The 55,308-nt window shown below is 61.7% G+C and carries 60 protein-coding genes, 1 tRNA gene and 1 pseudogene (1 of these 62 only partly in view); 47 read left to right on the top strand and 15 right to left on the bottom strand.

Annotated elements, in window-relative coordinates:
• On the bottom strand, positions 1-279 hold a 279-nt coding region (gene tnpB / locus IVA91_RS30095), incomplete at its 3' end, for an IS66 family insertion sequence element accessory protein TnpB (RefSeq protein WP_247459922.1).
• Positions 276-698, bottom strand: a complete 423-nt coding sequence (locus IVA91_RS30100) for a transposase (RefSeq protein ID WP_247459923.1) — start codon at positions 696-698, stop codon at positions 276-278. The genes IVA91_RS30100 and tnpB, both read right to left, overlap by 4 nt.
• A 242-nt stretch (positions 699-940) precedes the next feature.
• On the opposite strand from IVA91_RS30100, the gene IVA91_RS30105 reads away from it, so the two are divergent.
• Together IVA91_RS30105 and IVA91_RS30110 are read left to right on the top strand one after the other, a co-directional pair.
• The gene (locus IVA91_RS30105; protein ID WP_247459924.1) at positions 941-1,732 is read left to right on the top strand and encodes a hypothetical protein; all 792 of its coding nucleotides are present in this window, start codon (positions 941-943) and stop codon (positions 1,730-1,732) included.
• Between the two features lie 271 nt (positions 1,733-2,003).
• On the top strand, positions 2,004-2,711 hold the full coding sequence (locus tag IVA91_RS30110; protein ID WP_247277138.1) for a hypothetical protein: 708 nt from the start codon (positions 2,004-2,006) through the stop codon (positions 2,709-2,711).
• Between the two features lie 7 nt (positions 2,712-2,718).
• On the opposite strand, the gene IVA91_RS30115 is transcribed toward IVA91_RS30110, so the two are convergent.
• Positions 2,719-3,114, bottom strand: a complete 396-nt coding sequence (locus tag IVA91_RS30115) for a response regulator (protein WP_247277139.1) — start codon at positions 3,112-3,114, stop codon at positions 2,719-2,721.
• Between the two features lie 387 nt (positions 3,115-3,501).
• On the opposite strand from IVA91_RS30115, the gene IVA91_RS30120 reads away from it, so the two are divergent.
• The 6 genes from IVA91_RS30120 to IVA91_RS30140 all read left to right on the top strand — a co-directional run bounded on the left by IVA91_RS30120 (position 3,502) and on the right by IVA91_RS30140 (position 6,482).
• Entirely contained in the window at positions 3,502-4,038 is a 537-nt protein-coding gene (locus IVA91_RS30120) for a hypothetical protein (RefSeq protein WP_247277140.1), read from the top strand.
• A complete protein-coding gene (locus IVA91_RS30125; RefSeq protein ID WP_247277141.1) occupies positions 4,038-4,622 on the top strand; it encodes a hypothetical protein in 585 nt (194 codons plus the stop codon). The genes IVA91_RS30120 and IVA91_RS30125 overlap by 1 nt, the downstream gene beginning before the upstream one ends.
• 164 nt (positions 4,623-4,786) lie before the next feature.
• Complete coding sequence (locus IVA91_RS30130) at positions 4,787-5,293, top strand: HK97 family phage prohead protease (RefSeq protein WP_247277142.1); 507 nt, start codon at positions 4,787-4,789, stop codon at positions 5,291-5,293.
• Positions 5,294-5,452: 159 nt separating this feature from the next.
• Positions 5,453-5,581 (top strand): hypothetical protein, encoded by a 129-nt coding sequence (locus IVA91_RS36890; protein WP_256464556.1) that lies wholly within the window; start codon positions 5,453-5,455, stop codon positions 5,579-5,581.
• Positions 5,578-6,201: a hypothetical protein gene (locus IVA91_RS30135; protein WP_247277143.1), complete on the top strand. Its 624-nt coding sequence runs from the start codon at positions 5,578-5,580 to the stop codon at positions 6,199-6,201. Before IVA91_RS36890 ends, IVA91_RS30135 begins: the two co-directional genes overlap by 4 nt.
• Positions 6,198-6,482, top strand: coding sequence for a hypothetical protein (locus tag IVA91_RS30140; RefSeq protein ID WP_247277144.1), 285 nt, complete (start codon positions 6,198-6,200; stop codon positions 6,480-6,482). Before IVA91_RS30135 ends, IVA91_RS30140 begins: the two co-directional genes overlap by 4 nt.
• Before the next feature lie 1,365 nt (positions 6,483-7,847).
• Here the strand turns inward: IVA91_RS30140 and IVA91_RS30145 are convergent.
• Together IVA91_RS30145 and IVA91_RS30150 are read right to left on the bottom strand one after the other, a co-directional pair.
• Entirely contained in the window at positions 7,848-8,045 is a 198-nt protein-coding gene (locus IVA91_RS30145) for a hypothetical protein (RefSeq protein ID WP_247277145.1), read from the bottom strand.
• Between the two features lie 142 nt (positions 8,046-8,187).
• Positions 8,188-8,364, bottom strand: coding sequence for a hypothetical protein (locus tag IVA91_RS30150; protein ID WP_247277146.1), 177 nt, complete (start codon positions 8,362-8,364; stop codon positions 8,188-8,190).
• 126 nt (positions 8,365-8,490) lie between these two features.
• Between IVA91_RS30150 and IVA91_RS30155 the strand changes: the two genes are divergently transcribed.
• Both IVA91_RS30155 and IVA91_RS30160 read left to right on the top strand, forming a co-directional pair.
• Positions 8,491-9,762, top strand: coding sequence for a hypothetical protein (locus tag IVA91_RS30155; protein ID WP_247277147.1), 1,272 nt, complete (start codon positions 8,491-8,493; stop codon positions 9,760-9,762).
• A complete protein-coding gene (locus IVA91_RS30160) occupies positions 9,759-10,532 on the top strand; it encodes a hypothetical protein (protein WP_247459925.1) in 774 nt (257 codons plus the stop codon). Before IVA91_RS30155 ends, IVA91_RS30160 begins: the two co-directional genes overlap by 4 nt.
• A 99-nt stretch (positions 10,533-10,631) precedes the next feature.
• Here IVA91_RS30160 and IVA91_RS30165 read toward each other — a convergent pair whose 3' ends face one another.
• The 3 genes from IVA91_RS30165 to IVA91_RS30175 all read right to left on the bottom strand — a co-directional run bounded on the left by IVA91_RS30165 (position 10,632) and on the right by IVA91_RS30175 (position 12,557).
• A complete protein-coding gene (locus tag IVA91_RS30165) occupies positions 10,632-10,994 on the bottom strand; it encodes a hypothetical protein (RefSeq protein ID WP_247277149.1) in 363 nt (120 codons plus the stop codon).
• 44 nt (positions 10,995-11,038) lie between these two features.
• Positions 11,039-11,995: a hypothetical protein gene (locus tag IVA91_RS30170; protein ID WP_247277150.1), complete on the bottom strand. Its 957-nt coding sequence runs from the start codon at positions 11,993-11,995 to the stop codon at positions 11,039-11,041.
• A 127-nt stretch (positions 11,996-12,122) separates the two neighbouring features.
• Complete coding sequence (locus IVA91_RS30175) at positions 12,123-12,557, bottom strand: hypothetical protein (RefSeq protein ID WP_247459926.1); 435 nt, start codon at positions 12,555-12,557, stop codon at positions 12,123-12,125.
• A gap of 327 nt (positions 12,558-12,884) precedes the next feature.
• Between IVA91_RS30175 and IVA91_RS30180 the strand changes: the two genes are divergently transcribed.
• The 3 genes from IVA91_RS30180 to IVA91_RS30190 all read left to right on the top strand — a co-directional run bounded on the left by IVA91_RS30180 (position 12,885) and on the right by IVA91_RS30190 (position 15,942).
• Positions 12,885-13,367, top strand: a complete 483-nt coding sequence (locus tag IVA91_RS30180; RefSeq protein ID WP_247459927.1) for a hypothetical protein — start codon at positions 12,885-12,887, stop codon at positions 13,365-13,367.
• 68 nt (positions 13,368-13,435) lie between these two features.
• The gene (locus IVA91_RS30185) at positions 13,436-13,621 is read left to right on the top strand and encodes a hypothetical protein (protein ID WP_247277153.1); all 186 of its coding nucleotides are present in this window, start codon (positions 13,436-13,438) and stop codon (positions 13,619-13,621) included.
• Positions 13,622-14,676: 1,055 nt separating this feature from the next.
• Positions 14,677-15,942 (top strand): hypothetical protein, encoded by a 1,266-nt coding sequence (locus IVA91_RS30190; RefSeq protein ID WP_247448799.1) that lies wholly within the window; start codon positions 14,677-14,679, stop codon positions 15,940-15,942.
• A 38-nt stretch (positions 15,943-15,980) separates the two neighbouring features.
• On the opposite strand, the gene IVA91_RS30195 is transcribed toward IVA91_RS30190, so the two are convergent.
• Positions 15,981-16,057 (bottom strand) — tRNA-Asp (locus IVA91_RS30195).
• A 160-nt stretch (positions 16,058-16,217) separates the two neighbouring features.
• Positions 16,218-16,421 (bottom strand): hypothetical protein, encoded by a 204-nt coding sequence (locus tag IVA91_RS30200; RefSeq protein ID WP_247459928.1) that lies wholly within the window; start codon positions 16,419-16,421, stop codon positions 16,218-16,220.
• 427 nt (positions 16,422-16,848) lie between these two features.
• On the opposite strand from IVA91_RS30200, the gene IVA91_RS30205 reads away from it, so the two are divergent.
• The 32 genes from IVA91_RS30205 (at position 16,849) to IVA91_RS37235 (ending at position 48,320) form a co-directional block, all read left to right on the top strand.
• Positions 16,849-19,089 (top strand): TonB-dependent siderophore receptor, encoded by a 2,241-nt coding sequence (locus IVA91_RS30205; protein WP_247459929.1) that lies wholly within the window; start codon positions 16,849-16,851, stop codon positions 19,087-19,089.
• Positions 19,090-19,174: 85 nt separating this feature from the next.
• Positions 19,175-19,603, top strand: coding sequence for a hypothetical protein (locus IVA91_RS37230; protein ID WP_346015542.1), 429 nt, complete (start codon positions 19,175-19,177; stop codon positions 19,601-19,603).
• Between the two features lie 249 nt (positions 19,604-19,852).
• A complete protein-coding gene (locus IVA91_RS30215; protein WP_247459930.1) occupies positions 19,853-20,218 on the top strand; it encodes an NADH-quinone oxidoreductase subunit A in 366 nt (121 codons plus the stop codon).
• Positions 20,209-20,796, top strand: a complete 588-nt coding sequence (locus tag IVA91_RS30220) for an NADH-quinone oxidoreductase subunit B (RefSeq protein WP_247277156.1) — start codon at positions 20,209-20,211, stop codon at positions 20,794-20,796. The genes IVA91_RS30215 and IVA91_RS30220 overlap by 10 nt, the downstream gene beginning before the upstream one ends.
• An 11-nt stretch (positions 20,797-20,807) precedes the next feature.
• The gene (locus tag IVA91_RS30225; RefSeq protein WP_247459931.1) at positions 20,808-21,422 is read left to right on the top strand and encodes an NADH-quinone oxidoreductase subunit C; all 615 of its coding nucleotides are present in this window, start codon (positions 20,808-20,810) and stop codon (positions 21,420-21,422) included.
• Between the two features lie 2 nt (positions 21,423-21,424).
• On the top strand, positions 21,425-22,621 hold the full coding sequence (locus IVA91_RS30230) for an NADH-quinone oxidoreductase subunit D (RefSeq protein WP_247277158.1): 1,197 nt from the start codon (positions 21,425-21,427) through the stop codon (positions 22,619-22,621).
• The gene (locus IVA91_RS30235) at positions 22,621-23,613 is read left to right on the top strand and encodes an FkbM family methyltransferase (RefSeq protein WP_247277159.1); all 993 of its coding nucleotides are present in this window, start codon (positions 22,621-22,623) and stop codon (positions 23,611-23,613) included. Before IVA91_RS30230 ends, IVA91_RS30235 begins: the two co-directional genes overlap by 1 nt.
• 12 nt (positions 23,614-23,625) lie before the next feature.
• A complete protein-coding gene (gene nuoE / locus IVA91_RS30240) occupies positions 23,626-24,237 on the top strand; it encodes an NADH-quinone oxidoreductase subunit NuoE (protein ID WP_247277160.1) in 612 nt (203 codons plus the stop codon).
• Positions 24,237-24,443 (top strand): hypothetical protein, encoded by a 207-nt coding sequence (locus IVA91_RS30245; RefSeq protein ID WP_247277161.1) that lies wholly within the window; start codon positions 24,237-24,239, stop codon positions 24,441-24,443. The genes nuoE and IVA91_RS30245 overlap by 1 nt, the downstream gene beginning before the upstream one ends.
• 15 nt (positions 24,444-24,458) lie before the next feature.
• Complete coding sequence (gene nuoF, locus IVA91_RS30250) at positions 24,459-25,784, top strand: NADH-quinone oxidoreductase subunit NuoF (protein ID WP_247459932.1); 1,326 nt, start codon at positions 24,459-24,461, stop codon at positions 25,782-25,784.
• A gap of 4 nt (positions 25,785-25,788) precedes the next feature.
• Positions 25,789-26,040, top strand: coding sequence for a hypothetical protein (locus IVA91_RS30255; protein ID WP_247459933.1), 252 nt, complete (start codon positions 25,789-25,791; stop codon positions 26,038-26,040).
• A gap of 14 nt (positions 26,041-26,054) precedes the next feature.
• The gene (nuoG, locus tag IVA91_RS30260; RefSeq protein WP_247459934.1) at positions 26,055-28,130 is read left to right on the top strand and encodes an NADH-quinone oxidoreductase subunit NuoG; all 2,076 of its coding nucleotides are present in this window, start codon (positions 26,055-26,057) and stop codon (positions 28,128-28,130) included.
• Positions 28,131-28,140: 10 nt separating this feature from the next.
• Positions 28,141-29,208: an NADH-quinone oxidoreductase subunit NuoH gene (gene nuoH, locus IVA91_RS30265; protein ID WP_247277165.1), complete on the top strand. Its 1,068-nt coding sequence runs from the start codon at positions 28,141-28,143 to the stop codon at positions 29,206-29,208.
• A 14-nt stretch (positions 29,209-29,222) separates the two neighbouring features.
• Positions 29,223-29,711, top strand: coding sequence for an NADH-quinone oxidoreductase subunit NuoI (gene nuoI / locus IVA91_RS30270; protein WP_026202312.1), 489 nt, complete (start codon positions 29,223-29,225; stop codon positions 29,709-29,711).
• Positions 29,712-29,720: 9 nt separating this feature from the next.
• The gene (locus IVA91_RS30275; protein WP_247459935.1) at positions 29,721-30,359 is read left to right on the top strand and encodes an NADH-quinone oxidoreductase subunit J; all 639 of its coding nucleotides are present in this window, start codon (positions 29,721-29,723) and stop codon (positions 30,357-30,359) included.
• On the top strand, positions 30,356-30,664 hold the full coding sequence (nuoK, locus tag IVA91_RS30280) for an NADH-quinone oxidoreductase subunit NuoK (protein ID WP_008547737.1): 309 nt from the start codon (positions 30,356-30,358) through the stop codon (positions 30,662-30,664). The genes IVA91_RS30275 and nuoK overlap by 4 nt, the downstream gene beginning before the upstream one ends.
• An 8-nt stretch (positions 30,665-30,672) precedes the next feature.
• Entirely contained in the window at positions 30,673-32,778 is a 2,106-nt protein-coding gene (gene nuoL, locus IVA91_RS30285; protein WP_247277167.1) for an NADH-quinone oxidoreductase subunit L, read from the top strand.
• On the top strand, positions 32,779-34,287 hold the full coding sequence (locus IVA91_RS30290; protein WP_247277168.1) for an NADH-quinone oxidoreductase subunit M: 1,509 nt from the start codon (positions 32,779-32,781) through the stop codon (positions 34,285-34,287).
• Between the two features lie 22 nt (positions 34,288-34,309).
• Positions 34,310-35,746: an NADH-quinone oxidoreductase subunit NuoN gene (nuoN, locus tag IVA91_RS30295; protein WP_247459936.1), complete on the top strand. Its 1,437-nt coding sequence runs from the start codon at positions 34,310-34,312 to the stop codon at positions 35,744-35,746.
• A gap of 1 nt (position 35,747) precedes the next feature.
• Positions 35,748-36,554: a biotin--[acetyl-CoA-carboxylase] ligase gene (locus tag IVA91_RS30300; RefSeq protein WP_247459937.1), complete on the top strand. Its 807-nt coding sequence runs from the start codon at positions 35,748-35,750 to the stop codon at positions 36,552-36,554.
• Positions 36,554-38,224, top strand: a complete 1,671-nt coding sequence (locus tag IVA91_RS30305) for a ribonuclease J (RefSeq protein WP_247459938.1) — start codon at positions 36,554-36,556, stop codon at positions 38,222-38,224. The genes IVA91_RS30300 and IVA91_RS30305 overlap by 1 nt, the downstream gene beginning before the upstream one ends.
• A gap of 10 nt (positions 38,225-38,234) precedes the next feature.
• The gene (gene mce / locus IVA91_RS30310) at positions 38,235-38,639 is read left to right on the top strand and encodes a methylmalonyl-CoA epimerase (protein WP_247294709.1); all 405 of its coding nucleotides are present in this window, start codon (positions 38,235-38,237) and stop codon (positions 38,637-38,639) included.
• 9 nt (positions 38,640-38,648) lie between these two features.
• Entirely contained in the window at positions 38,649-38,924 is a 276-nt protein-coding gene (locus IVA91_RS30315) for a DUF1467 family protein (RefSeq protein WP_247277173.1), read from the top strand.
• A gap of 240 nt (positions 38,925-39,164) precedes the next feature.
• Positions 39,165-39,512, top strand: coding sequence for a hypothetical protein (locus IVA91_RS30320; protein ID WP_247277174.1), 348 nt, complete (start codon positions 39,165-39,167; stop codon positions 39,510-39,512).
• 35 nt (positions 39,513-39,547) lie between these two features.
• Complete coding sequence (gene mtnK, locus IVA91_RS30325; protein WP_247277175.1) at positions 39,548-40,846, top strand: S-methyl-5-thioribose kinase; 1,299 nt, start codon at positions 39,548-39,550, stop codon at positions 40,844-40,846.
• A gap of 156 nt (positions 40,847-41,002) precedes the next feature.
• Positions 41,003-42,589 carry an ABC transporter substrate-binding protein gene (locus IVA91_RS30330; RefSeq protein ID WP_247277191.1) on the top strand — a complete coding sequence of 529 codons (1,587 nt, stop codon included), beginning with the start codon at positions 41,003-41,005 and terminating at the stop codon, positions 42,587-42,589.
• A gap of 60 nt (positions 42,590-42,649) precedes the next feature.
• Entirely contained in the window at positions 42,650-43,585 is a 936-nt protein-coding gene (locus IVA91_RS30335) for an ABC transporter permease (RefSeq protein WP_247277176.1), read from the top strand.
• Positions 43,582-44,403, top strand: a complete 822-nt coding sequence (locus tag IVA91_RS30340) for an ABC transporter permease (protein WP_247277177.1) — start codon at positions 43,582-43,584, stop codon at positions 44,401-44,403. The genes IVA91_RS30335 and IVA91_RS30340 overlap by 4 nt, the downstream gene beginning before the upstream one ends.
• Positions 44,400-45,380: an ABC transporter ATP-binding protein gene (locus IVA91_RS30345; RefSeq protein WP_247418450.1), complete on the top strand. Its 981-nt coding sequence runs from the start codon at positions 44,400-44,402 to the stop codon at positions 45,378-45,380. Before IVA91_RS30340 ends, IVA91_RS30345 begins: the two co-directional genes overlap by 4 nt.
• Positions 45,373-46,389, top strand: a complete 1,017-nt coding sequence (locus tag IVA91_RS30350; RefSeq protein WP_247459939.1) for an oligopeptide/dipeptide ABC transporter ATP-binding protein — start codon at positions 45,373-45,375, stop codon at positions 46,387-46,389. The genes IVA91_RS30345 and IVA91_RS30350 overlap by 8 nt, the downstream gene beginning before the upstream one ends.
• A gap of 146 nt (positions 46,390-46,535) precedes the next feature.
• On the top strand, positions 46,536-47,852 hold the full coding sequence (locus IVA91_RS30355; RefSeq protein WP_346015543.1) for an adenylate/guanylate cyclase domain-containing protein: 1,317 nt from the start codon (positions 46,536-46,538) through the stop codon (positions 47,850-47,852).
• Positions 47,853-47,876: 24 nt separating this feature from the next.
• Positions 47,877-48,320 (top strand): hypothetical protein, encoded by a 444-nt coding sequence (locus tag IVA91_RS37235; protein ID WP_346015544.1) that lies wholly within the window; start codon positions 47,877-47,879, stop codon positions 48,318-48,320.
• 454 nt (positions 48,321-48,774) lie between these two features.
• Here IVA91_RS37235 and IVA91_RS30360 read toward each other — a convergent pair whose 3' ends face one another.
• Positions 48,775-49,401 (bottom strand): LysR family transcriptional regulator, encoded by a 627-nt coding sequence (locus IVA91_RS30360; protein ID WP_247459940.1) that lies wholly within the window; start codon positions 49,399-49,401, stop codon positions 48,775-48,777.
• A 238-nt stretch (positions 49,402-49,639) separates the two neighbouring features.
• On the opposite strand from IVA91_RS30360, the pseudogene IVA91_RS30365 reads away from it, so the two are divergent.
• Positions 49,640-50,161, top strand: a pseudogene (locus IVA91_RS30365) (L-2-amino-thiazoline-4-carboxylic acid hydrolase); the annotation flags it as partial.
• A gap of 320 nt (positions 50,162-50,481) precedes the next feature.
• Here IVA91_RS30365 and IVA91_RS30370 read toward each other — a convergent pair.
• From IVA91_RS30370 to IVA91_RS30385, 4 genes are all read right to left on the bottom strand, one after another.
• Positions 50,482-51,510: an ABC transporter permease gene (locus IVA91_RS30370; protein WP_247459941.1), complete on the bottom strand. Its 1,029-nt coding sequence runs from the start codon at positions 51,508-51,510 to the stop codon at positions 50,482-50,484.
• A gap of 12 nt (positions 51,511-51,522) precedes the next feature.
• Entirely contained in the window at positions 51,523-53,025 is a 1,503-nt protein-coding gene (locus IVA91_RS30375) for a sugar ABC transporter ATP-binding protein (RefSeq protein WP_247459942.1), read from the bottom strand.
• A 6-nt stretch (positions 53,026-53,031) separates the two neighbouring features.
• The gene (locus IVA91_RS30380) at positions 53,032-54,054 is read right to left on the bottom strand and encodes a sugar ABC transporter substrate-binding protein (RefSeq protein ID WP_247459943.1); all 1,023 of its coding nucleotides are present in this window, start codon (positions 54,052-54,054) and stop codon (positions 53,032-53,034) included.
• Positions 54,055-54,196: 142 nt separating this feature from the next.
• Positions 54,197-54,601, bottom strand: coding sequence for a globin (locus IVA91_RS30385; RefSeq protein ID WP_247459944.1), 405 nt, complete (start codon positions 54,599-54,601; stop codon positions 54,197-54,199).
• A gap of 480 nt (positions 54,602-55,081) precedes the next feature.
• Between IVA91_RS30385 and IVA91_RS30390 the strand changes: the two genes are divergently transcribed.
• Positions 55,082-55,308 carry the 5' portion of a DUF2946 family protein gene (locus IVA91_RS30390; protein ID WP_247459955.1) on the top strand. The gene runs 148 nt beyond the window's last position, so only the first 227 of its 375 coding nucleotides appear in the window; its start codon is at positions 55,082-55,084; its stop codon lies beyond the right edge, outside the window.

Below are 55,308 nucleotides of genomic sequence, written 5' to 3' on the forward strand. Positions count from 1 at the left end.
GAACATCGCCGGCGACATCCGCATCACGCCGTCCGCGATCGTTGGCCAAACGAACTTGCAACCTTCGAGGCGCTTGTGAACCAACACCAGGCCCGTTCGGTCCCACACCAAAATCTTGATTCGGTCCGCTCGTTTCGATCGGAACACGAAGGCTGCCCCGCTGAACGGATCGAGACGAAGCATCTCCTGCACCTTCGCCGCAAGCCCATCGTGGCCACAGCGGAAGTCGATCGGCCGCGTTGCAACGTAAATCTTCAGATCTGCACCGACCGCGATCATCGTGACGCTCGCACCGCGCGGATCACCCGGGACAGCTGCTCGCCATCTATGGCCGTATCCGTCCGCAGAACGACATCACCGATCGCAATCTCAAGCTTGATCGCCGGAACCTGACGCTCCTCCAACGCACCTTCCACGACCAGCGGCGCGAATGTCGGATGCGACGCCTCGCACGGCGGCAACACGCCTCGTTGCCGAAGCCGCCGTCGCCAATCGTAGATCTGCCAGCGCGTCGCTCCGTGCTTGCACGCCACCTCGGCCACCTGGGCACCGGGCAACAGACTCTCGGCGACGATCCGAGCTCTCTCCGCTTCCGAACGCACGCGGCGCCCCGACGGTCCTTCAAGAACTTCCAACCGGCTCACCGACCCCGCCGACGGGCCGTCTAAATGGACGTCCTTTTTGCTGTCCAATCCCATCTCAAACCTCCGTCCAACCCGGAGGCTTCTTCGCACAGCTATCCCGATCCCGAACCAAGGGCTCCGGCTAAGCGCTTACCTCAATCAAGCGCGCTCGCAAACTGCTGTGCACGCTTGAACGAATTTGGATTATACGGCGCGGCGGTCGAAGGGGTGTAGTCAATCTGCCGACGCGCTATGGCATCGCGCTCTATTACCGAGGTTCAGATCGCTTCCGTGAACTCAGCGGCGGCGAGCACGCGGTGGACTTTCGCACCAGCACGGTCACCATGCCGAACGACTATCATTTGGCCGGCCGGCTAGCAGGTCCGCCCCAAGGGGCAAATGACGACCTTCCCAAGGTATCAAAAGTGCGCTCCCAAGGTATCAAAAGCGCACACCCAAGGTGTCATGGTGACCCCCAAACCCATCCTCTTACAGAGGATAATATAGGCGCCCCTAAAGGAGCGCGCCCTGTTGAGGGCGCGCAGGGTGGCGCCAAGAAAGAGGAAAGTGCGGCGCGCTGGCATGCCTCTGAGGGAGGTCGGTTTGCGAAGTGGCGCATCGTCCACGCTGAATATGTCGGCAAGAAGGGCGCAGACGATGACGAGAAAGACGTCTTGCTTGCCCACCTTCGGAGCGCACGTGGTGCCAAGTTTACATTGCGCTGCCATATCGACAGCGACGAATACGCAAGCCTTGACGATGCTTTAGGCGTGGATGGCGAACCTGAGAGGTTGGCAAACCAAGAAGTGATGATGTCAACCGGAAATGCTGCAAAGACTTTCCGTAGATCTGCACCACTCCCATGGTGCGAGGTGACAATCCTGTCTGGTGAGTCTGATGAAGACGGTAGCGCACGTGTTCGGGTGGAGTTTCACGACAATCACGGGGGCGAGTCGACGATGAACCTGTCAGCAGAAGCAGCAGCGGCGCTTGCGGCCGAATGCGGCGGGGAAGATCGGTCAGTCGGATCTCGCGTCCGGTACCGGATCATGCCGGACGATTCATACGAGTGGAGGCTTGTCGTCGCGGCCAGCCGAACGGCGGCCTGACCGGGGGGCCATCCTGATCCCTTTCGCAAGCCGCCCCGCTTACCGGCCGCCCACTCGCGCGCTAAATCCCGCAGATATCGAGGAAAATTTTCACCGGTGACGCGAACTGAAAACCTGCGGCGTCGCGTCCGCAAGTGCACATACCGGTAGGAGGCGTGGTGGGCTGAGAGTGTCAATCCACCCCCGTTCAGCATTCGATCCGGCGGCAACAGCCGGACGAAACCAAGAGCCGATAACGGCCAAGCAATATGCACTGTTACGTCGAGACCTTATGAAACACGCAAACGATAACGGCCCCATTCAGGCCGACGACTTCACCGACCTTGCAGCCCGCCGTGCCTGGCTGGAGACTGCACCAGCTACGCACGCTGCACACCGTGAGCAGTCCCCCTGCGCAACGTGGGCGAAGCGGGAGAAAGACGAGGTCACGTTCATGGGCCTCAGACTATGGCGCGCCTTGAACGAGCCGCCGCGCCTTGCCGCCAATGATAACGATGCGCCGGACGAGGAGGGTGCGGATGCCGGCGGGCAGCCCGTACTGCTCAACATGGATAGAGAGCTGGTCGACGTCAGCGCCAAGCAGCTCAAATACGCGGCGGAGCATGGCATGGTTCGCTGGCAGGGCGCCAAGCTCGTGAAGGTCTGGAGCGGACGCAAATGGGTTAGCCCGGACGCCAAGTTCGGCAAGGTGCGCACGCGCAAAATCGAGAAAGCCGACACCGAGCATTTTGACGCCGAAATGCCCGACGCTCAGACGGAGTTGGCTCGGGCGCAGGATACTGAGAGGTTGCGCAGCCGGCTGGGGCACAAGGTGTGCACTGTGCTGGATATGGCCTCAGGCGACAGCACGCTTGCGGAGATAGGCGAGTATCTGGGCTTTGCTGGCCAATACGCGCAGCGATCGGCCTCCAAGGAAGTGCGGGCGGCTGTCGCTGCGCTGAACGTGGCCATGGCTGAGGGTGAGCGCGCCGCAGCTTGACGGGGCCTTACTCTGCCGGGGGAATGGGGGTTGCATTCAGCAGATTGGAAATGGCTGTAACCAACTGCGCCGGCGCAAATGGTTTGGCGAGGAGAAGGCTATTTGGAACGCCGTGTATCGGCCATTTGTCGGCGCTAGCGCCTGACATGTAGACGACGGGGAAATTAGGGTCGATGGCTCTTGCACATCTTGCTACCTCCCAGCCGTCCACGGTGCCGGCGAGGTTGATATCCGTGACTAGCGCGCGATATTTGCTGTTGGTCCCCTGCAGCAGTGTAACCGCTTCCTCACCCGTGGCTGCGACCTCCGCTTCATAGCCGCCGTCAACAAGAGCGTCTTCAACAAGCGCCCAAATTAGCTGCTCGTCTTCCACGACCAGAATGGCAAGCGATAGCTCTGACACAGACGCGCTCCCCGACAGCCCTCAACATGACGCGCAGCAAGTAGAAAAGTTCCAATGCGCAAAAGTGAACTTAGGCCATTTTTGGCCACTGTGGTCGGCGCGGGTCCGCATCTAGACCTCCGGGGGAAGAGACGTGGGCCGGCAATGGGAAACACCACCTCAAATTTCCAATGGTTGAGTGCTAGCGTCCCATTCCGACCGGACGTGTACGCTCGCAATCGCTCCAAGCTCTATAGTCCTTATAGGCAGAGTTTCTGCCCTTACGTGACGTGCACCACTGTGCCGGTTTCGGCCGGCGTCCTTTTTTCCGGCCTAGAGCCGTGAAGCCGCTAGTCGGCCAATTCCAACAACCGTCTATTCGACATTTTTCATTGAGGAGAAGAAAACGTGGCGAAACTCGCCGACGTCCTCGCCGCAGTTGACTCCCTCGGATTCGACGCTGCGCGAGTCAAACACGTGGCACGCCGTCTTAGTGAGGCGGGAAAGATCCCGGCTGGTGGCCCAGCAAGATCACCAGAGTTGAGTGAAGATGACGTCTTGCGGCTCGTCATGGCTGTGGCCACCTCGCCGAAACTTCGGCAAGCAGAAATGTCTGTCGATACCTACGGAGCGTTGACGCCGGTCGGCACGTGTCTTGCTGGCGATGCACCGGATTCTATTCCGCGAAATGCCGCCGATGCAATCGCAGTCGAAGTCGAGATGGCCCGTAGGGGCGATACGAAGGCGCGGCATTCCTTCCTCAGCTTCGTCCGATCGTGGCCGGAAATCGTGATCGAACGCCGTGGCGATCCCGTTGTGCGGTTCCGCCAGCCGGGTACGAACGCTGCCCATTGGGCACACGACGGCCACAGGACAGCCACCACGATTCCGGTCGCTGCTGTCGCCGACATTCTTGATCTGTTGTTTGGAAAGGTTGCTGCCTGATGGCTCTCCTAAAGAAGAAACCCGCCGACGAATTCATTGTTCCGAGCCTAGCTGACTCTAGCCCTGAATTCGCCGCCCTGATCGCAAAGAGGCAGGAGCTGGAGCAGAATTACGCGAAGCTCAACACCGAGCGCTCTAAACTTCTTGAAGAGATCAAGGCCGCTAAAGCGGCTGGAGGGGAGCACCTGAATAGTAGTGTCGCCCGAATTCTTGGTGATGCCGCGAAAGGCAGCATCGGAGAGCTGTCGAAGCGACTTCGCGACATCGTAACTGAGATGAGCAACATTGAAGATGCTCGGGAGGTGTTGTACCGCCGCACCGGCGAGGCGCGAGACAAAGCCAGCAAGATTGTCTGCAGCGCGGTACGACATGAATATAAGCGCCGTCTCGCTGCGCTGTGTGACGCCGCGCGCGCATTGGAAGCGGCTCGCGAAGACCATGATGCGCTAATTGATGACCTAGAGCGTGAAGACGTGCGCCTCGGCTATCTGGCGCCGATTACGCCACACTTCATGGGCGATCGCCGCGAGGGCAGGATTTTCCATTTTCTGAAGGAAGTGAGAGAGAAGGGTTACAATGTCTAACGGATCAGAGCGCACCTCCGACGCTGGCGATCGAAAGCCTGTGCGTCGCAGCGTCAAGTTGCCCGGCGAAAAACGACACTCCGAATGCTCGGACTCGCCGGCCGTGATCGCGCGTAAACTAATGCAGGAAAAGCGCGAGAAGAGATTGCGAGCGATGCAGCGCAATGGCTGAAACTATTTCAGGATTCGCCATTTCATGGAACAGACCCGCGATCATCGCCGGGCTCTTCGAGGAAAGGTTCGCGCGTGGTGCATTCGATAGGCACCTCGCGCAGAACCCAGACGTCGCCGCGCTCTGGAGTCACGATCAAAGCAGGCCACTGGGGCGCATCAGTAACGGCGCCCTCAAATTGCGTTCAGACAATGTGGGTTTATATTTTGCGCTAACACCTGATCCCAATGCACCGCTAGGACAAGAGGCATTGGCGACTGTCGGCAACGGCACGGTCAATGAAGTCAGCGTCTCATTTACTCCGGTTGTTGAGGAGTGGACCGACGACGGCGACATGCCGAAACGACTGATTACCGAGGCTAGGTTGTTTGAGATCAGCCTCGTCCTTTGGGGCGCTTACGGCAAGGACACCTCGGCTCAGATCAGCCGAGCATCAAGCAACAGCATCGCAGCCAAGCGGCGCATTGAAGCGAAGATGCGAGCGCGCGGCATTCTTTAGCACCGGGGTGGGGAGGGGTGTAGCAACTCCCTCGGCCGTTTGCCCGCGGAGACCGGCGCCCTCCCATTTCACGCGCATCTGCAATTGAAAAGATGGGGTATCAGAGGTTGCATTGGTTAATCATGCAGCCGACCACAAAATCCCAGAACGGAGATCTCAATGCCAATTTTTACGGCTATCGCGACCGCAGTTCTCGCGACTTTCAGCATCACTAGCACCTTCATCGACGAAGCTGAAATCGTGGTGATTGACGAAGGGTCTGATGATGACGAGGGCGTGGACAAATGACTGCGATTTCGGCTTTCAAGTCTTCAGACTCGATTCACGTCTTTTCCGATGGCGCCTGGCACGACCCGATGTCTGCTAAACTTTGCGGCGTGGGAACCAAAGTCCACACGATTCCGGAGCACAACGCAATTTTTGCGGTCACCGGAATGTCGACGGTGCCGCATCTGCTTTCGGGACTTCTGATGGAAAATCACTTCGCCGATTTTCGTTCGCTTGCAGATGCAATGCCGGATCTGGTTAAGGCGTGCTCCACTCGGGCGAAGGCAGTCGGCCTTAACATGACCGGCCGGTGCGACGTCGTCCTGGCGGGTTGGTCCGAAAATGTCGGTCCATCGATCTTCGTCACGGAATGCCATTTTGACCACGGCTTTTTCAAAGGAGCCGCAGTCGAGCTGTACATCAGGCCTAGCGTAGATGGTTCATCGGGAATGCATTTTCCTGATGATGGACTGCGGTTGCTAGAGAAGCAGCATGCCGCAAGATTTAACCGAGCCGCCGAAGGTACATTCGGCAGCGCGACGGTTGGCGGACTTGTCGGCGGCTTCGCGCAGCATACGCAAATCGATGCTGATGGTATCCAAATCAAAGTGCTGAAGCGGTGGCCGGATGAGATCAAATGATTGCATCAAAGCAGAGACGAGCACTCACCATGTGCGCATTGGCAGATGGACATCAACAACATCTTTCCGTCGATGAAGCCGTCGCGCCGACGCATGACCAACGCCACCACGCCGTTCTACCTCAATGCGCAATCCGTCTTTACCGGTACGGCGCCAACGGCCACTTGGTCGATCCGAGCAAGACGGATGTGCTAGCTAACGAGGCGCTTTCCACTCCTGATCGTCTGGGAATGAACGTGATTGCCGCGCCTTTGCTAGTATTTCGCCAGCGGCCGACTTGACCGTCACCTCATACTGGTAGACGCCGGGATTGCAAGGCGCGAACGTGCGAAGAGCGCCAGCGGGAAGGATGCCATTCTTAGGCAAGGGAACTTCCTGGCCGCCATATTCTCGATCGGCCTGGGAAAAGAGCACAAGGATTGAAGCCGCTCCTTGCGGAACATCTTTAAGCCGGAGTTCTGGATTGTCGAAGAGGCTAATGCAGCGCTCTGATCTGAGAAACGAGAAGCTCATTGTCATTCGTGCAGCAGCCGGCGGTGAGATCACCTCGTGCTGGACCTGTTGTCGCGCGGTTGTTTGGGCTGCGGCCGACGTGGCCCAGATCAGGACCAAACCCGTGACTACAATTGCTCTCATTGGCTTCGATAGCATAAACCGCGAGACGAGTCTGATCTATTCTCGATCGGTCGCTCCCTCAGGGACGGTCAGTGCGGCCGTCTGCTCTTCTTTTTGCGTTTCGCGATCGCCTTCTTGATCTGCTCTCGCAAGCGAAGGATTTCTGCCCATCGAGCCGCAATCTTCGGATCGAACGGCGCCGGTGCCGGCTTGCTTTTCTGACGGTTGCGTTTCGCCATGCTTGCAGCCCAGCGGCTACAACCTGCGCTCGCGCGATCATTCCGCCGTTAAGCTTGATGGGCGCGGTCCGAGTTAATTCTGGAACTACACACGCGGACTTGCCGGGCGCGGTCAAGCGGCGAAAAGCAAGTAATAAAGAAGCGCGGCGGCGACCATGGCCAGCCAGACTAACGACGCTAAGAAATACGCCCTGTGCCAATTCATGGGCTGGAAGCGTAGCACCGGCGCGGCCAACCGGGAATCTCTTCCACTTGCTCAGGGCTTTGAAGCACCCGTCCAGAGGATTCGCGGCGTTTTCCATGTCAGTGATGGGTAAACGCTGCCGCGGCACAGCCTCTATGCATCAAGGCGCTCGCTATCGTCGGAGCAGAGGCGCGGCACGCGCGCTGACCAAATTGCACTGAGCCGGCCGGGATACGGGAGAACTGCGGACGCGTCTCTCGGCTTCTTTGATCTGAAGCCGAAGGCTCTCCAATTCCGAAAGTTCAGAACAGAGTTCGCTAAGACGTTGGGCGAGAAGGGTCGCGCGAGAAATAAGCATGAGCACCCCGACACAAAAGCCACTGTGAAAACGCTTTAGAAAGAAATGCGCACCTTATCGAAGAATAACAACATGACCGGAACGGCATAGGAGCCGGGCAGTTTAGACTATGAACAGAGCAGTCGTCACAATCAGCAACGCAACAAGCAGCACGTTTTCCAGTTTGTGATTGTAGGAGCCGAAAGATCTTCTAATCGATCGCATGTCAGCGCCTGCTAGCGGTTTCAATCCGGTGGCTTGAGCCTGGAAATTACGTTGGCGCTTGCAGACCAGGAGAGGTCACCCACGCGTTGATTTCAATGGCAACATCGATCTGCCGCGCCTTCCGCAGTAGCTCGTCGCGCCGAACGCTGGTGGGCATTCCTTCAGCCTGCTTGCGCAAGCTGGTCGCCTCTCGATCTAGACGGTATTCAAATGATGTAGATGATGGCTTGAAATGATGTCGCATCACAATGCTCCCTGCTCGATTGGGCGGGAGCGCAATTGGCGGTCTCGTCACCGATAGAAGCCGTGGGCCGAGCGGTGATGAAGCGACTAGACACCCTTTTCAGTAGGGAGTCGACCTAATTCGGTTGAGGCGCTTCGAATTGTCAGTTCGGTGAGCGAAGTAGGTAAAACAGGGCGCTATTTCCCTCGATCTGGGCTGTTTCGCGCGAAGTCTCGTGGCCGCTCATCAGCAGTGTGTCGTCCTTCCACACTTGCCATTCCCACTTCTGCGGGAGAAGGGCGATCAGCCTCACTTCAAGCATCGCGGTAAATTTGGCCATCTACGCTATATGCGCTCCTGATCGTCAATATTCCAGTGGTCAATATCCGTCCGAGGGACGGCACAGAATTGCGCTCGTAGTGCGCAACCCCGCGCGAGCATGCGCGTACTCACCGACAGGATACCAATGGCAAACGATTTAGTCGTCCAACTCGGCGCGAAGTTGGATCAATTCCAAAGCGACCTGAACCAAGCCGGCGATATGGCGGATAGCGCCGTAAATCGGATTGAGCAGTCGTTTGCGAGCATCAACCCAACTGCCGGAGGGTTTGCGTCGCTCGGAGTTGCCGCTGCTGGCGTTACTGGCCTTGTGGGTGGGCTGCTCGCTGCGCTCACCAAGGTCAACAGCGAGCTGGCCGACCTACAGAAGAACGCAGAGTTTACCGGCCTGACTGCCGAGCGATTCCAGCAGATCCATTTCGCGGCTGGGCAGGGCGGCGTCTCTTCGGCGGACGCGGTCACCGACTTGCGCAAGGTTGCTTCGTTACTCGCAGATGCCAAGGAAAACGAAAACTCTCTGACGAAACTGCTTGATGCCAACAACATCAAGTACAAGGACCGCAACGGGCAAGTTATCAGCCTCAACCAGCTTTTGGTGGTGGCTGGCGATCTGATTAACAAGTTCGGCTCAATGCCGGAAAAAACGAAGGCCGCGCAGATGCTCGGCCTTTCAGAAAGCTGGGTTGAGGCGCTTCGCAACGGCAGTAAGTCGTTTGAGGATATTGCGCAGGGGGCAGAGGCGGCTGGTGCGGTCATCGACGGCGCGACCGTTGCCAAGGCTGCCGCGTTCGATCGAGCGTGGAAGCAGTCCTCTGCACAACTTGCTGCGCAGTTCAAATCAACTGCTGCCGATATTGGCGGTTGGTTAGATGATTTGATTGATAAAGCCAACGACCTTGTGAAGACTGCGCTTGCCTCGCAGAACATTCAGCCTGGTAGCGGCCAGGATGTGTTCAATAGATGGGCTGATGCAGCGGACATCTTCCAAAAGGACTTGCGCGGCCTGCCGCAAGATGTCGACCAAGTCACGCGCGCGATCGAACATCTAAACGCTTCGGGCAAACCCGAGAATCTTGAGATCGCAGCTGCCCTTGAGTTAATCCGCGCGAAAGCGCAACTTGCTCGCGACATGTTGCAAGCTGCGGCCGAGCAGCAGTCCAAGGTCGAGTTTCCAGGCGGCGTTCCACTACCATCGTCCCGACCGGCCGCTGCCAACAAAGATGATCCTAATGCTGCAAAACTCCCGACACGCGGTGGTGATGGTGGCGCGAACGCTTACGATCGCGCGACCGAATCCATCATAAAGCACACGGCTAGGTCGATCGCGGACACCGTGGCAGTGGGTAAGGGCGCGACAGCCATGGTGGCGGCGCGCACTAGATTGGAGGTCCGGATATGAGCGCAATAAATGGTTTTGTTCGAAGTAATGCGGCATTCCTGCTGACGGACGGACTTTCATATTTCAAAGGCATCCCGGATGATGTCAATCTCAATAAGGCTCATCGCCTGTACCGGTTGAATGCTGTCGTGGCTGCGACTGGTCCGGCGCAGTTCGGCGAATGGCTATCCGGTCGTCTCGCTTACAAGTCATTTGACAATTTGATCAAAACCGCTGAGCTTCAGATCACTCATCATTTCCAGCGCTACGCGCGCGAGTACCGCAACGGAGATGCGGCATCTTGCGTTGTGCTGGCTGGTTGGCATGAAAAAGAAGATCGGCCAGCGATCTATTCTATTGAATTAGAGACGGCCGGCACACCAAAAGCTTTGTTGGTCAGACAGAGCGCTGAGTTTGAGGAAAAGCACGTTGCGGCGAGTTTGACAGAATTACCGATCATTTCGATGCCCCCGCCGTCGCTAGAGGAGTTTCAAGCGGCGGACTATGACTTGATTGCCGACTTGGAGAAGGTCGATCCTGAATCGTATCTCCTTCACTGTATGGAGATTCAGCGTCGCAAACGCTTCGATGGGCGTCACGTTGTCGGCGGCCATGCCGTATTGACGACGATCACTGCGAGCGGCGTCGTGCAGCGCCTCGTGCACGTATGGCCTGAAGATCAACCCGGCTCAAGGATTGAACCGGTACCGATTGATTGGTCGGCGTGGCGGGCGGAGCGCGCTGCTGCTCGCTCAGCTCAGGATCGAGTTGCGCGTGCGGGCCGCGGCTGAGGCGAGGAGTGCGAAAACGCGGGCGGGTGTTCTGATGACGGTTGAAAGCCGCAACCTTGAGTCTCTGGGACCCGCGCATCTTATGTTCGGTTGAAGCTATCAGAAGCCGATTCGATAAGGCTTTTCCTCGATCTTAGGCATTTCAATGAGCATCACGGACATTTGGCTGTGATGCTGCAATAACTGGACGTTGCGCCCTCTTTCATCAATGCCGCTGAAAATCAGCATGTCTGGATCAGAAGCCCTTATCTGACGGAGATGGAAGGACCCATCGCTGCCACCCCCGACAACGGTAACTCCTATCTCGGATTCCTCGGACATCTTTGATTGAAAGTTGGCAATGAGAGTTTGCAAGCGTCCAAGCATGTGGCCGGCCGGATTGTGCCTCTTGTGCATCGTTTCCGTCGCTCGCTGCATAGATGCGCTCAGACCAGCCAGGGGATCGGGCGGTTTCATGGGCATGTTCAGGTTCCTAATTCTATCCGGGCCGGGTCCGTGTAAGCACGTCACGGTGGGATAATCTGATTCCCACCATTCATACCGTAAGAATACTTCACAAGCTTATTGCTGCGTTGATTTTCGGGCAGCTCGACCACTTGGATAGGAATCGTCACCGATGCATCAATATTTCTCGAACACAAGAACGCAATCAGAATCTCGAACGTATCGGCGATATGCTCGGTGACCTGCGACGTGTAGGCGGAAACCGGTATTGGTGGTTGATTAAACTTGGGATGGTGCACGGCAATTGTGGGAGGAGCCACCTCGTTATTCGGCGTTAGGGAGTAGTCGGAAACTTCGATCCGCTCGTTTGGTTTCCTGTGTTCGACGCAGTTGCGAGTGATCCTAATTGATTTGCAGAAATTCGCCACGTCTGACGTCAGCCCAATGTATTGGCTGTCGCCCTTGTGTTTCCGCGATACTTCTTCCGCGAGGCCTTCAAACCACCCCTTTAACTTGCTGCCGTAGAACATAGAAGCAATTGCAAAGAGTGCTTGGAGCGCATGATCGGCGCGTTGAATGAACTCTTTGCAGCGAGGCTCTAGGTTGGACGCCGATGGGAGCGTTATAGAACGGCCTTTGATCTGCAACTCTGCAAGCCGTCTCTCTTCGTTATCGTCCTGCCTGCTGAAATCCGTTGCAAGGTCGGACATCGCAGCCAAATTCTTCAAACATTCGAAGCTTAGCTCGATTGCCTTCGTAGACTCGAAGTTGGGACCTAGGAAGCCCTTCTCAAAAAGCTGCTTGCCGGTCAGCAGCGTTTTGGCCACCAACGGCGAGTCTGAGCCGTAGTCCAGAACCTTCTGTTGCGAGTTTGGCACATTGATATTGGTGCGATCAGGATCAATTTCGTCGGCTAGCATAATCCGGTAGATCGAGTCAGTCTTCACGGTGTGAAGACGCTCGCCGATCTTAACCATTCCTGTAATGTGCCCTCCGGACGGTCCCACGTCCATGGACATCGCGGAGTCGCGAAGGTGATCAATCGGGCGCTTCATTTTGCTGCGGTTTAGCGATCAACGAGGGACGATCTTCGGGCGAGGCCAACCAAAGCCCGCCCGAAGACTTATTTGAAAATCGCTGCGAGACTCAGAACTTCAGGCCATTGAGCAGCCCGAAAGGCGCCTCTGGTTTAGTGCCAGCCGACAGGCCCAGAAGGCCGCCAAGGCTTGCAAGCGAGTTGTGCTGCTTGTTCAAGGGCGGACACAATGCTCGGATGAGCCGTTGCTCCACCTCGTGAAAATGCACCTTGCTATGTGCGTCGGTACGGTGGACCCATAGCTCGGTCGCGCCATCGCGCTTGGCTTCCTCGATACGATCATGAGATCCGATCCGAGTGGCGAGATCATCGGCTCTGCCGACGTAGTGTACAAAGCCGTAAGACGAGACGAAAGCATACACGCAGTCGCGGCCATAAGGCTTGGCATCAATCGGGTATCGCTGAAACTCGAACTTCCACTGCCAGTCTTGCAGAGAGCGATTTTCCGTAAAAGGGGGATTGATCAAAGCATCGTAAAGTGACATCGATAGTTCTCCATTGCGAGAGCGCCCGGTTTCCCGATTCCCCAAGAAAAGGCCCGGGCGCGGTTCGCGACCCGAATCATTTCGCGTCGCACCCTGAAGAACACACGTAGAACAGAGTCGGCGCAACAGCGCGTTGTCACTCGCGCCGTGGTTGTTCGACCTTTTCACAGACAACGGTGGGCAAGTGGCGGCGAGCCGCTATCCGTGGCGTCATTCTTTGCGGCAGAGGCGACGCAGCAGGCTCCGCCTGGGCCGTGCCCGGTGATGAACTGAGCCTAGCGCGATCCGGCTAATCCAACTATTAGGGTGGGCTGGGGAAGCGCTCGAATGGCCTATGTCTATGATTTGGATTCCGAATTGTCCGACGTTTTCGTCGACAACTTGGGAACCAGTGTAGTTGAATTCGCACTTGGGTACGACCTGGAGCAGGAAGAGGTGATCCTCTTCTCAGTCACGTTAGGCCCATCGATCGACGGCGTTTCAGATCTCCGGTTTGGGATACGGCGTCGCCACATCGAGAAGGAGTGGAAAGTCACAGGTCTCGGCTTTTCACGGGAGTCGGTGCTTGAGTGTGTCCCTTCGTACGCACGCGAAGAAGTTAGGATCTTGCTCTCTGCAAGCGTTTCGATGTTGGCCCGAGCCTGCACTGACGAGAAAATTACTATGGAAACTTATTATCGGAACTTGCCTGCGGCTGCCCTTGAAAAGTACGAGATGATAACTAACGTATTGATAGATAATGGTTTTTTAGTCGAAACAAAGTTCCAAGACTTGGAGGGAGTGAACTATTGGCTCTACCGGAGGGGCTAAAATCCCGCTTTGAGCCGGGCGGTAGGTGTGTCAACATGACGTTTACTAGGAGCAGATAGGAGTCGGTCATGACTCGCGAGCAGATCATAGCAATTGCCAAGCTTGGCGCGAAGCGTGCGACCGCCAAAGGCTTTGCCGCGACTCCAGTCCAATCGCGCCATGCCAAGCGGCTTGCCGAACTTAAGAGGCGAGCTGAAGAGGATCGCAAGCACAACGAAGAAGCGTTTGCGCTCCAAGTGCGCATGATTGCCTAGTTAGGCTAAAAGCCACGGAATTCGAGAGTACCAAGGAACTTGAGCGGGAGGCTGCCTCAATTGGCAGCCTCTTTAATTTGGGTCCATCACTTCCAGGCCGGCACACCCGCTAGCCCGCTCCGCGCAATCTGCGACCTCGGCTCTAGCCCCTCGGCTTCCCCTTCAGCGCCTGCCGCATCAGCGTCCGAATAGCCTCAGGGCGGGTAGAGGCTTTGTCCTGTTCTGCAATCCAGTTGTCGACGGCTGACAAGTCGTCAGGCTGCAGGCGAACGCCAACCAGCGTGCCCTTGCCGGTCGCGGGCGGCCCCCGTTTTTTCCGTGTTATCACGGGTTGGCGTTTCATAGAATCCGTGTTAACACAGTTTCGGGGCCGGTCAAATGAGCCGGACGAACTGGGGTTATAAATGACTAATCTAAATCTTAAGGCTAGCGCTGGTATCGATCCATCCACGTCTTTTTGCGCATACACGTACTATACGAGCCTACGTGCTCAAGGCAGCGATCCCATTGTCCGGAACGGCGGTCTTTATTGGAGTGTCGGGGAGTCCTCGAATGACGACCTCCACAAATGGGCCGCGCGCCAGGACCCAAAGGGCGCGCTGCGGATTCAATACGCGCGCATGATGTGGTCAGCGCGGGCCTCGGATGACGAGATCATTGAGCTGGGCGCCGCGCCTGAGCTGGCCTGAGCGGTATGGTATAATCAATCGCGGTGGTGAATCGCCGGCCACTGGATTGCTGAAACCCAGCAGCGAAGCGCCAGCGGTTCACCATCCCCCTTGTGCGTCGGCTCGGCCGGCGAGGTTTGCCGAACAATTCGATTTCTCAGGGGCGTGTTATGCCCATTCCCGCCAACGACAACGTTCGGGGAAGCTCCGTTCGCTTTCCCGTCGACCCGCGCCTCGTGCCGCCGCAGAAAGCCGCTCGACGCCTACACCTGATCGAGTCTGACTTTCTCACAAAACTATCCGCACTTCAGCGAATTGGCTTTCCCGCCGCATGCCCCGTAACTGGACACTATGACCTGCTGGCGATTGATGCTTGGCTAGATCGACGTGCCGGTCTCGGTGCAGCGGTTGGTGTGGCCGTTGATGCTCGCGACGTATTTGAGGAGCGACTGGCGAGCCTTGGCAAGCATTAAGCTCAAGCATTACGTTGTGCGCAAAGGGAAGCATGGCTATTGGCTTCCTACCGCGAAGATGCGCGCCATGGGCTTTCAGATCGTGTCTTGCGGGCAGGACGGCCCAGATGCTTGGGCTATCGCAAGAGAATGGGAAGAGCGCTACCAGCGCGCCCGCAAGGGGTTGGAGAAGGCACCCGCCCGCGTCTATCCCACCGGCAGCGTGGGCGACGGCTTTGAGCGTTTCCGCCGCAGCAACGAATGGAAGTCAAAGCCGCCGCGCACCCGCGAGGATTGGGACCGCGGCTGGAAATACATCGATCCTGTTTTTGGTGACGTCGATCCGAAGACCGTCACTTTCGAAATGCTGGACCGGTGGTACGGACGGCTCAAGACGACGAAGGGCGATGGCGAGGCCGGACGTGCGCTAAAGATCTGGAGGGCGCTCTACAACGTCCTGGCCGGCATGAAGCTCTGTACGCCCGAGGCGGACCCGTCACAGATCATCCGAAAGACTGGCGTGCCCGGCCGCACCGAGACGTGGCAGGAGGGTGAAGTCGTCCGCCTGGTTAAGGCGGCGTGGCGCGCCGGCTACCGGGGGCTGGCCTGCGTCATTGCCGTAGCTTGGGATACCGGCTTTGCCCCGGTCGACGTCCGCACCCTTACCCCCGCGCAGGCCGTCACCAGCGGCACCGACATGGCGTTTACCAGCGACCGGGCCAAGACCGGCGAACCCGCGATAGGAACGCTCACAGCACGCTCGCAGCGACTCGTGGAGGCCTACGTCGCTGGCTTGGACTACGACCTGCACGACGATGCGCCCATTTTCCGGACCAAGGGCTTCAAGCCTACGGGGAAGGGCGGTCGGCCGCGCCTCCCGGTTCCATACACCAAGGACTCCCTGATCGACGATTTTGCGGACCTGCGCCGGGCGGTATTCGGCAAGGGCGAGATGCGCCGGCTGATGGATATGCGCCGAACCGGCGCGGTCGAGGCGAATGCCGGAGGAGCGCCCGTAGAGGCCATTGCCGCCAAAATGGCGAACAGCATCGACCAAAACCGCAAGCTGCAGAAAACCTATATGCCGGTGAACATCGCGGCGGTTCGGGCAGCCGATGAGGCGCGCAAAATCGGCCGGAGGTTGCTCGGTTCAGAACAGAACAAGCTCAGAAAGTTGAAACTCGGGACGGGGAAAAGTTGAAACTGAAGGGCGGCCATGCCGCTAAGCCATTGAAATAATGGCGCGAGAGACGGGGCTCGAACCCGCGACCTCCGGCGTGACAGGCCGGCGCTCTAACCAACTGAGCTACTCCCGCGTGGCGCGCTGAACGCGTGCGGAACGTGGGGGGACTTAAAGGGGGGACATGGTGAAGTCAAGGACGTTGCGCTCCGCCGGTGCATCTCGGTTAAGCATTGCTCTGGAAAACGAAAATGGCCGCCCGGCGGCGGCCATTGGTCAGCCCGGTCAAGTGCGTCTCAGCGAATCTGCGACGCGCCCGCGCTGGTCACCACCACCGGCTTGCCGGCCTTGATGATTTGGGTGGACTGGGCAGTCTGGCTGTAATCGGCATGGGGGCGGGCTGCAATCCCGAACCCGGCCACCGCAATGCCGGCAACCAGCGCCACCACCACGATCTTCAGGTGGGTCGCGCGATCAGCAGAGTGAATTGAGTGGTTCATCTGAGCCTCCCGACGGACTTTGCCGTCGTCTATGGGCTCCTCTTCTAGGCACTCTCTGTTTCCGGATGGTTTCGCGGGTTCCGCAAAATGGTTTCATCTCCCCGCGCGCATGATGCGATCGTCGGCGCGCAGCAACGCAATCGGCGCCTGCTGGATCATTTGAGCGAAGCCGTTCCACGCACTGCTGCGGCAGATTGATCAACTCACGGCGACCGCCGCCGAGATGCTCGAGAACGGGAAGAATTCGCGCTGAGATCTCCGGTTTTCAAGATATTGAAGTGCTTCTAAGAATTTTTCTAAGAAGCTTTCAATTAGGCAATTCGCGCGCCCTCCCATAAGCGTCCCCCTAAGCGCATGTCGCCGCGGGGACTGGCGGCATGATGCATCAAACATGCAGCTTTGGGGTGGCGCGTTGAATAGTCTTGGAATGCTGCGGTCGGCCGTGTTGGCGACCGCATCCGCTTGGGTCTTGGTGCCGCAGGCATCGCTCGCACAAGCATCGGCGCAGAGTGGCGCGCAGAACATTCCGTCGGTGACGGTCACGGCGCCTGAAGCGCGCCGCCGCGCCGCGGCGACCCCTCAGCGCCGTGCGCCGCGCTCGTCGGTGCAGACCGCCAACAGGAACAAGCCGCAGCGCAATGTCGGCGTGGTCGAAACGCCGCTCGGTCCGGTGAACGGCTACGTCGCCGGCCGCAGCTCGTCGGGCACCAAGACCAACACGCCGATCATGGAGACGCCGCAGTCGGTCTCCGTGATCGGTGCCGAGCAGATCCGCGACCAGAAGATCGTCAGCAAGTTCGACGAGGTGCTGCGTTACACGCCCGGCGTGATCGGCGGCACCTACGGCGCCGATTTCCGAAACGACTGGTTCTTGATCCGCGGCTTCCCGGCGCAGAACGAGTCACTGTTCCTCGATGGCCTGCAGCTCTTCTACACCTCCTATGCGAGCTGGAAGCTGCAACCATTCAACCTCGAGCGCGTCGAGGTGCTGCGCGGGCCGTCCGGCATCCTGTACGGCGGCTCGGCGCCGGGCGGTCTCGTCAACGCGGTGAGCAAGCTGCCGCTCCCCGAGCCGGTGCGCTATCTCGAGGCCGGCATCAACAATTACGGCAACGCCTATACCGCGTTCGACTTCGGCGGCGTGGTCCCACAGTCCGGCAACGGGGAAATGTTCTACCGGTTTGTGGGCCAGGTGCAGGGCGGCGGCACTCAGACCGACTATATCTACGACAACAATTTCTTCTTCGCTCCGTCGGTGACCTGGCGGCCGGACGCCGACACCAAGCTCACCGTCTACGCCACGGCTGCGCACAACAACACCAGGGCGGAGAACTTCCTGCCCTATGTCGGCACCGTCACCGCCGCGCCGTTCGGCCGCATTCCTACCAGCCTGTTCGTCGGCGACCCCCGCGCCGACCAGTTTCGCCGCGAGCAGGAGACGCTCGGCTACCAGTTCGCGAAGAACATCACGGACAGCCTCGACTTCCGCCAGAATGCGCGCTTCGGGCATGTCGACGTCTTCTACACCGGCCTCTACGGGCTGGGCTATGCGACGACGCCGGCGGCCGCCGACATCATGCGCGGCAATTTCTACGCCCGCGGGGTCGCCAATCAATTAAACCTCGACAACCAGCTCGAGTACCGCTTTGCCACCGGCGCGCTGCAGCACACCGCGCTGCTCGGCGTCGACCTGAAGCATTACGCCCTCGACGACCGGCAGGGCTTTGGCGCGGGGACCAATCTTAATGTGCTCAATCCGGTCTACGGCGTCAACGCGCCGTTCAACGGAGCGCTGTATCAGGACGCCTATCTCACTCAGGGCATGGCCGCGGCTTATCTCCAGGATCAGGTCAAGCTCGATCGGCTAACCGTGGTGCTGTCCGGCCGTCAGGACTGGGTTGACCTCGTCAACCAGAACCGGCTCGGCCCCGATCAAAGCCGCGCAGACAGCAAGTTCTCCGGCCGCGTCGGCGCGATCTACAATCTCGACTTTGGCCTCGCGCCGTATGCCTCCTACATGACGGGCTACAATCCGATTATCGGCATCAATGCGGCCGGACGGCTGCAGTTGCCGGAAACATCGGAGCAGACCGAGGTCGGCGTGAAGTACGAGCCGGTCGGGCTCAACGCCAGGTTCAGCGTCGCCTGGTTCGATCTGAAGCGCAAGAATGCGCTGACCACCGATCCGAACAATCCGCTGTTCCAGACCCAGAACGGCGAGGTCACCTCGCGTGGCGTCGAACTCGAGGCGGTGGCGAACATCACGCCGGACTTCAGGCTGGTGGCGAGCTACACCAATTACGAACTGTTCGTGAGCCAGGACCTCAATTCCGCGCTGATCGGCACGGTTCCGACCAATACTCCCCGGGAGTTCGCCTCGGTCTGGACCGATTATACCTTCAGCGACGGCCCGCTGCGTGGCTTTGGCCTTGGCGGCGGCGTGCGCTACGTCGGCTCGTCTTTTGCCGACACCGCGAACACCGCGCTCGTTCCGTCCTTCGTGCTGGGCGATCTCGCCGTGCACTACGAATGGGACAGCCACTGGCGCGCGGCGCTCAACGTCGCGAACGTGACAGACAAGATCTACGTCGCGAGCTGCGCGGTCGTCACCTCATGCTATTACGGCGACCGTCGCCGCATCACCGCGAGCCTCGCCTACAAATGGTGATGGCGGGCGAGCGGAGAGCAGCGCGAAGGCGCGCACGGTTAGGCTCTGGTCTGCGGTCCACACCTGGACCAGCCTGATCTCGACCGTGTTCCTGCTGCTGCTCTGCCTGACCGGCCAGCCGCTCTATCGCCAGGCGCTCTTGATCTCGCAGGCGCTGCATTTCGGCGGCTACGGCGGCATGCCGCTCATGGTGCTCTGGGCCACGCTCGACGTGCTCACGATCGTCGTCATCGGCAGCGGCCTCTATCTCTGGCTGTGCGGTGGCGAAAGCGGACGGCCGCCGCCGCCGCATTCGCCAGACGAGCCCCGGTCCCGTCGTGATGCATGGCTCGTCCGATCGCTCGCACCTGTGATACGTGCCTTTGCTGCACCTATCCTGCTCGCGGCCGCCACCATCGCCGGCTTGCAGGCGGCGCTGCTCTGCGGCACGGTTGGCCAATATGTCGCCTCGGGGGCAGTGGGAGCCCCTGTCCTGATTGTAATCTGGACTTTGCTGCGCCTCGGCCTAGATTAAGGTGCGCCTTCCCAATAGTGGCCGTCACGGCCGAGCGCGCCTGGACTGATGGGGGATCGCCCTTGCTGGGTCGGCTGATCTGCTCCATACCAGCGCGGGGTGATTCCGGGATTTCCACCGTTCTGGGAGCGGCAAAGGGCCTGAAAAGAGCGTGTCTTGCGCCCATTGGTGCACTGCGCTAAGGCTCAGAATAATTCCAAATCGGACGAATCCGTGGCTGTCCCGAGGCTGCGGGAAAAAGGGCTCGTCATGAGCGGCATTCTACAGAACTATCTTCCACTCGTCGTCTTTATAGGGGTAGCGGGCCTCATTGGCCTGGTGCTGCTGATCGCGCCCTTTATCGTGGCGTTCCAGCAGCCGGACCCGGAAAAGCTGTCGGCGTATGAGTGCGGTTTCAACGCTTTCGACGACGCCCGCATGAAGTTCGACGTCCGCTTCTATCTGGTCGCCATCCTCTTCATCATCTTCGACCTCGAGGTGGCGTTCCTGTTTCCCTGGGCCCTGGCGTTCGGCAAGCTTGGCGCGACCGGCTTCTGGTCCATGGTGGTGTTCCTGGCCGTGCTGACGGTCGGGTTCGCCTATGAATGGAAGAAGGGAGCACTCGAATGGGATTGAACCCTGCATCGTCCACGGGTCCGGTTGTTGCGCCGGCCTCCAAGGGCATACTGGATCCGTCGACCGGCAAGCCGGTCGGGGCCAATGATCCGTTCTTCCTTGAGGTCAATTCCGAACTGTCCGACAAGGGCTTCTTCGTGGCCGCGACCGACGACCTCATCACCTGGGCGCGCACCGGCTCCTTGATGTGGATGACCTTCGGTCTCGCATGCTGCGCGGTCGAGATGATGCAAGTCTCGATGCCGCGTTACGACGTCGAGCGCTTCGGCTTCGCGCCGCGCGCCTCGCCGCGCCAGTCCGACGTGATGATCGTCGCCGGCACCCTGACCAACAAGATGGCCCCGGCGCTGCGCAAGGTCTACGACCAGATGCCCGAGCCGCGCTACGTCATCTCGATGGGCTCCTGCGCCAACGGCGGGGGGTACTACCACTATTCCTACTCGGTCGTGCGCGGCTGCGACCGCATCGTGCCGATCGACATCTACGTGCCGGGCTGCCCGCCCACGGCGGAAGCGCTGCTCTATGGCGTGCTGCTGCTTCAAAAGAAGATTCGCCGCACCGGCACCATCGAACGCTAAGGTTTTACGTCATGGACGACGCCAAGCTCGACGCCCTGGGGCAGACGATCGTTAGCGCGCTGCCGGGCGCCGCCACCGGTCACGCGGTGGCCTTCAACCAGCTCACGGTGGACGTCGACACGAGCAAGATTGTCGAGGTGGTCAAGTACCTCCGTGACGATCCGAATTGCCGCTTCGTCAACTTCACCGACATCACGGCGGTGGACTATCCGGATCGCGAGAAGCGCTTCGACGTGATCTATCACTTCCTGTCGCCGACGCTGAACACGCGGATCCGGCTCAGGGCCCAGGCCGACGAGACCACCCAGGTGCCCTCGCTGATCGATGTGTTCCCTGGCGCCGACTGGTTCGAGCGTGAGGCCTATGACCTCTACGGCGTGATCTTCGTCGGCCATCCCGACATGCGCCGCATCCTCACCGATTACGGTTTCGAGGGGCATCCGCTGCGCAAGGATTTCCCGCTCACCGGCTTCGTCGAGGTCCGCTACGACGACCAGGAGAAGCGCGTGGTCTACGAGCCTGTCAGGCTCAACCAGGAATTCCGCAAGTTCGATTTTCTCTCGCCGTGGGAGGGGGCGGACTATCCGGTCCTTCCGGGCGATGAAAAAGCGGGGCCGAAGGTCTGATCATGAACGAGCAACCGCAAAATCTCCGCAACTTCACCATCAATTTTGGACCGCAGCATCCCGCGGCCCATGGCGTGTTGCGTCTTGTGCTCGAATTGGACGGCGAAGTTGTCGAACGCGTCGATCCCCATATCGGCCTTCTTCACCGCGGCACCGAGAAGCTGATCGAGCAGAAGACCTACCTGCAGGCGATCCCTTATTTTGACCGGCTCGACTACGTCGCGCCGATGAACCAGGAGCACGCGTTCTGCCTCGCTGCCGAAAAGCTGCTCGGCATCGAGGTGCCGCGCCGCGGCCAGCTGATCCGCGTGCTCTATTGCGAGATCGGCCGCATCCTGTCGCATCTGCTCAACGTCACCACGCAGGCCATGGATGTCGGCGCGCTGACCCCGCCGCTGTGGGGTTTCGAAGAGCGCGAGAAGCTGATGGTGTTCTACGAGCGCGCTTCGGGCAGCCGCATGCATGCCGCCTATTTCCGCGTCGGCGGCGTGCACCAGGACCTGCCGCAGAAGCTGGTCGACGACATCGAGGCCTGGTGCGATCCGTTCCTGAAAGTGGTGGACGACCTCGATCGCCTGCTCACCGCCAACCGCATCTTCAAGCAGCGCAACGTCGACATCGGCGTCGTGCCGCTCAAGGAAGCCTGGGAGTGGGGCTTTTCGGGCGTGATGGTGCGCGGCTCGGGTGCAGCCTGGGACCTGCGCAAGTCGCAACCCTATGAATGCTACGCCGAGATGGATTTCGACATTCCAATCGGCAAGAACGGCGACTGCTACGATCGCTACCTGATCCGCATGGAAGAGATGCGCCAGTCGGTGCGCATCATGAAGCAGTGCATCCAGAAGCTGAACGCGCCCGATGGCAAGGGGCCCATCGTCGTCGCCGACAACAAGGTCGCGCCGCCGCGCCGCGGCGAGATGAAGCGCTCGATGGAAGCGCTGATCCACCACTTCAAGCTCTACACCGAAGGCGTCCACGTGCCGGCCGGCGAAGTCTATGCCGCGGTCGAGGCGCCGAAGGGCGAGTTCGGCGTCTATCTCGTCTCCGACGGCACCAACAAGCCCTACAAGTGCAAGATCCGCGCGCCGGGCTTTGCCCATCTCCAGGCCATGGACCACATCTGCCGCGGCCATCTGCTCGCCGACGTCTCGGCCATCCTCGGCTCGCTCGACATCGTGTTCGGAGAGGTCGATCGGTGATGGCGCAGGCGCCAATTCAGTTTGACCGTGCCTCGGGGGCCCTTGAAGGGGCCAACCTGTGGGAGCGGACGGCTGCCTTGGCGCTGGTTACGGGATCGAAGATCTCGTCGCACTTTTCGCATATGGGCTACATCGCCTGCGCGAACCTGCTGCGGAAGACGCTGCCCGAGCGCAACATCGCGATCAGGCTCAATCCCGACGCCGTATTCGAATTTCCTTACGGCGACGGTTATTGGAGCAAGCTGCTCAACCGCTCCTACAATTACGAGGACGAGCTCGAGCTGCTGTTTTCCGACTCCGTCGACGTCGACTACACGCTGCTCGATTGCGGCGCCAATTACGGCTACTGGTCGGTGCTGGTGTCGAGCAGGCCGTTCGGTTCACACAAGGCGATCGCGATCGAGCCGTCGGGCCAGAACTATCCGAAGCTCGCCAACAACGCCCGCGTCAACGGCAACCGCTTCGAGACGATGAAGTGCGCGATCGGCGCAGCCCGCGGCACCGCGCGGCTATCCGGCACCAAGCACGAGGCCTTCAGCATCGCCGGCAATCCCTCCGCGGGCGGCGAGGAGGTGCCTGTCATCGCGCTCGACGACCTGATCGACGATGGCAAGGTTGCCGCCGCTGGCAAGTACCTGATCAAGCTCGACGTCGAGGGCGTCGAGATCGAGGCGATCAAGGGCGGGGCCCGGCTGCTCCAGGCCGACAGCGTCATCATGTGCGAGGAGCACGGCAGCGACCGCTCCCATGCCGTGTCGCGCTACATCCTCGAACAGACCCCGCTGAAGCTGATCGTGTTCGATCCGCGCAGCAACCGGATGGAGACCGTGACCGAGCTGTCGATCCTCGACCGCATCAAGGTCTCGACCCACGTCGGCTACAACGTTTTCGGCACCGCGAGCGCATTCTGGCAGGACAGGATCGAAGCCCTGAATGCCAAGAACCTGAACGCCAAGAACCCGAATGCCAAGACCGCGCGCCGCATGCAATGAGAGATTGAAGCCATGTCCGTTCGCCGATTAGCACCGAAGGAAGTCCAGCCCGCGAGCTTTGCGTTCACGGCGGAGAACCTCGCATTCGCCAGGCAGCAGATCGCGAAATATCCGGCCGGACGCCAGGCCTCCGCTGTCATCGCCATCCTCTGGCGCGCGCAGGAGCAGAACGAGGGCTGGGTCTCGGAAGCCGCAATCCGCGTGATCGCCGACATGCTCGACATGCCCTATATCCGCGTGCTGGAAGTCGCGACCTTCTACACGATGTTCCAGCTCGCGCCGGTCGGCAAGAAGGCCCACGTCCAGGTTTGCGGCACCACGCCGTGCCGCCTGCGCGGTGCAGAGGATCTGATCCACGTCTGCGAGCACCGCATCCATCACGAGCCCTTCCATCTGTCCAAGGACGGCAATTTCAGCTGGGAAGAGGTGGAGTGCCTGGGGGCCTGCGTGAACGCGCCGATGGTGCTGATCGGTAAGGACACCTATGAGGACCTGACCAAGGAAAGCTTCGGCAAGGTGCTCGACGGTTTTGCTTCGGGCAATCCGCCCAAGCCGGGTCCGCAGAACGGCCGCCAGTTCTCGGCGCCGATCACCGGGCCGACCACGCTGAAGGAGGTCACCTGATGCGTGATCTCTCGTCGCGATCAGTGCAGGGGAGCGGTGCCGTGAAGAAGTGGGGCTTCATCGCCATGCACGCCGCCGTGGCGGCCGTGTTCATCTTCCTGCTGCAGCGTTTCAGCCTGAACGCATCGCTGGAATCTAGCCTGCTCTGGGCGCTGACGTTTGGCGTCTGCGCCGCCGGACTTGCCTACAAGCAGTCCAATCGTTGATCGGAAAGCACTGAAATGCTCGAGGACAAGGACCGCATCTTCAAGAACCTCTACGGCCTCCACGATTGGGGGCTCGAGGGCGCGCGGCGCCGCGGCGCCTGGGATGGCACCAAGGCCATCATCGACAAGGGCCGCGACTGGATCATCAACGAGATGAAGGCCTCGGGGCTCCGCGGCCGCGGCGGCGCCGGCTTTCCCACCGGCCTGAAATGGTCGTTCATGCCGAAGGAATCGACCGACGGCCGGCCGAGCTATCTCGTCGTCAATGCCGACGAATCCGAGCCCGGCACCTGCAAGGACCGCGAGATCATGCGGCATGATCCGCACCTGTTGGTCGAGGGCTGCCTGATCGCAAGCTTCGCGATGAATGCGCATGCCTGCTACATCTACGTCCGCGGCGAGTTCATCCGCGAACGCGAACGTCTCCAGGCCGCGATCGACCAGGCCTATGAGGCCAAGCTGGTCGGCAAGGACAATGTCAACGGCTGGCCGTTCGACATCTATGTCGCGCACGGCGCCGGGGCCTATATCTGCGGCGAGGAGACCGCGCTGCTCGAAAGCCTCGAGGGCAAGAAGGGCCAGCCACGGCTGAAGCCGCCGTTCCCGGCCAATGTCGGTCTGTTCGGCTGCCCGACCACCGTCAACAACGTCGAGTCGATCGCCGTCGCGCCGGACATTCTGCGCCGTGGCGCGGCCTGGTTCGCCGGCATCGGCCGTCCGAACAATGTCGGCACCAAGCTCTTCTGCATCTCCGGCCATGTCGAGCGGCCCTGCAACGTCGAAGAGGCCATGGGCATTCCGTTCCGTGAGCTGATCGACAAGCATTGCGGCGGCATCCGCGGCGGCTGGGACAATCTCAAGGCCGTGATCCCCGGCGGCTCGTCGGTGCGCATGGTGCCGGCCGAGCAGATCATCGACACGCCGATGGATTTCGACAGCTTGAGCAAGCTGCGCTCGGGCCTCGGCACCGCGGCCGTGATCGTGATGGACAAGTCGACCGATTTGATCCGTGCGATCGCTCGCATCTCCTATTTCTACAAGCATGAGAGCTGTGGCCAGTGCACGCCGTGCCGCGAGGGCACGGGGTGGATGTGGCGCGTGCTGACCCGCATGGCCGAGGGCCGCGCGCATAAGCGCGAGATCGACATGCTGCTGGAGGTGACGAAGCAGGTCGAGGGCCACACCATCTGCGCGCTCGGCGATGCGGCGGCCTGGCCGATCCAGGGCCTGATCGCGCATTTCCGTCACGAGATCGAAGCGCGCATCGACCAGTATTCCCACAAGGCCGATGTCGACGATATCGGCGTCCGCGATCCCGTGCACATGGTCGCGGCGGAGTAGGGCGATGACCGACCAGCCGGACAACATCGTGCTCGTTTATCTTCGTCGGATCGACGAAAAGCTCGATCGCGTGTCCGCGGATGTGAGCGATCTGAAGACCCGCGTCACCAACGTTGAAGAGAGAATGGGCCACATTGATCTGAGGCTGGCGCAGGTCGAGATCGCCATTGCGGGCATCAACCCACGGATCGATCGCGTTGAAGAACGGCTGGACCGTATCGAGCGGCGTCTCGATCTGGTCGATCAGCCGCACTGAGAAAGACTTAAGGTATGACCAAGCTCATCATCGACGGCAAAGAGATCGATGTCCCCGCCGAATACACGCTGCTCCAGGCGTGCGAGGCGGCTGGCGCCGAGATTCCGCGCTTCTGCTATCATGAGCGGCTGTCGATCGCCGGCAATTGCCGGATGTGCCTCGTCGAAGTGAAGGGCGGTCCGAAGCCGGTCGCGAGCTGCGCCTGGGGCGTGCGCGACTGCCGTCCGGGCCCCAAGGGCGAGCCGCCGGAGATCTCCACGCGTTCGCCGATGGTCAAGAAGGCACGCGAAGGCGTGATGGAATTCCTTCTCATCAATCATCCGCTGGATTGCCCGATCTGCGACCAGGGCGGCGAGTGCGACCTCCAGGACCAGGCGATGGGCTATGGTGTCGACACCAGCCGCTTCGCCGAGAACAAGCGCGCGGTCGAGGACAAATATCTCGGCGCGCTGGTCAAGACCTCGATGAACCGCTGCATCCAGTGCACGCGCTGCGTCCGCTTCTCGGCGGAAGTGGCCGGCGCCCCTGAGATGGGCGCGACCGGGCGCGGCGAGGACATGGAGATCACGACCTATCTCGAGCATGCGCTGACGTCGGAATTGCAGGGCAATCTCGTCGACATCTGCCCGGTCGGCGCGCTGACTTCCAAGCCTTATGCGTTTGCGGCGCGTCCCTGGGAGCTCGGCAAGACCCAGTCGATTGACGTGATGGACGGCCTGGGATCGGCGATCCGCGTCGACACCCGCGGCCGCGAGGTGATGCGTATCCTGCCGCGCATCAACGAGGCCGTGAACGAGGAGTGGATCTCCGACAAGACACGCCACGTCGTCGACGGTTTGCGCACCCAGCGCCTCGACCGACCCTATATCCGCGAAGCCGGCAAGCTGCGCGCGGCGAGCTGGCCCGAGGCCTTCGCCGCCATCGCCGCCAAGGCGGCGCGCACCGACGGCAAGCGCATCGGCGCGATCGCCGGCGACCTCGCCGGCGTCGAGGAGATGTTCGCGCTAAAGGATCTGCTCGCCAAGTATGGCTCGACCAATCTGGCGGTGCAGGGCGGCGACGCCTTCGATCCCGCGCTCGGCCGCGGCGCCTACATCTTCAACCCGACGCTCGCAGGCGTGGAGCAGGCCGACGCGCTGCTCATCATCGGCGCCAATCCTCGGAAAGAGGCGGCGGTGTTCAACGCCCGCATCCGCAAGCGCTGGCGCGCCGGCGGCTTCAAGATCGGCCTGATCGGCCCCAAGGCTGACCTGACCTATCACTACGACCATCTCGGCGCCGGCACCGAGACGCTCAGTGAGCTGGCGGCCGGCAAGCACTCCTTCATGGAGGTGCTGAAGGACGCCAAGGCGCCGATCATCCTGGTCGGCGCGGGCGCGGCTTCGCGTCACGACGGCGCCGCCATTCTCGCCGCAAGCGCCAAGCTCGCGCTCGACGTCGGCGCGGTGAAGGACGGCTGGAACGGCTTTGGCGTGCTGCACGAGACCGCCTCGCGCGTGGGTGCGCTCGACATCGGCTTCTCCGCCACGGCGGGCGGGCTCAACGCGGCGCAGATGACCACGTTCGGAACGCTTGACCTGCTGTTCCTGCTCGGCGCAGACGAGATCAAGGCGCCGGACGGCACCTTCGTCGTCTATATCGGCACCCATGGAGATCGCGGCGCGCATCGCGCCGACGTCATCCTGCCGGCCGCCGCCTATACCGAGAAGTCGGCGATCTATGTCAACACCGAAGGCCGGGTGCAGATGACTGGCCGCGCCGCGTTCCCGCCGGGCGAAGCCCGCGAGGACTGGGCGATCATTCGTGCGCTGTCGGAAGCGCTCGGCAAGAAGCTCGGCTATGACTCGCTCGCGCAGCTTCGCCAGGCTATCTTCAAGGCCGTGCCGCATCTGATCCGTCTCGACCAGATCGAGGCCGGTTCCGCCGACCAGATCAAGAAGCTGGCGGGGAAGGGCGGCTCGCCCGAGAAGGCGCCGTTCAAGCCGCTGGTCGAGGACTTCTACCTGACCAACCCAATCGCGCGTGCGTCCGCCGTGATGGCAGAATGTTCGCGCCTCGCCTCCGGGCACATGCTGACCGCAGCGGAGTGAGCGTGATCTGATGGAATTCTTCGAAAGCGCATTCTGGACCGGTTTCCTCTGGCCATTGATTATCATGGTCGCCGAGAGCGTTCTGGTGCTCGTCGTCCTCTTGGTCGCGATCGCCTATATCCTGCTCGCCGACCGCAAGATCTGGGCGGCGGTGCAGATCCGGCGCGGCCCGAACGTGGTCGGACCCTGGGGCCTGCTCCAGTCATTCGCGGACTTGCTCAAGTTCGTGCTGAAGGAGCCGATCATCCCTGCCGGCGCCAACAAGGGCGTATTCCTGCTGGCACCGCTGGTGTCCTGCGTGCTCGCGCTCGCCGCCTGGGCCGTGATCCCGACCAATCTCGGCTGGGTGATCTCCGACATCAATGTCGGCATTCTTTTCATCTTCGCGATCTCGTCGCTGTCGATCTACGGCATCATCATGGCCGGCTGGTCGTCGAACTCGAAATACCCGTTCCTGGCCGCGCTGCGCTCGGCGGCGCAGATGGTGTCGTACGAGGTCTCGATCGGTTTCGTCATCATCACGGTGCTGCTCTGCGCCGGCACGCTGAACCTGTCGGCCGTGGTCGAGGCCCAGCATGCGCGCGGCCTTGCCAGCCTGATCGGGCTGCCGCAGCTCACTATCCTGAACTGGTACGTCTGGCCGCTGTTCCCGATGTTCGTGGTGTTTTACGTCTCGGCGCTGGCAGAAACCAACCGTCCGCCCTTCGACCTCGTCGAAGCCGAATCCGAGCTCGTCGCGGGCTTCATGGTCGAATACGGCTCGACGCCGTACCTCTTGTTCATGCTCGGCGAGTATGTCGCGATCGTCACGATGTGCGCGATGGCGACGATCCTGTTCCTCGGAGGCTGGCTGCCGCCGGTCGACCTGCCGCCCTTCAACTGGGTGCCGGGGATCATCTGGTTCTCCCTGAAACTATTCTTCATGTTCTTCCTGTTCGCGATGGCCAAGGCGATCGTGCCGCGCTACCGCTACGATCAACTGATGCGTCTCGGCTGGAAGGTGTTCCTGCCGATCTCGCTGGCGATGGTGATCGTGGTGGCCGGCGTGCTGCATTTCGCCGGCATCGCGCCGAAGTGAGGGCCGTCATGGGTATCAACGTCAACGCCACTGCACGCTCGCTTCTGCTGTCGGAATTCGTCTCGGCGTTCTTCCTCGCCATGCGCTATTTCTTCCAGCCGAAGCCGACGCTGAACTACCCGTTCGAGAAGGGCCCGATCTCGCCGCGCTTCCGCGGCGAGCATGCGCTGCGCCGCTATCCGAACGGCGAAGAACGCTGCATCGCCTGCAAGCTGTGCGAAGCGGTCTGCCCGGCGCAGGCCATCACCATCGAGGCCGGCCCGCGCCGCAACGACGGCACCCGCCGCACCGTGCGCTACGACATCGACATGGTGAAGTGCATCTATTGTGGCCTCTGCCAGGAGGCCTGTCCGGTCGACGCCATCGTCGAAGGTCCGAACTTCGAGTTCGCGACCGAGACCCGCGAGGAGCTGTTCTATGACAAGGCCAAGCTGCTCGCCAATGGCGACCGCTGGGAACGCGAGATCGCGAAAGCGATCGAGCTCGACGCGCCGTACCGGTGAGATGAGAGCATGATCCTTCCCGCGCTGTTCTTCTATCTGTTCGCCGGCGTCTGCGTCGCCTCGGCGGTGATGGTGATTGTGTCGCGCAATCCCGTGCACTCCGTGCTGTACCTGATCCTGGCCTTCGTCAACGCCTCCGGTCTGTTCGTGCTGATGGGTGCTGAATTCCTGGCGATGATCCTGATCGTCGTCTATGTCGGCGCCGTCGCGGTGCTGTTCCTGTTCGTGATCATGATGCTCGACGTCGACTTCCTCGAGCTGCGCGAGGGCTTCATCGAGTACCTGCCCGTCGGCCTCGTGGTCGGCGGCATCTTCCTGTTCGAGCTGCTGCTCACCGTCGGCTTCTGGGTCATCAATCCGAGCGTCAGCAAGACGATCACGGCGGCGATCCCGGCCAATGTCAGCAACACCGAGGCGCTCGGTCTCGTGCTCTATACGAAGTACATCCACTACTTCCAGCTCTCGGGCATGGTGCTGCTGGTCGCCATGATCGGCGCCATCGTGCTGACGCTGCGTCACAAGGCAAGCGTGAAGCGGCAGGACATCAACGTTCAGAACGCGCGCACGCCGAAAATGGCGATGGCGATGCGCAAGGTGGCGCCGGGGCAGGGGCTTTCGGATGCCGACGCGGCGGAGTGGGTGAAATGACGATCGGGCTCGGACACTATCTGGCGGTCGGCGCGATCCTGTTCACTCTCGGCATCCTCGGCATCTTCCTGAACCGCAAGAACATCATCGTCATCCTGATGTCGATCGAGCTGATCCTGCTCTCGGTCAACATCAACCTCGTGGCGTTCTCGACCTTCCTCGGCGACATCGTCGGCCAGGTCTTCGCGCTTTTGGTGCTGACCGTCGCCGCCGCCGAAGCCGCGATCGGTCTCGCCATCCTGGTGGTCTATTTCCGCAACCGCGGCTCGATCGCGGTTGAGGACGTCAATCTGATGAAGGGCTGAGCTCTCAAATGGTTCAGGCAATCGTTTTCCTGCCTCTGCTGGGCGCCATTCTGGCTGGCCTGATCGCGCTCGTGGGCGCGCACGCCCGTAACCCCTCGGGTGACGAGGTCGAGCATCACGGGGACCACGGCCACGGCGCGCACGCCCATGCGTCCGATACGATCAACGAGGATGCGTCCGTCATCCACGAAACCCATCACGAGCCCGGCGACGGACATGACGATCATGGCCACGGCCCGACTGAGCCGCCGGCGGCGGGCTCGCGCGGCGCCGAGCTGATCACGACCGCGCTCTTGTTTGTGTCGGCGGCCTTGTCCTGGATGACGCTGGTCGATGTCGGCTTCATGCACCACGACGCGCGCATCCAGCTGCTGCCCTGGATCTTCTCCGGCGACCTCCAGGTCTGGTGGACGCTGCGGGTCGACACGCTCACGGCCGTGATGCTGGTGGTGGTGACCACCGTGTCCTCGCTCGTGCACCTCTATTCCATCGGCTACATGGACGAGGATCCGAACCGGCCACGCTTCTTCGGCTATCTCTCGCTGTTCACCTTCGCGATGCTGATGCTGGTGACCGCGGACAACCTCGTGCAGCTGTTCTTCGGCTGGGAAGGCGTGGGTCTGGCCAGCTATCTCCTGATCGGATTCTGGTACCAGAAGCCGTCGGCGAATGCGGCGGCGATCAAGGCCTTCGTGGTCAACCGCGTCGGCGATTTCGGCTTCGCGCTCGGCATCTTCGCGATCTTCATGCTGGTCGGCTCGACCGACTTCGAGACCATCTTCCATGCCGCACCCGGCCTGACCGGCAAGACCATCGACTTCCTCGGCTGGCACGCCGACGCGCTGACCCTGACCTGCCTGCTGCTCTTCATGGGCGCGATGGGCAAGTCGGCGCAGTTCCTGCTGCACACCTGGTTGCCGGACGCGATGGAGGGTCCGACGCCGGTCTCCGCGCTCATTCACGCCGCGACCATGGTCACTGCGGGCGTGTTCATGGTGGCGCGGCTGTCGCCGCTGTTCGAGCTCGCCCCGAACGCTCAGGCCGTCGTGATGTTCTTCGGCGCCACCACCGCGTTCTTCGCGGCGACCATCGGCCTCGTCCAGAACGACATCAAGCGCATCGTCGCCTATTCGACCTGTTCGCAGCTCGGCTACATGTTCGTGGCGATGGGAGCCGGCGCCTATTCGGTCGGCATGTTCCACCTGTTCACCCACGCCTTCTTCAAGGCGCTGCTGTTCTTGGGTTCCGGCTCGGTGATCTACGCGATGCACCACGAGCAGGACATCCGCAACATGGGCGGCCTCTGGCGCAAGATCCCTTACACCTACGCGGTGATGGTGGTCGGCACGCTGGCCCTGACCGGCTTCCCACTCACCGCCGGCTACTTCTCCAAGGATGCGATCATCGAGTCCGCCTACGCCGCGCACAACCCGTTCGGCGTCTACGGCTTCCTGATGACGGTCGCTGCCGCGGGCCTGACCTCGTTCTACTCCTGGCGCCTGATCTTCAAGACCTTCCACGGCGAACCGCATGACGAGCATCATTACGAGGCCGCGCATGAGGCTCCGATCTGGATGCTGATCCCGATCGGCGTGCTCGCGGTCGGCTCATTCGTCGCCGGCTTGCCGTTCAAGGAGCTGTTCGCCGGCCACGGCATCGAGGAGTTCTTCCGCGAATCCGTGAAGATGAACCCGCACATCATCGAGGAGATGCACCACATCCCCGAGACCATCGCCTTCCTGCCGACGGTGATGATGGTGCTGGGCTTCCTGGTGTCGTACCTGTTCTATATCCGCGCGCCCTATCTGCCGGTCGAGCTCGCGAAGACGCAGCCGATGTTGTACCAGTTCCTGCTCAACAAATGGTACTTCGACGAGCTCTACGACATCATCTTTGTCCGTCCGGCGAAGTGGATTGGTTATCAGCTCTGGAAGAAGGGCGATGGCTTCATCATCGACGGACTCGGTCCCGACGGCATCTCGGCGCGGGTCCTGGACGTCACTCGCAACGTCGTGAAGATCCAGACCGGCTATCTCTATCACTACGCATTCGCCATGCTGATCGGCGCCGCCAGCCTGATCACCTGGTTCATGTTCGGCTTTGGAGGCCAGTAAATGACAACCTGGCCCATCCTTTCGGTCACGACGTTCCTGCCGCTGGTCGGAGCGCTGATCGTCTATCTCAGCCGCGGCGATGACGAGGCGGCCAAGCGCAACTCGCGCTGGATTGCGCTCTGGACCACGCTGATCACCTTTGCGGTGTCGGTGATCCTGGTCATGCGCTTCGATCCCGCAAACCCTGACTTCCAGTTCGTCGAGAAGGCGAACTGGCTCGCCACCGGCATCACCTACCACATGGGCGTCGACGGCATTTCGCTGCCGCTCGTGATCCTGACCACCGCGATCATGCCGTTCTGCATCATTGCGAGCTGGAAGGCGGTTACGAACCGCGTCCGCGAATACATGATGGCGTTCCTGATCCTGGAAACGCTGATGATCGGCACCTTCTCGGCGCTCGATCTCGTGCTGTTCTACCTGTTCTTTGAAGGCGGCCTGATCCCGATGTTCCTGATCATCGGCGTCTGGGGCGGTCCGCGCCGGGTCTATGCGTCATTTAAGTTCTTCCTCTACACGCTGCTCGGCTCCGTCTTGATGCTGCTCGCCATCATGGCGCTGTATTGGAACGGCGGCACCACCGATATCCCGACCCTGATGCACACCGCCGTGCCGCGCTCCTTGCAGACCTGGGCGTGGCTGGCCTTCTTCGCCTCGTTCGCGGTGAAGATGCCGATGTGGCCGGTGCACACCTGGCTGCCCGACGCGCACGTCGAGGCGCCGACCGCGGGCTCGGTCGTCCTTGCCGCGATCCTCTTGAAGATGGGCGGCTACGGCTTCCTGCGCTTCTCGCTGCCGATGTTCCCGCTGGCCTCGCATGACTTCGCGCCGCTGATCTTCACGCTCTCGGCCATCGCCATCATCTACACCTCGCTGGTGGCGTTGATGCAGGAGGACATGAAGAAGCTGATCGCGTACTCGTCCGTGGCGCATATGGGCTTCGTCACAATGGGCATCTTCGCCGGCACCATGCAGGGCGTCGCCGGCGGCATGTTCCAGATGATCTCGCACGGCATCGTCTCCGGTGCGCTGTTCCTCTGCGTCGGTGTCGTCTACGACCGCCTGCACACCCGCGAGATCGCGGCCTATGGCGGCCTCGTCAACCGGATGCCGCTCTACGCGATGACCTTCATGGTCTTCACCATGGCCAATGTCGGTCTGCCCGGGACGAGCGGCTTCGTCGGCGAGTTCATGACGCTGCTCGGCACCTTCAAGGTCTCGATCCCGACCGCGTTCTTCGCCACCTTCGGCGTGATCCTGTCGGCAGGTTACGCGCTGTGGCTCTACCGCAAGGTCGTGTTCGGGGCGCTGGTCAAGCCGTCGCTGATGAGCATGAAAGATCTCACCTTGCGTGAATGCGTGACGCTGTTCCCGCTGATTGCGCTGACGATCCTGTTCGGTGTCTATCCGAAGCCGGTGCTCGACATGTCGGCCGCCTCGGTCCAGCAACTCGTCAACAACTACAACACCGCTGTGACGGCCGTGAAGGCCGCCGCACTGCTCCAGTGATCGGGCAGGTCAGGATATCGCCATGAGCTTTGAGACTGCAGGATATCAATTAGCGCCGGTGCTGCCCGAGCTCGTGCTCGCGGTCGGCGCGATGGCGCTCCTGATGCTGGGAGCCTATCGCGGGCAGGGGACGACCAAGACCGTCACCTCGCTGTCGGTGGTGCTGCTCATCGTGGTTGGCGCGCTCGTCTACATGCAGCCCGCGGGCAAGCAGGTCACCTTCGGCGGCAGCTTCATCGTCGACGATTTCGCCCGCTTCATGAAGATCCTGGCCTTGATCGGCTCGGCGGTGACACTGGTGCTCTCGACCGAGTTCCTGTCCGATCCGTCGCGGCGGATCTTTGAATATTCGATCCTGGTGCTGCTCTCGACGCTCGGCATGATGGTGCTGATCTCGGCCGGCGATCTGATCTCGCTCTATCTCGGCCTCGAATTGATGTCGCTGGCGCTCTATGTCGTGGCGGCCTCGAACCGCGACAATGCCAAGTCGACCGAAGCCGGCCTGAAGTATTTCGTGCTCGGGGCGCTGTCGTCGGGCATGCTGCTCTACGGCGCCTCGCTGGTCTATGGCTTCACCGGCACGGTCAGCTTCACCGGCATCGCATCGGCCGCGACGGTCTCGAATGTCGGCCTCGTCTTTGGCCTGGTCTTCCTGCTCGCCGGCCTCTGCTTCAAGGTCTCGGCCGTGCCGTTCCACATGTGGACGCCGGACGTATATGAAGGCGCGCCGACGCCGGTTACCGCCTTCTTCGCCTCGGCGCCGAAGGTGGCCGCGCTTGCGGTCTTCACCCGCGTCACGCTGACCGCATTCCCCGGCATCGTCTCGCAGTGGCAGCAGATCCTGGTGTTCGTGGCGATCGCCTCGATGGCGCTCGGCTCCTTCGCCGCGATCGGCCAGAGCAACATCAAGCGCCTGATGGCGTACTCTTCGATCGGCCACATGGGCTTCGCGCTGGTCGGCCTCGCCTCCGGCACGGTCGAAGGTGCGCAAGGCGTGTTGATGTACATCGTGATTTATGTCGCGATGACGCTCGGCTCGTTCTCGATCATCCTTGCCATGCGGCGCAACGGCCAGGCCGTGGAGCAGATCAGCGATTTCGCAGGCCTGTCGCGGACCAATCCGCTGCTCGCCTTCATGTTCGCGATGCTGCTGTTCTCGCTCGCCGGCATCCCGCCGCTCGCCGGCTTCTTCGCGAAATGGTACGTCTTCGTCGCCGCCATCAAGGCGAACCTGTTCACGCTCGCTGTCATCGGCGTGCTGACCAGCGTCGTCGGCGCCTACTACTATCTCGCCATCGTCAAGACGATGTACTTTGACGAGCCGGCCGGCCAGGTCGATCCCGTCAGGATCGAGGTGCGGACGGTGCTGGCGGTCGCGGGCTTGTTCAACCTGCTGTTTGCGCTGTTTGCTGGGCCCGTCGTGAGCGTCGCCTCCGCCGCGGCAAAGTCGCTGTTCTAGAATGGGGTTCGCGCTCGGTCCTCGTGCACAATCGGCGGGCTACAAGCTCGCGGTCTTCGAACGGACCGGCTCGACCAATACCGACGCGATCGAGCACGCCCGCGCCGGCGAACGCGGCCCGATGTGGTTCGTCACGTCCGAGCAGACCGCCGGCCGCGGCCGGCGCCAGCGCGCCTGGATCGCGCCACGGGGCAATCTCGCTGCCAGCATCCTCGAAGTCATGGACGTCGCCCCTGCCGTCGCCGCGACGCTCGGCTTCGCCGCGGGGCTCGCAGAGGAGGCGGCGCTCGAGAAGGTCAGCCTGGAGGCGGCGCTCCGCCTCGGTGAGGGTCGTCCCCGCTATGCCCTGAAATGGCCGAACGACGTGCTTGCCGGCGGCAAGAAGCTGGTCGGCATTGCGCTCGAGGCCGAGGCCATTGGCGATCGCCTTGCCGTGGTCGTCGGCATCGGAACCAATGTCGTCGCCGCGCCCGAGGGCACGCTGACGCCGGCGGTGTCGCTGGCCGCGCTCGGCGTCCAGATCAGCGCGGAGGAGTTGTTTGCCGCCTTGTCCGACGCCTGGGTCGAGTTCCGCGGGATCTGGGACAATGGCCGCGGCTTTGCCGAGATCCGCAGGCTCTGGCTGCAACGCGCAGCCGGTCTCGGCGAGAAGGTCGCAATCCACACGGGAGCGACGACGCTGGAAGGCATTTTTGACACCATCGATGACACCGGCTGCCTGATCGTCCGCACCGCGGAGGGGCGGCGGGTGCCGGTCGCAGCGGGCGAGGTGTTCTTCGGCCCGGCCGCCTCCGTGGGAGCTGCGTGATGGCGAAGCCCGACGAACTCGTGTTTGCGCCACTCGGCGGTGTCGGCGAGATCGGCATGAACCTGTCGATCTACGGCCTCGGCAACCGCCACCAGCGCGCCTGGCTCGCGGTCGATCTCGGCGTCTCCTTCGGCGACGAGGAGCACCTGCCGGGCATCGACCTGATCATGCCGGACATCTCTTTCCTGGAGAAGGAACGCAAGAATCTGATGGGTCTGGTGCTGACCCACGCCCATGAGGACCATTTCGGCGCCATCATCGATCTCTGGCCGAAGCTGCAATGCCCGATCTACGCGACCAAGTTCAGCGCGGCGTTGTTCGAGGCCAAATGCGCCGCCGAGCGCGGTGCTCCGAACATTCCGGTGACGGTGGTCCCGTCGGGGGGCCGCGTCGATGTCGGCCCGTTCAACGTCGAGTTCATCCCGATGGCGCACTCGATTCCGGAAGCGCACGCGCTGGCGATCCACACCGAGGCCGGCATCGTGTTGCACACCGGCGATTGGAAGATCGACCCGACCCCGACGCTGGGGGCCCCGACCGACGAGAAGCGCCTGCGCGAGCTGGGCGAGGAGGGCGTGCTCGCCCTGATCGGCGATTCCACCAACGCCGTGCGCGACGGCCGCTCGCCGTCGGAGGCCGAGGTCGCCAGAACCATTATCGATCTGGTCAAGGCCGCCAAGGGCCGCGTAGCGGTGACGACGTTCGCCTCCAACGTCGCCCGCATCAAGGCCGTGGCTGAGGCTGCGAAAGCCGCCGACCGCGAGGTTGTCGTGGTCGGCCGCGCCATGGAGCGCGTGGTGCAGGTCGCGCGCGAGACCGGTTATCTCGACGGCGTGCAGAATTTCCGCTCACCCGACATTTACGGCCATCTTCCGCAGGACAAGGTGCTGGCGCTGTGCACCGGCAGTCAGGGTGAGCCGCGCGCGGCGCTAGCGCGCATCGCCAATGACGATCATCCCGAGATCACGCTCAACCGCGGCGACAGCGTCATCTTCTCCTCGCGCACCATTCCCGGCAACGAGAAAGCGGTCGGCTCGATCATCAACAATCTGGTGCTCCAGGGCGTCGAGATCATCACCGACCGCGACCATCTGGTCCATGTCTCCGGCCATCCCCGCCGCGACGAGTTGCGCGACCTGATCTCCTGGGTGAAGCCGCAGCTCCTGATCCCCGTCCATGGCGAGGCCCTGCACCTGCACGAGCACGCAAAGCTCGCGCGCGCCGCCGGCGTGCCGCGCGTGCTGGTCTGCCGCAACGGCGACCTCGTCAAGCTCGGTCCCGGCGATCCCGGCATCATCGGCGAGGTGCCGTCGGGCCGTCTCTACAAGGACGGCACGATTTTGGAGGACTCCAAGTCCCGCGCGGTGGTCGAGCGGCGGCGCATGGCCTTTTCCGGTTGCGCCTTCGTTGCTGTCGCCATGACGGAGCAGGGCGAGCTCGCCGATGATCCCGAGATCGATCTGGTCGGAATCCCCGAGAAGAACAGGGCGGGTGAGGCCTTCGATGACATCGTCTTCGACGCCGTGGTCTCTACCATCGAGAGCCTGCCGCGGCCGCGCCGCCGCGATCCGGACGCGCTGGCTGAATCGGTACGACGCGCTGTCCGGGCCGTGATCAACGAACATTGGGGCAAAAAGCCCCCCTGTCTGGTACACGTGCTGACAGTTTGAGGAGGGGAAGATGCTGGGCCGGCTCAACCATGTGGCGATCGCGACCAAGGACGCTGTCAAGGCGGCCAAGATCTATGGCGCGGCGTTCGGGGCGCAAATTTCGGAAGCCGTCGCGCTGCCCGAGCATGGCGTCACTACCGTGTTCGTGACGCTGCCTAACACCAAGATCGAGTTCATCGAGCCCTATGGCGAGGCCTCGCCGATCGCCAAATTCCTCGAGCGCAACGCCGACGGCGGCATTCATCATGTGTGCTACGAGGTCGTCGACATCATCGCCTCGCGCGACACCTTGGTGAAGGAGGGTGCGCGCGTGCTCGGCGACGGTGTGCCCAAGATCGGCGCCCACGGCAAGCCGGTGCTGTTCCTGCACCCCAAGGATTTTTCCGGCGCGCTGGTCGAGATCGAGCAGGCATAAGGCCGCCCCATGGCCATCCAGATATCGACCGCCATCGCGATCTACTTCGTCATCTGGTGGGTCGCGCTGTTCCTGACGCTGCCGTTCGGCGTGCGTAGCCAGCATGAGGACGGCGTCGGTGCGCCTGGCACCGATCCTGGCGCGCCAATCCTGACGCGGATGGGACGCAAGCTGATCTGGACCACGATCATCTCGGCGATCATCTATGGGCTAGGCATGATGGCCTATCACGCCGGCTATCTGTCGATCGAGCGCCTGTCGAAGATGATGGGAATGCCGTTTTAGCTTATCTCTCAACTGAGCGGGACTACCCAGTCTTGCGAGCGGTTTCCGTGCGGCCCATCCTTCGAGACGCCGGCCTTTGGCGGGCCCTCAGGGATGAGGACCGAGTGCGCGGTAGCAGTTCCAACGCGCGCCGATGTCCGTTAGCCTCATTCTGAGGAGACCGCGAAGCGGTCGTCTCGAAGGACGAGGCGTGCGCGCTCCTCTCGCCTGGAATTTTGTGCTTTTTTATTGGGGGGACGAATGACTTTTCAGCGGGTCGTTGTTGCGCTTCTGGTCCTGATCGTCGCCGGTCTCGGTGCCATCGGCTATGTCGAATGGAAGATGGCGGTGCAGGTGCGCACCCTGAAGGCGTTCGTCGAGGGCTACGTCTTCAACGAAGCCGTGATGGCCTGCGAGCAGGCCAAGAGCTCGACGCCGTTCAAATGGAACGGCGGCAAGAGCACGTCGGTGATCGGCCTGAACTCGGTCAAGCTCGACAAATACACCGTCAGCGCCAGCTACACCCTGGTGGCGGATAGCATCTATTGTGATTACGATCCGATCAAAAGAAAGGCCGAGATCGGCTCGAGCTTCCTGGAGCGGGAGTAACGATCCGGCCACGCCAAACATGGGATGGGATCGTTATGGTCGAGGCGCAGGCGGGGGACTACCGAATTCTGCATGAGGCGGCGTTGCGGGATTATCTCGCAGGCCTGCCGGAGCTTAGGGCACTGCTCGGCGGCGAGCCGCCATCCTGGGCGATCACCGAGGTCGGCGACGGCAATCTCAACCTCGTCTTCATTGTCAAGGGCAATTGCGGCGGCATCGCGGTGAAGCAGGCGCTGCCCTATGTCCGCCTCGTTGGCGAGAGCTGGCCGCTGCCGCTGTCGCGGGCTCATTACGAATACCTGGCGCTGTCGAAGCAGGCCCAGCTCGCGCCGGGCCTCGTGCCGGCGCTGCTGCATCACAACGAGGCACTGGCGCTCACGATGATGGAGCTGCTCGAGCCCCACATCATCATGCGCAAGGGGTTGGTCGCGGCAACGCAATATCCGCACTTTGTCGACGACATCACCACCTTCATGGCGAGGACCTTGTTCTTCACCTCCGACCTAGCGCTCTCCGCGGCCGAGAAGAAGCAGGGCATCGCGGCCTTCGCCGGCAACCATGCGCTGTGCAAGATCACCGAGGACCTGATCTTCACCGATCCCTACCGCATCGCCGAGCAGAACCGCTGGACCGCGCCGTATCTCGACGGCCTGGCGGCAAGCCTCCGCGATGACATGGAGCTGCATGTGGCGATCTCCCGCCTCAAGCTGAAGTTCATGGCAAGCCCCGAGGCGCTGATTCACGGCGACCTCCACACCGGCTCGATCATGGTGACGGAGAGCGAGACCCATGTGATCGACCCCGAATTCGCGTTCTACGGCCCGATGGGGTTCGACGTCGGGGCCGTGCTCGCCAACCTCCTGATGGCCTATTTCGCCTCCGCCGGCCACGAGCGCTCGCCGGGCGAGCGCGCCGCATTCGAAGTCTGGGTGCTGGAGACGGTCGAGCAGGTCTGGCGCGAGTTCGCCCGCAAATTCCTCGACCTCTGGCGCGCCGGAGCCGAAGGCGATGCCTATCCCGTCTCGCTCTTTGCCGGCGAGCAGGGCGCCGCACGGCTGGAAGCCGAACGGCAGGCCTACATGCAGCGCCTGTTCGCCGACACGGTCGGCTTCGCAGCCGCAAAAATCATCCGCCGCATCTTCGGGCTCGCCCACAACATCGATTTCGAGCTGATCGCGGACCTGCGCACGCGGGCGATCAGCGAAGCCCGCGCCGTACGGCTGGCGCGGGCGATGATGGTGGAGGCGGGGGCGTTTGCAGCTATCGGCGACGTCACCAGTGCAGCGCGGAAACTGCGCGACTGGCAGCCGGAGTTCGCCGCCGGCCAGGCATGACGAATTTGGACCCGGTCGGCGATCCGGCTTCACCTCTCCCCACGGGAAGAGGTGAAGCCCGGATCGCATAGGTCATTCCTTCAAGGCGCTTGCATTCGACATGCTGTGAATGGTCAACTCGCCGATCAGAGCACGCCTACATTGGGGGGACACATGATGTTCAGGACAATGGCGATCGTTGCTGGCTTGGGACTGGCGCTTGCCGCCACGGCGGAGGCCCAGACACCGCGCAAGGGCGGAACCATCCGCATGACCGCGCCCTATGGCTCGAGTTTCACCAGCCTCGACATTCATACGACGCAGCGCGCGCAGGACGAGATCTACGCCAAGGCTCTGCACCGGTCGCTCTACATCTGGAATTCCACGGAAGGCAAGCCGGTTCTGGAGCTTGCCAAGGAGCACGTGGTCTCCGGCGGAGGCTTCGTTCACACCTTCAAGCTGCGGGACGACGCGTATTTCCACAATGGCCGCAAGATGACGGCCGACGACGTCATCTGGTCCTACAATCGGATCATGGACGGCACCAAGGCCTATCCCGGCGCGCGCTTCGTGCGCGTGATCGAGGGCGCGGCCGCGGTCGAGAAGGGAGAGGCCAAAGAGATCTCCGGCCTGAAGAAGATCGACGACTTCACCCTGGAAATGAAGCTGACTGAGAAGGTCGATCCGGGCTTTTACTTCTTCAACGCGCTGACCTCGATCTATCCCGCCGACGAGGGCGCCAAGGAAAGCTTCATCCAGAAGCCGATCGGTCTTGGACCCTTCAAGTTCGTCGAGCACGTGCCGGGATCGCGTATCGTCCTGGAGCGGTGGGACCGGTTCTACAAGCCCGGCAAGCCCTATGCCGACAAGCTCATCGTCTCGATCATGGGCGAAGCCGCGGCCCGCGATGTCGCTTTCCGCAACAAGGAGATCGACACGTCCGTGCTCGGGCCGGCGCAATATGTCGCCTATCAGGCCGACCCTGGCCTCAAGGGCACTATCGTCGAAGTCGCCGAGGTCTTCACCCGTCACATGGGAATGAATCCGACCTTCAAGCCGTTCGCCGACAAGCGCGTCCGGCAGGCGATCAACCACGCGATCGATACCGACCTGATCATCAACAAGCTCGTCAAGGGCAAGGCCTATCGCGCCACGAGCTGGCTGCCTCTGACCTCGCCGCTCTACGACAAGGCGATGAAGCCCTACGCCTTCGATCCCGCGAAAGCAAAGCAGTTGCTCGCGGACGCCGGCTATCCCACCGGCTTTGAGTTCGAATGGACGACCAGTCAGAACGAAAGCTGGGGTCTGCCGATCGTCGAGGCCATCATCCCGATGCTGGACCGCGTCGGCGTCAAGGTGAAGGTCAAGCAGGTCGAGACCGCAGTGTTGGCGGAGGTGATCCGCAAAGGCGACTTCCAGGCCTATGTCTATTCCATGGCGACAGGCCCGGATCCCCAAGCGGCGCTGAAATGCTTCTACTCGTCGACGCCGCAATCAGCTTGCAATTACACGTCCTTCAAGAACGCGGATTTCGACAAGCTGATCGACGAAGCCGGGCAGGCCGACGACGATGCAACACGCGACCAATTGCTCCGGAAGGCCAATGCTCTGCTCTATGAAGAGGCTCCGGTCTGGTTCTTCAACTACAACAAGGCGGTCATGGCGGTGCAGCCGTGGCTGAAGGGGATTCAGCTGAATGCGACGGAACTGACCCATCAAAATGTCGAGGACCTCTGGGTGGACGAGACGTCGCCCGCCAAGTGACCCGCGCTCTCACCCTCCCACCATCGCAAGAAGCGACGGAGGGAGGGAGGAACAGTTGCAATGCTCGCCTTCCTGATCCGCCGAATCCTGCAAACCGTTCCGACCGTGCTGGCCGTGGTGCTGGTGGTCTTCGTCCTGTTCAGCGTGGTCCCTGGCAGCATCGTATCGAGCATGAGCGATGACGGCCGCGGTGCAGCGGACCCGCAGGTCGTGGAGCGCATGAAAAAGCAGCTCGGCCTCGACGATCCCGTTTACATGCGCTTTGGCGCCTACATCGGCAAGCTTGCGACAGGTGATCTGGGGACCTCGTTCCGGACCCGCGAGCCGATCACGACCATGATCGCAAAACGGATGTGGCCGACGCTGCAATTGATATTCGCAGCCTTGACGTTTGCGATCGCGATCGGCGTTCCGCTCGGCTTTGTCGCAGCATTGCGACCGGGCGGCATCGTCGACACGGTCTCCATGGTCGTCGCCGTGTCGGGCCTTTCGATGGCCAAATTCTGGCTCGGGCTGCTGTTGATGTACCTGTTCGCCTTGAAGCTTGGCTGGCTGCCGAGCTTCGGCTATGGCGACGGCAGCCTCAAATATCTGATCCTGCCGGCCGTGACGCTTGGCGTCTCGCCGATGGCGCTGCTGGCCCGGACGACGCGCGCCGCCGTGCTCGAGATCATGACCGCCGATTTTGTCCGCACCGCGCGCTCCAAGGGCATGAGCGAGACCCGTGTCGTGAAGTGGCATGTGATGCGCAACGCGCTCGTCCTGATTCTCACGACAATGGGCCTGCAATTCGGCGCGTTGATGGGGCAAGCCGTCGTCGTCGAGAAATTGTTCTCATGGCCGGGCATCGGCTCGCTGCTGGTCGACAGTGTCCTCCAGCGCGACATTCCGGCCGTCCAGGGCTCAATTCTCGTGGTGGTGCTGTTCTTTCTCGCGCTCAATTTGCTGATCGACGTGCTCTACGGCGTGATCGATCCCAGGATCAGATACGCATGAAGCTCCGCGCCAATCTCGTCATCGGCGGCGCGTTGTTTGCGCTTGCGATCCTGGTCGGCCTGCTCGCGCCATGGCTGGCGCACACCGATCCGATCATGGACGCCAACCTCATGAATGCAGAGGAGGCGCCGAGCTGGACCTGGTGGTTTGGCACCGACGGGCAGGGCCGCGACATCTACTCCCGCGTCGTGTACGGCGCCCGCGTTTCGCTGACGGTCGGCATCGTCTCCCAACTCATCAACAGCGTCATCGGCGTGGCACTCGGCCTGAGCGCGGGTTATTGGGGCGGCTGGTGGGACGATGTCGTCAACGCCCTGACCAACCTCATGCTCGCGATCCCTTCGCTGATCTTCGCGCTGGCCATCATGGCGGTGCTTGGACCCGGCCTGACCAGCCTGCTCATCGCGCTCGGCTTGACCAACTGGTCCTTCACCTGCCGGATCGCACGGGCCTCGGCGCTGTCGCTGAGGAGCCAGGGCTATGTGCAGGCGGCAACCGTGCTCGGCTACGGCGATATGCGCATCATGATCACGCAGCTGCTGCCCAACATGCTCGGACCGATCGTCGTCATCGGCACGCTCGGCATGGGTAGTGCGGTCCTGTCCGAAGCCGCATTGTCGTTCCTCGGCCTCGGCGTGCGTCCGCCGTTTCCGAGCTGGGGCAGCATGTTGTCGGAAGCCCGCGACCAGATCACGACGGCGCCGTGGCTCTCGGTTTTCCCGGGCCTTGCCATCTTCCTGACGGTGCTCGGCCTCAATTTGCTTGGCGACGGCCTGCGCGACATTCTCGATCCACAGTCGCGGAGCCGGCGCACATGACGGGCTCGCCGCTGATCGAAGTCGAGGATCTGCGCATCGATCTCAACGACGGATCCCGCAAGGTCCCCGCCGTCGAGAGCGTTTCGTTCCGCATCGATCGTGGCGAGACCTTCGGTCTTGTCGGTGAATCCGGCTGCGGCAAGAGCATCACGGCGCTTGCTCTGATCGGCCTGCTGCGGCCGCCATTGTCGATCGGGGGCGGCGTCATCCGCTTTGAGGGGCGGGAGATCCAGCACCTTTCCGCCGCCAAACAGCGGGCGCTGCGCGGCAACCGCATCGCCATGATCTTCCAGGAGCCGATGACGGCCCTGAACCCGGTCTCGCCCGTGGGCCGGCAGATCGCCGAGATGTTCGTGCTGCACAAGGGCAAGAGCTGGCGGGAAGCCAATCAGCTGGCGGTGGATGCACTGGCGAGCGTCCGCGTCCCCGCGCCCGAGCGGCGCGTGAAGGATTACCCGCACCAGCTCTCGGGCGGCATGCGGCAACGCGTGATGATCGCCATCGCGCTGGCATGCGGTCCGGATCTCCTGATTGCAGACGAGCCGACCACCGCGCTCGATGTGACCGTGCAGGCGGAGATCATCGAGCTGATGCGCAATCTATGTGCCGAGCGGCGGACGGCCATCCTGATGATCAGCCACGATCTCGGCCTGGTCGCCAATGTCTGCCGCCGCGTAGCCGTCATGTATGCTGGCCGCATCGTCGAGGAGCGCGGCTCGGCCGATATTTTCCGCTCACCCTCGCACCCCTATACGCAGGGCCTCGTCGCCTCGCTGCCGCGGCTCGGCAGTCGCGCTGCGCTTGGCCGGACCAGACTCAAGGAGATCGCGGGCGTCGTCCCGGCGATCGCGAGCTTCCCGGACGGATGCCGGTTCAATCCGCGCTGCGCGCAGGCGACCGATATTTGCCGAACCACTGCGCCGGGGACGGATTTGCTGGGCGCCGGCGGTCTGGTGAGGTGTCACCATCATGCATGAGCCACAGGGGAGGCCGGACGACGATCTCATTCTCAGCGTCGAGGATCTCGCGGTGCATTTTCCACTGGGGGGCGGCTTGCTCGGCCGCGAGAGGCGGCTGCTCCGTGCCGTCGACGGTGTCGATCTCAGCTTGAGGCGCGGCGAATGCCTCGGCCTCGTCGGCGAGTCCGGCTCGGGCAAGTCGACGATCGCGCTCTCGATCCTCGGTCTCCTGACGCCGACGCGCGGCCGCATCGTGCTGGACGGGCAGGTCGTCACGAACAGGCAGTCCGCGGACCGCAAGGCGCTGGCTCGCATCGTGCAGATCGTGTTCCAGGATCCCTACGCCTCGCTCAATCCGCGCCAGACCGTCCGCCGCACGCTCGAAGATCCCTTGCGCGTCCATGGCGTGACCGCGAAAAGCGAGATCGAGGATCGCGTCGCGACGATGCTCAAACATGTTGGCCTACGGCCCGAGCAGGCCGACCGCTACCCGCATGAATTCTCCGGCGGCCAGCGCCAGCGCATCGGTATTGCGCGGGCGCTGATCCTCAATCCCAGGATTGTCATCTGCGACGAACCGGTCTCGGCGCTCGATGTCTCGATCCGCGCCCAGATCATCAATCTCTTGCTGGAATTGAAGGAGACGCTCGGTCTGTCCTACATCATGATCAGCCACGACCTTGGCGTCGTCGAGCACATGAGCGATCGCGTCGCCGTGATGTATCTCGGCCGCATCGTGGAGAATGGCCACTGGCGCGAGATCTTCGAACGGCCGGCGCACCCCTATACGCAGGCCCTGATCGCCGCCATTCCCGATCCCTTGCGCCACGCCCCGCTGGCGACGACAGGCGGTGACCTGCCCAATCCGCTCAACCCGCCGAACGGATGCGCGTTCAGCCCGCGCTGTCGTTACGCAGAGGCGGTGTGCCGGAGCGAGGCGACGCTGGAGACACGGCCGGACGGGCACGCGGTGAGGTGCTGGCGAAGTGACGAGATTGCCCATCAGACGTCATTGGCCGCGACGTAGCGGTTTGCTCAATGTCCGCTTCGATCCGAAAGCGGCGGAATGGCTTTGTTGCCGCGAATTGATGCAATGGGCCAACAGGAGACATTGGATGGGTGGGCATCCTGCTCGACTTGATGTACAATCGCGCGAGGCGTGGATCGTAGGCCATGGTGCAAGAACGGCCAATCGGGATCGAACGCAGATTATCAGCGATATTGGCTGCCGATGTCGCTGGTTATTCGCGGCTGATGCATACCGATGAAGAACCTACGCATGCCAAATTTGCAGCGCTCTTAGCTAACGCTGTCAACCCGGCAATTGCCGAACACCGGGGCCGTATCGTGAAGAATACCGGCGACGGATTCTTAGCGGAGTTTTCGAGCGCGGTCCAAGCGGTGCGGGCTGCCGTACAATTTCAAAAGCTCATCAAGGAACTTACGATAGGTGACGCTGACGAAACACGTATTGCTTTCCGCGTAGGCATTAACATTGGCGACGTCATCGTCGAGCCCCACGACATCTTTGGAGACGGCGTCAACAAAGCGGTACGGCTGGAGAGCATTGCAGAGCCGGGTGGCATATGCGTGTCTGCCTCTGTGTACGAACACGTCCGAGGTAAGGTCGATGCAGAGTTCGCCGATATAGGCGAACAACATCTGAAGAACATCGCTCACCCTGTTCGAGCTTATGCGATGATCCGGGATGGAGGTAACCGGGCATCAGAAACTGGGCGGACACGACAGGTTTCCCCACCTCATTTTTCCGTCGTTGTGTTGCCTTTTACCAACCTCAGCGGTGATGCTGAGCAAGACTACTTCGTAGATGGCGTGACCGAGAGCCTAACCACGGATTTGTCTCGCATCAGAGGCTCGTTCGTCATTGGCCGACACACAGCATTCACCTACAGAGGAAAGGTCGCTGACCTCAAACAGATCGGTCGCGAACTGAACGTCCGCTACGCACTCGAAGGTTCCATACAACGTGACCGCAACCGGTTGCGAGTGAACGTGCAGCTTGTCGAGACCGAAACAGGTAGTCACCTCTGGGCTGACCGATTCGATAAACCCGTCGCTGACCTGCTCGACATGCAGGATGAGATCGTAGCGCGGCTGGCGAACACAGTGAATGCCCAGCTGATTGAGGCTGAGGCACGGCGAGCGGAAAACACGCCCAATCCCGACGCCATAGATTTGATTTTCCGGGGTCGCCATTCATTCAATGAGGGCCTCACGTCTAGCTCGCTGACACAAGCTCGCCTTTATTTCGAGCGGGCATTGACGATCGACCCTGAAAACGTCGACGCGAAAATCTGGATGGCGGCGGTCGATGTGACATCCTCATCGACCTTTTTGACTGACGACCTGCCTCTTCGTCTGGCAGCCGCAGAGACCATACTCCTAAAGGCGCTATCCCATGCACCGAGCCATCCCTTTGCACACTTGCTCTTAGGAATCGTCTTGATGCATACGAACCGCGCGGTTTAAGGGTTGGCAGAGTGCGAGCGAGCATTGGAATTAGATCGGAATTTTGCCGACGCCCACGCGATGATTGGTCTCGCTAAGTATATAATGGGTTGCGGCGCAGAGACGGAGGGGCACGTAAACCAAGCATTGCGCCTCTCTCCTCGTGACACTCTTGCCTACAGATGGCTGTCGCCGGTCGGGTTTTCCAAGTTGCAGGTCGGAGCAGATAACGAAGCAGTCGGGTGGTTCCTTCGCAGTATCGAAGTCAACCGAAATTATCCGCTCGTGCATTTTGGGCTTGCGGCTGCTCTCGCGCTACTTGGCAAGCTGAACGACGCGTACGCCGCCGCGAAAGCAGGGCAAGCGCTCGATTCCACATTTACGATTCGTCGCATGAAGAGCATGTCAATCGGCAATAATGCGACCTTTCTCGACGGAAGTAGGCGCATCCTGAAAGGGATGCGCGTGGCCGGGGTACCGGAGGGGTGATGTCCGGCTTCGGGTCAAACTGCGAAGAACTCAGGTTGAGCAAATCAGGCCCGCTCTAATGTAATGACCGGACTTTGGTCCGCCGATGCTCAATTTCGCAGACGGGGCCACAACCCGACTCGCTCCCATATAGTAAGGGCTGCTGAAACGGAGAGAACATGAGCGTGCCGGAAATCATTCGACGAGCCATCGAAATCGGTGAACGGAACGGTAAGATTACCTTCGATGAGCTGAATCAGCTGTGTGACAGCCGGTCACTGGAAAGACGTCGAGCGCATTTCTCAACGCGCTGAGCGAAGCAGGAATTTGGATTGAAGGAGGCTAAGGTCTGCTCTTCGGGTCATTTTCGACCGATGCAGCGGGAATTGTCGGCCGACTGATGTCCGGTTTGCTCCAAGAAACACAGGTACCGGAGTCGGACTAGACGCCGAGTTGTTACGGGTTTGCGGTCGCCTCAACTCCCGACGCCGCCGACAAGACGAGGGCGGCGGCTAGCGAGCGGTTTCTCCTCCGGCACGGCGCGCAGCCATTCGCGGAAGCTCACAACCTCCGGGCAATCCGCGGTGCCTTCAGGCGCAACGAGCCAATCACCCAGTCCCGATCCCTCATCCATCCGCTCGCAGCGATAGCCCGGATGGTGACCAAGTCCGCGGGCTATCAAGAGGTCGACCTTGCCCTCGACCAGCTCGTGCAGGCCGGCGGGCTGAAGCACCCGCAAGCCGATCTCCGCATGCGCGCTGCGAAATTCTGCCAATTGGAGGCGGCGCAGGTCGAAGCCGCCATGGACTCCCAATTGCAGCAGGACCGCACCTGCCGGCTTCAATTGCGAGGTCGCCTCGGCGATGTGGCGAAAGCCTTCGGATATCCCGGGTAGATAGGCCTGACCGGCCGCGGTGAGGATGAGCTGCTTATGCAGCCGGTCGAACAGGCGTACGCCGAGGCGCGCCTCGAGCGCCTTCACCTGCTGTCCCACGGCGGCGGGCGTTACGTGCAGCTCGTGCGCGGCCAATTTGAAGCTGAGATGCCGCGCGGCGGCTTCGAATGCGCGGAGCGCGTTGAGCGGTGGAAGGATGTAAGTCATTGCTGCCCAGTTTGTCACTGAATGGCTGCGTGCTTGCAATAGATTTTCTTGCGCTGAACCGCAGCAATAGTGCTTTGCGCCGCGGCGTTGCCGCCGGATAGGGTCGGCTGCAACACGGAGAGACCCCATGCCGCCAGTTCACGTCGTCACCCACAATCCCGCAACGGTCCACGCTCCAGTCGGCGGCTACAGCATGGGACTTGAACTGAAGCAGCATCGCCGCCTCTTGTTCATCAGCGGCGGCGCGGCCAGCCGCATGAGTGATTTCTTCATGCGTCTCACGGGTTTTATGGCCATCAGTCGGGTGCTCCGGCGCCACGGCGTGCCGGTCCCGGTGATCGGGGAGATCGAACGGGAAACCTACAAAGCGCAATTGCTCACCGTGTCAGAGGCGGAACGCCTTGCCTCGGGACGTCAGTTCATGTCGTCCGAGAACCAAGCTCTGCTGCGCGAGCAGGCGGCAAGGAGCGTCACGGAAAGCCATCAGAGGGAGTTTCCGGAAGACTTCGTCTACGATTTCGTAGAGCCGGGCCCAAGAGACACCTTCGAATTCGGTATCAACTACAAGGCCTGCGGCTTCTGCAAGCTCGCGGCGCGCCACGGCGACACGGACATCCTGCCGAACATTTGCGGGCTTGATTTCGACGCCTATGCCACGCGAGGCATTCGCCTCGAAAGGACGCAGACGTTGGCGGGCGGCGCGAGCCACTGCAATTTCCGCTTCTCGCGGCTGCCGTCGGATACGAAGGCTGAGAGTTAGGACGCGTTCCCTGGCTTCGCGATTGAGACGATCCAGGATTCCTCTGCTGCCTCCAGACCGTCATTTTCGAGCGCAGCGACGCAATCCAGACTGCCACCGCGGAAAGATTCTGGATTGCTTCGCTGCGCTCGCAATGACGGGAGTGGGCACCGCCTCTCGGAGCCGCCGGCCACCGCGACATCATGCCCCTGTTTTGCCCGACGAGTCAAATCCACTTCGTAAAATCCGCAATTTCGCGAAGTCGCCGGCAAGTCATTGATTTCGCTGGTCCCGGCTACTGTGCATGGGGTTGTTTTCGCTGTTTTCGTTTTGAGGGCCGTCTACTCCGCCGCTTTTTCCCTCAGTCGCTGCGCATAGACGTTAATGACCAGCGCCGCCAGCAGGATCAGGCCGCGGATCAGGATCTTCAAAAAACTGTCGATGTTGACGTGGTCGAGCCCGTTATTGAGAACACCAAGAACGAAAAGCCCGACGATGGTGTTGCCGATGCCGCCGCGGCCGCCGAACAGGCTGGTGCCGCCGACAACGACGGCGGCGATGGAGTCGAGCAGGTAGGTGTCGAATTCGTTCTGCTGCGCGCTGCCGAAATGGGCAACGCCGAGCATGCCGCCAAGGCCGGAGCAGACCGCCGAGATCACCATGACCGCGCCGAGGATCAGCTTGACGTTGAGGCCGGAATATTCGGCCGCCTCGCGATTGCCTCCGACCATGTAGACATAGCGACCGAAGCGCGTGTAGGTCAGCACCAGATGCCCGCCGAGCAGCATGATGGCGGCGACGAAGACGATCCAGGGGATGCCACCGATCGAGCCCGAGCCGAGCGTCGTGATCAAGCTCGGCACCTTGTAGGCGATCTGGCCGCGCACCAGGAGCGCCGAGATGCCGGCCGCGATCTGCATCATCGCCAGCGTCATGATGAAGGAGGGGATGCCGATCACGGTCAGCCCCAGCGCATTGACGAGGCCGAGCAGCGCGCAGAGCAGGATCGACAGGATGATGGCGACCGCGCCGGGCAGCGGCACATTCGTGATGTTGACGTAGGATTCCTGGAGCGTGAAATAGGCAACCGCGATGCCGGTGACGTTGGCGATGCTGGCGATCGAGAGGTCGATCTCGGCGCAGAGGATCACGAAGGTGAGGCCGACCGCGATGATGCCTGTCACCGACACTTGCGTGAGGATGTTGCCGAGATTGTCGAGCGTCGCGAAGGAGGGGCTGGCGAAGGCGAAGAAGCCGGACAGGAAAATCAGCGTCAGGAATGGCGCAATGTTGCGCATCTGCGAGCGCAGGAAGGGCGCAAGTCCCCGCGCTCGAGCAGCCGCCGCCGGAACCGTGTCACTGCTCGCCATGGTGCTTCTCCGTCACGCCGCTTCCAGCAGGCGGTCCTTGCTGACCGGCTCGTTCCTGAATTCCCGCACCAATGTGCCGCGCTTGAGCACGAGGATGCGGTCGGCCAGCGACAGCACCGTTTCCGGCTCGGTCGACAGCACGATGACGGCAAGCCCCTTGGCGCGGAGGTCGCGGACGATGTTGATGACGTCGTTCTTGGCGCCGACATCCATGCCGCGGGTCGGCTCGCACAGCACCAGAAGCTTGGGCGGATAGGTCAGCCATTTCGCCAGCGCAACCTTCTGCTGGTTGCCGCCGGAGAGCATGCCGAGGTCGAGGCCGACCACGGGCGGTCTGATCTGCAATTGCTCGACCTGGCGCCTTGCGATATCGCGCTCCTGCGCCGGCTTGAGCAGCAGCGCCGAGATGCGATCCAAAATGCTGATCGAGATGTTCTTGTAGACCGGCTCCTGGTGAAACAGCATGTCGCGCCGGCTCTCGGGCACCAGCGCGACGCCGGCGCGCCGCGCCGCCGCCGTGCTGGCGAAGGTCTTTGGTGTGCCCTCGACGGCGAGCGTGCCGCTGTCCGGCTTCAGCTTGCCGAACAGGATGCGCGACAGCTCCTGCTGGCCGCAGCCCATGAAGCCGTAGATACCGAGCACCTCGCCGGCGCGGGCCTCGAACGAGACATCCTGAAGGCTCCGCGCGAGGGAAAGCTGGTCGACCTTCAGGACGACCGGGCTGTCGCTCGGCCGCGGCAGCATCAAATCGTCAGTGTAGCTATGCTCGAGCGTTTCGCCGCCGCGGCCGATCATGGCCTCGATCAGCGCGCCCTTGCTGGTCGCGGCGCTGGCGGTCTCCGCGACCTTCCGCCCGTTGCGGAAGACGGTCACCATGTCGGACACGCGCAGAATGTCCTCGATGAAATGCGAGATGAAGACGATCGCAGTGCCTTCCTCGCGCAGACGCCGGAGCGTTGTGAACAGCCGCTCGACCTCGGGTGGGGAGAGGGCGGAGGTCGGCTCGTCCAGGATGACGATGCGAGCGCCCGAGAACAGCACGCGGGCGATCTCGATCAACTGCTGGAGCCCGATCGGGAGGTCCCCAAGCCGCGACATCGGGTCGACGTCGATGCCGAAGCGGGCGAGCTGCTCGCCCGCCTCGCGCGCCATCCGCCGCCATTGCACCAGGCCGAAGCGGTTGACCGGCTGGTTGCCCAGAAAGACGTTCTCCGCAACCGTGAGGTCGGGCGCAACGCTGAGCTCCTGGTGCACCATGGCGATGCCGGCCGCATGGGCATCGCGCGCCGAGCGGAAATGCGTTTCCGCCCCGTCAACCAGGAAGCGGCCGGAGAATTCGGTGTGCACGCCGGCGATGATCTTCATCAGCGTGCTTTTGCCGGCGCCGTTCTCGCCGACGAGACCATGGATCTCGCCGGGAAGAAGCGCGAAGTCGACACCACGAAGCGCTTCGACGCCGCCGAAGCTCTTCGTGATGCCCTTCAGTTCCAGGATGGGCTGATGTCCCGCAGGCATGGAGGCTCAGATCAGGAAGTGATCCTGCATCCATTGCATCCCGGCGGCATTGGCCTTGGTCACGACCGGGCCGTCGGTGACGACGTTCTTCGGGATTCCCTGTCCGCTCTTCTCGCCGCCGACCACGGCCGACACGCCTGCAACGATGGCGCCGCCATGGATGCGGCACGACGGATTGCGCACGGTCGCGAACATGCGACCCTCGCTCACCGCCTGGATCGCCGGCGGCATGGCATCGACGCCGCCAATCAGGATGTTGGTGCGGTTGCGGGCCTTCATGATGTTGTAGGCGGCGAGCGCCATGTCGTCATTGTGGAAGAACGCAGCGTCGATCTGCGGATATTTGGTGAGATAGGTCTCCCAGAGGCGGGCGGTCTTGGAGACGTCCCAGTCGGCCGGTTGGGTGTCGAGCACCTCGATGCCAGGGAATTGCTTGACCACCGAGGTAAAACCCTTGGCGCGTCCTTGCGCGCCGGTGTGGCCGAGCGCACCCTGCGTCATGATGATCTTGCCCTTGCCGCCCATCGCGTTGCACAGCGCCTGGGTTACCGAGGCGCCCATGAACTCGTTGTCGGGGGCAAGGAAGGAGTGGACATTGATTTGGTCGAGCGGCGCAATCAGCGTGTCCATGTCGATGACGGGCGTGCCGGCGTCGATCATCTTCTGCACGGGTTGGGTGAGGGTGCCGATGCCGAAGGCCTGAATCGCGACGAAATCCCATTTCTGCGAGGCCATGTTGTCGATCGCGGCGCGCTGCTTGACCGCGTCGAGCTGACCATCGAACCAAGTCACCTCGACATTGAACAGCTTGCCCCAGAACTCCGCGGCCTGCTTGCCCTGCGCGCACCAGGTGGCCTGGAGGCCCGCGTTGGAGAAGGCCGCTTTCAGCGGTTTCTCGCTTCGTCCGACTTCGGCTGCAAGTGCTGGGTTTATGCCCATGCTGCCGAGGATGGCAGTCGCGGCGCCGGCGGTCGCTGCCGCCTGAAGAAGATCGCGCCTCGTCGTCGAGAAATCTTTCGTCCCGGACATCGCTCGCTCCCGTAAAATTTTATCGTCGGCGCGTCATTGAATGCGCGACCGATGTCCGAAAGTGTCTCACAAGAGCTGATGCCACTCAATCTGCAATCAATCGCTTGATCGCAGCAAGCCACCCTTGGTGCAGCGCAAAGCGTCAGGCCCGCGCCTTGGTGAATGCGTCGATCTCGACGAGCAATGTATCCCAGGCCCGCGCAATGTCGGCCGACCATCGAGCGCCGAGCAGATCGCGGATCGTATCCCTGATGATCGCAAAGAAGGCGATGAAGAGCTCGCGCGAGGTGCCGTAAGCCTCGTGCGAGGCTGCCTCGCAGGCGATCAGCCGGAAGTGCCCACGACGTTCATTGGCGAAGTCGAGGACCGCCTCGATGGCCAGCGCGAGCATCGATCCCATCACGAGCTCGCTGCCTTGCGAGCGGAACATCGCCCGCGTTTCCAGATGCTGTTCGAACAGGCGTTGATAGACCAGTGGCGTGAGGTCCGCGCAGCGCGATGCCGCAAGTTCGAAGCTGTTTTCGATCGGATTAGAGGGACCACTCATCGGCGTCGAAGCCCCGCAGACAAAAAAGAGCGGGGCCCTGGCCCCGCTCAAAAATTGTGTCGACCCTATTATCCCCGATTCTAAGATTTGCTCTTGATTGACGGGGCGACGCTGCGTTTTGCGCGCCAGGGGCTCCTCCCGAGACTTGGACCACCAGACTTCGACCTCACGGCCAGCCTGAGCAAGAGGGATGCTAGATCAACTTTTCTCACTTGTCATCATTTTTGGCAACGAATGTTCAAAATTCGAGCATTTGACGAAATGATCGGGCTCATATCCCTGTAAACGTATGGGAAACAAAAGGAATTTTTGGACGAGGGAGGTGGTTTGACTTGCCTCAATGCCGGACCCCTGGCGTCGCGGGTAGGGTGCTCCCGACCACTTCGAGATGCTTTCGCTGGGCCAAGAAGGCGGCGGAACTGACCTCGACTCGGGGCTTGGGGCGGTGTTTAGTTAGTGGAGGAACGAACGGTTCGGCGGATGCGCGCGCGCTTGCAAAAATTCCTACCCGTTGTCCTGCTCGCCCTGGTGATGCAGGTGCTAGCGCCGATCGCCGCCTGCTTGGCGGCCGGCCAGGCCGTTGCCGATCGGCTGTCCGCCGGCGTCATCTGCCACAGCGGGGGTGAGCAGCGCGGCCTGGGCGATCAGACCGACAGCCCCACCGCGCACGGCGGCGCGTGCGCGCTGTGTTGCCTGGCACAGGCCAA

Origin of the sequence: Bradyrhizobium sp. 153 (assembly GCF_023073835.1) — a bacterium.
Lineage (GTDB): Bacteria > Pseudomonadota > Alphaproteobacteria > Rhizobiales > Xanthobacteraceae > Bradyrhizobium.

Bases quoted from the DNA above. Each gene is read 5' to 3' on its own strand.
- IVA91_RS30300 (WP_247459937.1), top strand. From the start codon at position 35,748: ATGGGGTTCGCGCTCGGTCCTCGTGCACAATCGGCGGGCTACAAGCTC.
- IVA91_RS30200 (WP_247459928.1), bottom strand. From the start codon at position 16,421: ATGAACCACTCAATTCACTCTGCTGATCGCGCGACCCACCTGAAGATC.
- IVA91_RS30135 (WP_247277143.1), top strand. From the start codon at position 5,578: ATGACTGCGATTTCGGCTTTCAAGTCTTCAGACTCGATTCACGTCTTT.
- IVA91_RS30350 (WP_247459939.1), top strand. From the start codon at position 45,373: ATGCATGAGCCACAGGGGAGGCCGGACGACGATCTCATTCTCAGCGTC.
- IVA91_RS30385 (WP_247459944.1), bottom strand. From the start codon at position 54,601: ATGAGTGGTCCCTCTAATCCGATCGAAAACAGCTTCGAACTTGCGGCA.
- IVA91_RS30320 (WP_247277174.1), top strand. From the start codon at position 39,165: ATGACTTTTCAGCGGGTCGTTGTTGCGCTTCTGGTCCTGATCGTCGCC.
- IVA91_RS30370 (WP_247459941.1), bottom strand. From the start codon at position 51,510: ATGGCGAGCAGTGACACGGTTCCGGCGGCGGCTGCTCGAGCGCGGGGA.
- mtnK (WP_247277175.1), top strand. From the start codon at position 39,548: ATGGTCGAGGCGCAGGCGGGGGACTACCGAATTCTGCATGAGGCGGCG.
- IVA91_RS30230 (WP_247277158.1), top strand. From the start codon at position 21,425: ATGAACGAGCAACCGCAAAATCTCCGCAACTTCACCATCAATTTTGGA.
- IVA91_RS30125 (WP_247277141.1), top strand. From the start codon at position 4,038: ATGGCTCTCCTAAAGAAGAAACCCGCCGACGAATTCATTGTTCCGAGC.
- IVA91_RS30225 (WP_247459931.1), top strand. From the start codon at position 20,808: ATGGACGACGCCAAGCTCGACGCCCTGGGGCAGACGATCGTTAGCGCG.
- IVA91_RS36890 (WP_256464556.1), top strand. From the start codon at position 5,453: ATGCCAATTTTTACGGCTATCGCGACCGCAGTTCTCGCGACTTTCAGC.
- IVA91_RS30245 (WP_247277161.1), top strand. From the start codon at position 24,237: ATGCGTGATCTCTCGTCGCGATCAGTGCAGGGGAGCGGTGCCGTGAAG.
- IVA91_RS30150 (WP_247277146.1), bottom strand. From the start codon at position 8,364: ATGGCCAAATTTACCGCGATGCTTGAAGTGAGGCTGATCGCCCTTCTC.
- IVA91_RS30355 (WP_346015543.1), top strand. From the start codon at position 46,536: ATGGTGCAAGAACGGCCAATCGGGATCGAACGCAGATTATCAGCGATA.
- IVA91_RS30145 (WP_247277145.1), bottom strand. From the start codon at position 8,045: ATGCGACATCATTTCAAGCCATCATCTACATCATTTGAATACCGTCTA.
- IVA91_RS30130 (WP_247277142.1), top strand. From the start codon at position 4,787: ATGGCTGAAACTATTTCAGGATTCGCCATTTCATGGAACAGACCCGCG.
- IVA91_RS30315 (WP_247277173.1), top strand. From the start codon at position 38,649: ATGGCCATCCAGATATCGACCGCCATCGCGATCTACTTCGTCATCTGG.
- nuoE (WP_247277160.1), top strand. From the start codon at position 23,626: ATGTCCGTTCGCCGATTAGCACCGAAGGAAGTCCAGCCCGCGAGCTTT.
- IVA91_RS30380 (WP_247459943.1), bottom strand. From the start codon at position 54,054: ATGTCCGGGACGAAAGATTTCTCGACGACGAGGCGCGATCTTCTTCAG.
- nuoG (WP_247459934.1), top strand. From the start codon at position 26,055: ATGACCAAGCTCATCATCGACGGCAAAGAGATCGATGTCCCCGCCGAA.
- IVA91_RS30360 (WP_247459940.1), bottom strand. From the start codon at position 49,401: ATGACTTACATCCTTCCACCGCTCAACGCGCTCCGCGCATTCGAAGCC.
- nuoN (WP_247459936.1), top strand. From the start codon at position 34,310: ATGAGCTTTGAGACTGCAGGATATCAATTAGCGCCGGTGCTGCCCGAG.
- nuoK (WP_008547737.1), top strand. From the start codon at position 30,356: ATGACGATCGGGCTCGGACACTATCTGGCGGTCGGCGCGATCCTGTTC.
- IVA91_RS30215 (WP_247459930.1), top strand. From the start codon at position 19,853: ATGAGCGGCATTCTACAGAACTATCTTCCACTCGTCGTCTTTATAGGG.
- IVA91_RS30235 (WP_247277159.1), top strand. From the start codon at position 22,621: ATGGCGCAGGCGCCAATTCAGTTTGACCGTGCCTCGGGGGCCCTTGAA.
- IVA91_RS30185 (WP_247277153.1), top strand. From the start codon at position 13,436: ATGACTCGCGAGCAGATCATAGCAATTGCCAAGCTTGGCGCGAAGCGT.
- IVA91_RS30180 (WP_247459927.1), top strand. From the start codon at position 12,885: ATGGCCTATGTCTATGATTTGGATTCCGAATTGTCCGACGTTTTCGTC.
- IVA91_RS30220 (WP_247277156.1), top strand. From the start codon at position 20,209: ATGGGATTGAACCCTGCATCGTCCACGGGTCCGGTTGTTGCGCCGGCC.
- IVA91_RS30345 (WP_247418450.1), top strand. From the start codon at position 44,400: ATGACGGGCTCGCCGCTGATCGAAGTCGAGGATCTGCGCATCGATCTC.
- IVA91_RS30205 (WP_247459929.1), top strand. From the start codon at position 16,849: ATGCTGCGGTCGGCCGTGTTGGCGACCGCATCCGCTTGGGTCTTGGTG.
- IVA91_RS30160 (WP_247459925.1), top strand. From the start codon at position 9,759: ATGAGCGCAATAAATGGTTTTGTTCGAAGTAATGCGGCATTCCTGCTG.
- IVA91_RS30375 (WP_247459942.1), bottom strand. From the start codon at position 53,025: ATGCCTGCGGGACATCAGCCCATCCTGGAACTGAAGGGCATCACGAAG.
- IVA91_RS30340 (WP_247277177.1), top strand. From the start codon at position 43,582: ATGAAGCTCCGCGCCAATCTCGTCATCGGCGGCGCGTTGTTTGCGCTT.
- IVA91_RS30165 (WP_247277149.1), bottom strand. From the start codon at position 10,994: ATGCCCATGAAACCGCCCGATCCCCTGGCTGGTCTGAGCGCATCTATG.
- IVA91_RS30290 (WP_247277168.1), top strand. From the start codon at position 32,779: ATGACAACCTGGCCCATCCTTTCGGTCACGACGTTCCTGCCGCTGGTC.
- nuoH (WP_247277165.1), top strand. From the start codon at position 28,141: ATGGAATTCTTCGAAAGCGCATTCTGGACCGGTTTCCTCTGGCCATTG.
- nuoL (WP_247277167.1), top strand. From the start codon at position 30,673: ATGGTTCAGGCAATCGTTTTCCTGCCTCTGCTGGGCGCCATTCTGGCT.
- IVA91_RS30140 (WP_247277144.1), top strand. From the start codon at position 6,198: ATGATTGCATCAAAGCAGAGACGAGCACTCACCATGTGCGCATTGGCA.
- IVA91_RS30100 (WP_247459923.1), bottom strand. From the start codon at position 698: ATGGGATTGGACAGCAAAAAGGACGTCCATTTAGACGGCCCGTCGGCG.
- IVA91_RS30255 (WP_247459933.1), top strand. From the start codon at position 25,789: ATGACCGACCAGCCGGACAACATCGTGCTCGTTTATCTTCGTCGGATC.
- IVA91_RS30330 (WP_247277191.1), top strand. From the start codon at position 41,003: ATGTTCAGGACAATGGCGATCGTTGCTGGCTTGGGACTGGCGCTTGCC.
- IVA91_RS30305 (WP_247459938.1), top strand. From the start codon at position 36,554: ATGGCGAAGCCCGACGAACTCGTGTTTGCGCCACTCGGCGGTGTCGGC.
- mce (WP_247294709.1), top strand. From the start codon at position 38,235: ATGCTGGGCCGGCTCAACCATGTGGCGATCGCGACCAAGGACGCTGTC.
- IVA91_RS30175 (WP_247459926.1), bottom strand. From the start codon at position 12,557: ATGTCACTTTACGATGCTTTGATCAATCCCCCTTTTACGGAAAATCGC.
- IVA91_RS30170 (WP_247277150.1), bottom strand. From the start codon at position 11,995: ATGTCCATGGACGTGGGACCGTCCGGAGGGCACATTACAGGAATGGTT.
- IVA91_RS30155 (WP_247277147.1), top strand. From the start codon at position 8,491: ATGGCAAACGATTTAGTCGTCCAACTCGGCGCGAAGTTGGATCAATTC.
- nuoF (WP_247459932.1), top strand. From the start codon at position 24,459: ATGCTCGAGGACAAGGACCGCATCTTCAAGAACCTCTACGGCCTCCAC.
- IVA91_RS30110 (WP_247277138.1), top strand. From the start codon at position 2,004: ATGAAACACGCAAACGATAACGGCCCCATTCAGGCCGACGACTTCACC.
- IVA91_RS30275 (WP_247459935.1), top strand. From the start codon at position 29,721: ATGATCCTTCCCGCGCTGTTCTTCTATCTGTTCGCCGGCGTCTGCGTC.
- IVA91_RS30335 (WP_247277176.1), top strand. From the start codon at position 42,650: ATGCTCGCCTTCCTGATCCGCCGAATCCTGCAAACCGTTCCGACCGTG.